The 57,671-nt window shown below is 29.7% G+C and carries 46 protein-coding genes (1 of these 46 running past the window's edge); 22 read left to right on the forward strand and 24 right to left on the reverse strand.

Translation table 11 applies throughout. The features are described 5' to 3' along the window. The first annotated feature begins 89 nt into the window (after nucleotides 1–89). From Q0997_RS08005 to Q0997_RS08110, 22 genes are all read left to right on the forward strand, one after another. Nucleotides 90–518 (forward strand): 2-dehydro-3-deoxyphosphooctonate aldolase, encoded by a 429-nt coding sequence (locus tag Q0997_RS08005; RefSeq protein WP_299887123.1) that lies wholly within the window; start codon nucleotides 90–92, stop codon nucleotides 516–518. A gap of 27 nt (nucleotides 519–545) precedes the next feature. Next, the gene (locus Q0997_RS08010; protein ID WP_299887126.1) at nucleotides 546–1,370 is read left to right on the forward strand and encodes a hypothetical protein; all 825 of its coding nucleotides are present in this window, start codon (nucleotides 546–548) and stop codon (nucleotides 1,368–1,370) included. A gap of 115 nt (nucleotides 1,371–1,485) precedes the next feature. Beyond that, the gene (locus Q0997_RS08015; RefSeq protein ID WP_299887129.1) at nucleotides 1,486–2,742 is read left to right on the forward strand and encodes a hypothetical protein; all 1,257 of its coding nucleotides are present in this window, start codon (nucleotides 1,486–1,488) and stop codon (nucleotides 2,740–2,742) included. A 177-nt stretch (nucleotides 2,743–2,919) separates the two neighbouring features. Then, nucleotides 2,920–4,053: a hypothetical protein gene (locus Q0997_RS08020; protein ID WP_299887132.1), complete on the forward strand. Its 1,134-nt coding sequence runs from the start codon at nucleotides 2,920–2,922 to the stop codon at nucleotides 4,051–4,053. Between the two features lie 187 nt (nucleotides 4,054–4,240). Further along, entirely contained in the window at nucleotides 4,241–4,522 is a 282-nt protein-coding gene (locus Q0997_RS08025; RefSeq protein ID WP_299887135.1) for a hypothetical protein, read from the forward strand. Next, nucleotides 4,519–5,379 carry an SH3 domain-containing protein gene (locus Q0997_RS08030; protein WP_299887138.1) on the forward strand — a complete coding sequence of 287 codons (861 nt, stop codon included), beginning with the start codon at nucleotides 4,519–4,521 and terminating at the stop codon, nucleotides 5,377–5,379. The genes Q0997_RS08025 and Q0997_RS08030 overlap by 4 nt, the downstream gene beginning before the upstream one ends. Nucleotides 5,380–5,485: 106 nt before the next feature. After that, complete coding sequence (locus Q0997_RS08035; RefSeq protein ID WP_299887142.1) at nucleotides 5,486–6,829, forward strand: SWIM zinc finger family protein; 1,344 nt, start codon at nucleotides 5,486–5,488, stop codon at nucleotides 6,827–6,829. A 3-nt stretch (nucleotides 6,830–6,832) separates the two neighbouring features. Continuing rightward, nucleotides 6,833–9,775: a DUF6493 family protein gene (locus Q0997_RS08040; RefSeq protein ID WP_299887145.1), complete on the forward strand. Its 2,943-nt coding sequence runs from the start codon at nucleotides 6,833–6,835 to the stop codon at nucleotides 9,773–9,775. 314 nt (nucleotides 9,776–10,089) lie between these two features. Next, a complete protein-coding gene (locus Q0997_RS08045; protein WP_299887146.1) occupies nucleotides 10,090–10,854 on the forward strand; it encodes a hypothetical protein in 765 nt (254 codons plus the stop codon). A gap of 239 nt (nucleotides 10,855–11,093) precedes the next feature. Beyond that, nucleotides 11,094–11,534, forward strand: coding sequence for a GNAT family N-acetyltransferase (locus Q0997_RS08050; protein WP_299887149.1), 441 nt, complete (start codon nucleotides 11,094–11,096; stop codon nucleotides 11,532–11,534). Nucleotides 11,535–11,613: 79 nt separating this feature from the next. Further along, a complete protein-coding gene (locus Q0997_RS08055; RefSeq protein WP_299887152.1) occupies nucleotides 11,614–12,429 on the forward strand; it encodes a hypothetical protein in 816 nt (271 codons plus the stop codon). A gap of 64 nt (nucleotides 12,430–12,493) precedes the next feature. Then, nucleotides 12,494–12,967: a hypothetical protein gene (locus Q0997_RS08060; RefSeq protein WP_299887155.1), complete on the forward strand. Its 474-nt coding sequence runs from the start codon at nucleotides 12,494–12,496 to the stop codon at nucleotides 12,965–12,967. A gap of 74 nt (nucleotides 12,968–13,041) precedes the next feature. Then, nucleotides 13,042–13,899 (forward strand): tetratricopeptide repeat protein, encoded by an 858-nt coding sequence (locus tag Q0997_RS08065; protein WP_299887158.1) that lies wholly within the window; start codon nucleotides 13,042–13,044, stop codon nucleotides 13,897–13,899. Between the two features lie 43 nt (nucleotides 13,900–13,942). Further along, nucleotides 13,943–14,470 carry a hypothetical protein gene (locus Q0997_RS08070; protein ID WP_299887161.1) on the forward strand — a complete coding sequence of 176 codons (528 nt, stop codon included), beginning with the start codon at nucleotides 13,943–13,945 and terminating at the stop codon, nucleotides 14,468–14,470. 138 nt (nucleotides 14,471–14,608) lie between these two features. Further along, nucleotides 14,609–15,184 (forward strand): Crp/Fnr family transcriptional regulator, encoded by a 576-nt coding sequence (locus Q0997_RS08075; protein WP_299887164.1) that lies wholly within the window; start codon nucleotides 14,609–14,611, stop codon nucleotides 15,182–15,184. 70 nt (nucleotides 15,185–15,254) lie between these two features. Then, nucleotides 15,255–15,884 carry a nitroreductase family protein gene (locus tag Q0997_RS08080; protein WP_299887167.1) on the forward strand — a complete coding sequence of 210 codons (630 nt, stop codon included), beginning with the start codon at nucleotides 15,255–15,257 and terminating at the stop codon, nucleotides 15,882–15,884. Between the two features lie 8 nt (nucleotides 15,885–15,892). Further along, nucleotides 15,893–16,804 (forward strand): glyoxalase III HchA, encoded by a 912-nt coding sequence (gene hchA / locus Q0997_RS08085; RefSeq protein ID WP_299887170.1) that lies wholly within the window; start codon nucleotides 15,893–15,895, stop codon nucleotides 16,802–16,804. Between the two features lie 154 nt (nucleotides 16,805–16,958). Next, nucleotides 16,959–17,396: an N-acetyltransferase gene (locus Q0997_RS08090; RefSeq protein WP_299887176.1), complete on the forward strand. Its 438-nt coding sequence runs from the start codon at nucleotides 16,959–16,961 to the stop codon at nucleotides 17,394–17,396. A 28-nt stretch (nucleotides 17,397–17,424) separates the two neighbouring features. Next, nucleotides 17,425–17,931: a GNAT family N-acetyltransferase gene (locus Q0997_RS08095; protein ID WP_299887179.1), complete on the forward strand. Its 507-nt coding sequence runs from the start codon at nucleotides 17,425–17,427 to the stop codon at nucleotides 17,929–17,931. 400 nt (nucleotides 17,932–18,331) lie between these two features. Then, nucleotides 18,332–18,727, forward strand: coding sequence for an AraC family transcriptional regulator (locus Q0997_RS08100; RefSeq protein WP_299887181.1), 396 nt, complete (start codon nucleotides 18,332–18,334; stop codon nucleotides 18,725–18,727). 39 nt (nucleotides 18,728–18,766) lie between these two features. Beyond that, nucleotides 18,767–19,162 (forward strand): VOC family protein, encoded by a 396-nt coding sequence (locus tag Q0997_RS08105; protein WP_299887184.1) that lies wholly within the window; start codon nucleotides 18,767–18,769, stop codon nucleotides 19,160–19,162. A 232-nt stretch (nucleotides 19,163–19,394) separates the two neighbouring features. Beyond that, on the forward strand, nucleotides 19,395–19,961 hold the full coding sequence (locus Q0997_RS08110; RefSeq protein ID WP_299887187.1) for an SRPBCC family protein: 567 nt from the start codon (nucleotides 19,395–19,397) through the stop codon (nucleotides 19,959–19,961). Between the two features lie 187 nt (nucleotides 19,962–20,148). Here Q0997_RS08110 and Q0997_RS08115 read toward each other — a convergent pair whose 3' ends face one another. The 24 genes from Q0997_RS08115 to Q0997_RS08230 form a co-directional block, all read right to left on the reverse strand. Beyond that, nucleotides 20,149–22,515, reverse strand: a complete 2,367-nt coding sequence (locus tag Q0997_RS08115) for a T9SS type A sorting domain-containing protein (protein WP_299887190.1) — start codon at nucleotides 22,513–22,515, stop codon at nucleotides 20,149–20,151. Between the two features lie 643 nt (nucleotides 22,516–23,158). Beyond that, a complete protein-coding gene (locus Q0997_RS08120) occupies nucleotides 23,159–24,073 on the reverse strand; it encodes a glycosyl hydrolase family 17 protein (RefSeq protein WP_299887192.1) in 915 nt (304 codons plus the stop codon). A gap of 3 nt (nucleotides 24,074–24,076) precedes the next feature. Next, entirely contained in the window at nucleotides 24,077–26,419 is a 2,343-nt protein-coding gene (locus Q0997_RS08125; protein ID WP_299887195.1) for an MFS transporter, read from the reverse strand. Between the two features lie 10 nt (nucleotides 26,420–26,429). Further along, nucleotides 26,430–27,920, reverse strand: a complete 1,491-nt coding sequence (locus tag Q0997_RS08130) for a glycoside hydrolase family 30 protein (protein WP_299887197.1) — start codon at nucleotides 27,918–27,920, stop codon at nucleotides 26,430–26,432. 24 nt (nucleotides 27,921–27,944) lie between these two features. Continuing rightward, a complete protein-coding gene (locus tag Q0997_RS08135) occupies nucleotides 27,945–29,231 on the reverse strand; it encodes a glycosyl hydrolase family 17 protein (protein ID WP_299887199.1) in 1,287 nt (428 codons plus the stop codon). Between the two features lie 16 nt (nucleotides 29,232–29,247). Further along, nucleotides 29,248–32,688, reverse strand: a complete 3,441-nt coding sequence (locus Q0997_RS08140) for a hypothetical protein (protein ID WP_299887202.1) — start codon at nucleotides 32,686–32,688, stop codon at nucleotides 29,248–29,250. A gap of 104 nt (nucleotides 32,689–32,792) precedes the next feature. Then, entirely contained in the window at nucleotides 32,793–34,835 is a 2,043-nt protein-coding gene (locus Q0997_RS08145) for an immunoglobulin-like domain-containing protein (RefSeq protein ID WP_299887204.1), read from the reverse strand. 21 nt (nucleotides 34,836–34,856) lie between these two features. Then, the gene (locus Q0997_RS08150; RefSeq protein ID WP_299887207.1) at nucleotides 34,857–35,645 is read right to left on the reverse strand and encodes a glycoside hydrolase family 16 protein; all 789 of its coding nucleotides are present in this window, start codon (nucleotides 35,643–35,645) and stop codon (nucleotides 34,857–34,859) included. 81 nt (nucleotides 35,646–35,726) lie between these two features. Further along, nucleotides 35,727–37,136 carry a carbohydrate-binding protein gene (locus Q0997_RS08155; protein ID WP_299887210.1) on the reverse strand — a complete coding sequence of 470 codons (1,410 nt, stop codon included), beginning with the start codon at nucleotides 37,134–37,136 and terminating at the stop codon, nucleotides 35,727–35,729. A 13-nt stretch (nucleotides 37,137–37,149) separates the two neighbouring features. Further along, nucleotides 37,150–40,284, reverse strand: coding sequence for a glycosidase (locus tag Q0997_RS08160; RefSeq protein WP_299887213.1), 3,135 nt, complete (start codon nucleotides 40,282–40,284; stop codon nucleotides 37,150–37,152). Between the two features lie 266 nt (nucleotides 40,285–40,550). Then, a complete protein-coding gene (locus Q0997_RS08165) occupies nucleotides 40,551–43,376 on the reverse strand; it encodes a triple tyrosine motif-containing protein (RefSeq protein WP_299887216.1) in 2,826 nt (941 codons plus the stop codon). Nucleotides 43,377–43,436: 60 nt separating this feature from the next. Beyond that, nucleotides 43,437–44,732 carry a phenylacetate--CoA ligase family protein gene (locus Q0997_RS08170; RefSeq protein ID WP_299887218.1) on the reverse strand — a complete coding sequence of 432 codons (1,296 nt, stop codon included), beginning with the start codon at nucleotides 44,730–44,732 and terminating at the stop codon, nucleotides 43,437–43,439. Beyond that, nucleotides 44,732–46,396: a C45 family peptidase gene (locus Q0997_RS08175; protein WP_299887221.1), complete on the reverse strand. Its 1,665-nt coding sequence runs from the start codon at nucleotides 46,394–46,396 to the stop codon at nucleotides 44,732–44,734. The genes Q0997_RS08170 and Q0997_RS08175 overlap by 1 nt, the downstream gene beginning before the upstream one ends. Further along, the gene (locus Q0997_RS08180) at nucleotides 46,396–47,265 is read right to left on the reverse strand and encodes a cupin-like domain-containing protein (RefSeq protein ID WP_299887224.1); all 870 of its coding nucleotides are present in this window, start codon (nucleotides 47,263–47,265) and stop codon (nucleotides 46,396–46,398) included. Before Q0997_RS08180 ends, Q0997_RS08175 begins: the two co-directional genes overlap by 1 nt. 11 nt (nucleotides 47,266–47,276) lie before the next feature. Beyond that, complete coding sequence (locus tag Q0997_RS08185) at nucleotides 47,277–48,839, reverse strand: NAD(P)/FAD-dependent oxidoreductase (protein ID WP_299887227.1); 1,563 nt, start codon at nucleotides 48,837–48,839, stop codon at nucleotides 47,277–47,279. An 11-nt stretch (nucleotides 48,840–48,850) separates the two neighbouring features. Further along, nucleotides 48,851–52,528: an MMPL family transporter gene (locus Q0997_RS08190; RefSeq protein WP_299887230.1), complete on the reverse strand. Its 3,678-nt coding sequence runs from the start codon at nucleotides 52,526–52,528 to the stop codon at nucleotides 48,851–48,853. Then, a complete protein-coding gene (locus Q0997_RS08195; RefSeq protein ID WP_299887233.1) occupies nucleotides 52,521–53,717 on the reverse strand; it encodes a DUF2062 domain-containing protein in 1,197 nt (398 codons plus the stop codon). The genes Q0997_RS08190 and Q0997_RS08195 overlap by 8 nt, the downstream gene beginning before the upstream one ends. A gap of 55 nt (nucleotides 53,718–53,772) precedes the next feature. Then, the gene (locus Q0997_RS08200) at nucleotides 53,773–54,261 is read right to left on the reverse strand and encodes a hypothetical protein (protein ID WP_299887236.1); all 489 of its coding nucleotides are present in this window, start codon (nucleotides 54,259–54,261) and stop codon (nucleotides 53,773–53,775) included. Nucleotides 54,262–54,273: 12 nt separating this feature from the next. After that, entirely contained in the window at nucleotides 54,274–54,639 is a 366-nt protein-coding gene (locus Q0997_RS08205) for a 3-hydroxyacyl-ACP dehydratase (protein ID WP_299887239.1), read from the reverse strand. Between the two features lies 1 nt (nucleotide 54,640). Continuing rightward, the gene (locus tag Q0997_RS08210; protein ID WP_299887242.1) at nucleotides 54,641–55,252 is read right to left on the reverse strand and encodes a porin family protein; all 612 of its coding nucleotides are present in this window, start codon (nucleotides 55,250–55,252) and stop codon (nucleotides 54,641–54,643) included. 1 nt (nucleotide 55,253) lies between these two features. Then, nucleotides 55,254–55,862: a hypothetical protein gene (locus Q0997_RS08215; RefSeq protein ID WP_299887245.1), complete on the reverse strand. Its 609-nt coding sequence runs from the start codon at nucleotides 55,860–55,862 to the stop codon at nucleotides 55,254–55,256. Continuing rightward, entirely contained in the window at nucleotides 55,843–56,460 is a 618-nt protein-coding gene (locus Q0997_RS08220; protein ID WP_299887248.1) for an outer membrane lipoprotein carrier protein LolA, read from the reverse strand. The genes Q0997_RS08215 and Q0997_RS08220 overlap by 20 nt, the downstream gene beginning before the upstream one ends. Further along, nucleotides 56,453–57,226: a polysaccharide deacetylase family protein gene (locus Q0997_RS08225; RefSeq protein ID WP_299887251.1), complete on the reverse strand. Its 774-nt coding sequence runs from the start codon at nucleotides 57,224–57,226 to the stop codon at nucleotides 56,453–56,455. Before Q0997_RS08225 ends, Q0997_RS08220 begins: the two co-directional genes overlap by 8 nt. Further along, nucleotides 57,220–57,671 carry the 3' portion of a beta-ketoacyl synthase N-terminal-like domain-containing protein gene (locus Q0997_RS08230; RefSeq protein ID WP_299887254.1) on the reverse strand. It continues 613 nt past the right edge of the window, so the window shows 452 of its 1,065 coding nt (coding positions 614–1,065); its start codon lies off the right edge, out of view — the gene reads right to left on this strand; the stop codon is at nucleotides 57,220–57,222. The genes Q0997_RS08225 and Q0997_RS08230 overlap by 7 nt, the downstream gene beginning before the upstream one ends.

Genomic DNA, 57,671 nt, shown 5'->3' on the forward strand with positions numbered 1-57,671 from the left:
ATAAAACACCGAATATGGTATATTTAAAAACAGCGTAAATCAATTTTAACCTGTAGCCATATTTCAGGACAAGACATCAAAACCACAAAATGAAAAAAATAATTTACATTGGAATATTAGGACTTATACTATCTTGTTCTACAACCAAACAAGCTGTAAAAACTAGTTTAAGAAACAATCAAACATTTGAGCTAACTGAAATTTCAACTGACACTACATATGGCTTATCAGAAAAAAAACCAATCCAAGTCGGTGGAGTAGACAAAAAAGAAGGACCTTTAAATGAAAGGAGATTTCTAAACGCTCTAGCTGGTCCAAATGGCGAAGAAATTTCATATCATAGAGCTGGTAGTTGTTGTTCTATAAAAAGTAAAAATGATCCATTTGGATTTGGAAGTGTTATGTTGGATAATTATCGAGTAACTTGGCAAGGTTCAAAGGATACTATTTCCGTTTACATAAATATGTATGATTATGGAACTCTAAAAGCTCCCGTTGGATTTACAATAAAAAAATAAAACTGTTGCTAGCAATGCCAGTAATTAATGAGGGAGCAAGTACGAAGCGAAATGTTGGTTGATTTGCATTATCGCAAAAGCTTTTTTCTTATTTTTAAACTCAAACTAAAAAACGCTAAAAAGCTTTTACTTGTGTTAGGCTTGAAATTCCTTGAATTTCTTCGACGCTCTAATCATAGCAGGAACTTTGTAGCGCATTTAAACAAAATGCAGAAATCACTAATAATTATATTGCTTCTATTTTTTAATCTGACTTTCGGACAAGAAAAAACTGACCCAACTGAATCTCTTATTTCGGAGTTTAAATCGGAATTGAACAAAAAAGACATTTCGGATTTTTTTGTGATAAAACGCATAACTTATGGAACAGCATATATTTATGATTTAAACAACCCAAATTCTTGTAAGTCGAGCGGAATTTATTTTGAGATGTACGCATTTTGGAAAAACGGAAAGGATAGTTACGTGAAAAAATTTGATAACTGTGGAGGTTTCAACTCACTAAAACTATCTGACTCTAATGCAATTGAATTCTATAAAAAAAATATTGAAAAACTTAAATCGGAAAAAGTAAAAGCGTATCAATTAAAACCAGATAGTATTGGAAAAAACGGATTGCTTTACAAAAATATTTCTTCTGCAACACATCAACCTCAAAGATATTTTTGGTTCCATCAAGAATCAAAAGAATTTAAAAATCATTTTGACAAATACAATTTAACAACGGAAAAAGAAAATCCGAATCTGAATTATAAATCAAATAATGAACTTTCTATCGTAAAACTGAACGCAATTTGCGAGGAAATCATTGACGAATTTAATAACAAGGAATTATTTAACCGATTAAAATAAAAACGTACTACAACATCGTATAAAAATAATTGCTCAATTTTGGGCCTAAACAAAGGTCGTTGCAAGATTACTACAATTTTCCACCAGACATCAGAAATTCAATAACTTAACATAAATGAAATATTTATTATTATTTCTAATATTTTCTTCAAGCATTTCAATTTATTCCCAAGAAGGCAGGTATTTCAAAACAATTGATGAAGGGTTAGAAAATCCAGAAAAAGTTTATAATTTAACATTAAGTTGGAAAAACTTAACTGAATTCCCTGCTGATTTAATTAGGTTCAAAAACTTAAAATTTTTAAATATATCAAGAAATAAGATTGTAACTATTCCTGATTGGATTGGACAATTAGATAATTTAGAAATTTTGATTTTAAAGAATAATGAAATTTATGAAATCCCTGAAACTATTGGAAACCTAACTAAGTTAAAAGATTTAAATTTAAGTGATAATAATTTAGAGTATTTACCTCAAAATTTAAAAAAACTTACCAAGCTTAATTCATTATATGTTAGTAATAACAACTTAAATGCTTTCCCACAAAGCATATTAGAGTTAGTTAATTTAGAATACTTGTCTTTAGATAAGAATTCTATAAGTCAGATCCCTTCTAATATCAAAAATTTGAAAGGATTGTATGAATTAAGGTTAGAATATAATAGATTGATAGAACTTCCAATTGAAATTGGAAACCTTACAGAACTGAAAGAATTATATTTAGGTTCTAATAAATTAGAGAGAATTCCTGAAAACATAGGTGAATTAAATAATCTTCAAACGCTAAATTTATATGGCAATAGTTTAACCAGTTTGCCAGATTCTATTGGTAAGCTGGATAGTTTAATCTATTTAAATCTTGTTCGAAATTCTAATTTTACTCATTTCCCAAATAGCATAGGTAACTTAAAATCAATTAAAGATTTAAGATTAACTAACAGCAAAAAAATTACAACTATTCCTGATTCATTTTCTAAACTTCAAACCTTAGAAAATCTAGCTCTTGGATGGTGTGAAAATTTAAGGTTTCCAGAAATTATTTTAAGTATAGAATCTCTTAAATTCTTGGAATTAAGCAGTAATAGAATACTTGAAATTCCTAAAAAAGTAGGCGATTTAAATAAACTAAATCAGCTTTTATTGAATAACAATAGCATAACGTCTATTGATATCATTTGTGAACTTAAAAATCTTAAAACACTTGAATTAGAGGGCAATGCAGTAAAGTCAATTCCAGATTGTATAATTAGCCTAGAGAGATTGAAAAGGCTTAACTTAGAATGGAATAAAATTCGAAAGAAAGATATAAAAAAATACAAGCCTTTACTTATAGAATCTATCAATGAATTGCATATTGAAAATCAAAATTAAAACTAATACCAACAACGTGTATAATTAATTGCTTGGGTAATTGTTTACTCAGAAAATTCCTTAGAAATTTCCTCTGGCTCGTTCTATTTTGCTAACTTAGTTCTTAATCAACGCAACTAACCATACACGAACGCGTTGGCAGTAATTACTCAAAAAACCACGAAGACTAAATAGAAAATGTACAATACAGCAAAAATTTTAATCATTTTACTATTAATTGTAGGTTGCGGAAAAGAAGAAAAAAATATAAAACTCATCTCTCCTCTTGATAATCTTAAATTAACTAATAATTCTATCTATATATCTAGTAATGATATTAAAATTGACTCCCTAAATGAAATAGAAGCATTTATTAAAATCAAACAGTTTAAATTTATTGCAACTAATAATGGAATTTATGTTTTGGAGAACAACAAAATAACAAAGCAATATTCTTTCCATTTTAAAAATCACAATTTAGAATTACTTTCTGTAAAATTCAGACCTAACTCAAATAATTCAAAATTACTTTTTATCACAAGTACAGGACAATCTTCACCAGCACTATTATCACAGATAGATTTAAACACTTTAAATATTGATTGGATAAATGAATATTCTAAACAAATCGAATCAGCCAATTATTCTAACAATTCTAACTTGATTGCTATTGGTACTGGATATAATAAAAATAAAGAATCATCTAAACATTACTCTTCTTTATTTCTAATTGAAAGTACTAATGGTAAATTTCTTGATTATTTTAGACAAGGAGAGAGTGTCAAAAAAATTAAGTTCAGTGATAATGACCAACTTTTGTATTCTGTTTTAGATTGGCCACACGTATACACATATATTTGGAGTATTAATGAAAAAGAAAAAATAATTGGTAGTTATGGAAAGGATTCAACACCTTATTATGATATAAGCACTATTGATGAACAAACATTCATATCTATCGGAAAAAATGGAATTTCAAAATGGAATTTATCAAATGAGGACAAATATGAATTATTATATGATAAATATATTAACGCTGGGAATAAGATATTTAAATTTAAAAATACCGAAGAATACATTCTAATAGATTATTTTAAAGGGACAAGTAAAAATCCTTCAATAAAGTATTTAAACTCTGATTTTAAATTAACTTATAGCACTGAATTAAAAAATAATGTCACTAATATAGTTAAGTCTGAATTTATATTTAATGGAATAGATAGAGATAATAACTCAATCATTGCTTTTGATATTGAAAAAAGAGCAGTTACCCTTAATCTTAAAATAGATAGTTTAATAGTGAAAACTACTGCTAACAATGGTTATAACTAATACGGGTTTTGGTGCTTATCCGAAAGTTTAATGCTTTGAACCAAGTCCGCCAAATCTTTTGATTTGGCTTTAAAATTGAAAAAACAAAACACAAAATTTTATGACTTGTACCAATACGAAAGCCCACTCCTTCTCTACTCCGTACTATTTTATATACTAAACGTTAACATTAATACATAATAATAGATTGATAAAAAAACTCATTTGTATATTAACATTAATATTCCTAACTTCTTGTTTAAATAATAAAGAACTAAGAGAAGGTTGGTGGAAATATGGTGACGGATATCATATCGGAGATGTAATAAGTTTTGAAAGATACAATCTAATAAATAATACTTTATATCTAGAAAATATACCAAAAGCATTATTAATTAGTAAAGAAGAATCTGTTTTTGGCTTTACAAGTAGAAAAATAGTAATTAAAGATTTAGAGTCAAACAAAAGAGGTACCTATTATCAAAAATGAATAAAGTAATATTTAGCATACTATTAATTTTAACGTATAGTATTTCTTATGGACAAGAAATACTATACGTTAATGCAGACAATGGTTTAATAATTAGAGAAAAGCCTAGTAAAAACTCCAAAAGATTAGGCAAATTTAAATATGCAGAGAAAATTGAAGTTCAAGAAAAAACCAACATTAATTTTTCTATAGTTGATAATGAAAAAAAAATAAACGGTTCGTGGTTAAAAGTTCAAGGAATCATGAATAATAAAGTTACTAGTGGTTATGTTTTTAGTGGTTTCCTAATAGATGAAATTCTAAAAAAACGTATAGAAATAAAATTTAATGATTTTACTGTAGAGTTAGACCATATTGATCTAATGGGAGACTTAACTGCTTTATCAAAAAAACAAAAAGACACTGCTAAAATAAGCTTAGATTTATCTGGAACTCCAGAAAATAAATTCTTAAAAATTCTAAGTAAGAAATATAAGAAAATAGAAGTGTTTCAACGATATGAGAACAGTATCACTATAATGGACGAAGGCCCTCATTGTGATCTCACAGAATGGAAACATTTCTACTCTGAATGGAAAAAACTACCATATGACAGTAACAAAAACTCATTTAAAACCTTTAAATATTCTGAGAAAGATTGGAAAAACTTTATTCCTATAAAAATTAATGAGCTTAAAAGTGCAGTGGACAAATTTTGTGGGCAAAGATGGTCTGACTTATTAAAAAACATTAAAAAAGTGAATGAATATCCTAGCGGAGTATCAATGAGCAAGATATTTTTGAAAATTATTTTGACTGATAAAGACAATATAATAACTGAAAAAATTATTGAATTTGAAATTCCAATGGGATGTTAAAAAACTAATGCTAACAATTTGTATAATGTATATGCGTCCTTTAGGGTCGTAAATTAAACATACAAGAGATGTTGTGGCCAATTAGAACAAACTAGGAAAAATAAAAATGACAGAAACATTAAACTATCAATATTACTCACTCTCAAGTTTAGAAAAGAAAAAAGGGCAAGAAAATCTTCTTCTTTCAAAATTTAATGAAGTTGATAAAGGAATTTCTCCTTGTTTTTTCTGGGGGAAATTAAATAATCCTTATGAGTTGTCTAGATGTTTGATAACCTTATCTAATATTGTTCAATCAAGTTTTAATTTATCCCCATTTCAATTAGCACTATTGAAAGACCCAATAGTAACAGCAGGGAATAACCAAATAAGATTTGAAGGCTTTTCTCATTGTGCAGGGGTTTATGCTAGAGTTGATGTATTAGAAAATGGACAGGATGGAGAGTTTATAGAGAATGGTACTACAAATGTTGACTTTAATACACCTTTAATTTCAGAACTGGGTAAAATCAAGAAGAATGACGACCTTATCTTATCTGTTGGTCAAAAAGAAGTAGGGTTTCATAAAGGAGGAGAGAGTTTTATAGAACGTAAAGTACCGCTCCCGAGTAAGTGGATTAAGGGTTTAACAACAGTACAACATTACTTTTCAGAGTCAGATTATGCGCAAACATTGAATCGCATTCAAGCGATTCAATTATTTAAAACTATTCCGGCTGGAAAAGTAAAGACGGATTACTATTTAATAAAGCGAGGGAGTAAATATTTATTTAGCCCTCTAAAGGCTTCAAATGCTGTTTATATTGGTGGCATTCATAGATTAAAATTACTTCAACCACTTATTCCATTAATAAATAAGTTAAAAGTTTTTCCTCATCGGGATATGCAATCAGTAACTTTTATTTTATGTTTTGACGAATTGAATTTTGTGTTTTCTGTTTCAAGAGATTTTTGGAGAGGCTTTTCTGGTGAAGGAGCAGCTCTAGAGTCTTTAATAGAAGACCTACCTGATTCATTAGTAAAAGTATTTGATAATTACTCTTATACAAATCAAGAGTTTAATCCTGCATTAATGTCTTTTGAAGAAGGGATAGATATTTCCAAAATAGAAAAGCTATCCACTAAATTATCGGCTATGGGGCTATTGGGATATGATTTAGCAAAAAATGGATTCTTTTACAGAAGACTTCCTTTTAAGCTTGAAAGAATTTTGTCATTGAACCCTAGACTAAAAGGTGCAGAAAAACTTTTAGAAGAAAATAAGGTTAATATCTCTTTAAAGAAAGATAATAGAATAGAAGCTAAAGTAGAAGGTAGTGGCGTTCAACATTATATTGTTATTAATGGAGATAAGCAAAGATGTACTTGTACTTGGTTTAGTAAAAATCAAGGAGAAAGAGGTGCTTGTAAACATATTTTAGCCGTAAAGAAAAAAGCAAAAGCCATTTAAAATATGCTTGAAATAGAATTAGAATCTATTGTCTACAAGGAAAGAGATATTATTCCATTCTTGAAAAAACTTATTCCAAAAGAAAAAAGAGACCTTGTGCCATTTTTAAAAAAACTCGAAAAGACGATTTTTGAACGTTATGAGGTTACAGAGAAAACAAAATGGGGAACCTCTTATACAACTAAGCCAAAGCACTCTGAAACTAAAAGAGACCTAGTTCAAAAAGCTTGTTATGTATGTTTTAATAAAACTGATGCAAAAAAGATATTTTTTAATGTTAGTCAACTTTCAGTTAGTGATGATTATTTAGAAAATATTATTCCTTGGTACACACCAAAATGGTATGGAGATTTAATTAATGAACAAATGCCTTGGGAGTTAAATTATGAGAAGATGATGTCTTTGTATAAAAAAGAGTTGTTAGAACCCTCTCATGAGTTAATATTAGCACGACTTCCAAATGCAATAGTTGAAAGCAAATGGGAGAACAATAGAAATAGAAGTTTCTATAAACCCGAAATTCTTTACAAGTATAAAGAGACATTAGACAAACATATTTGGTTTTTATTTGAAGAAGAATCGGGTATTAATAGTTACTATAATTATTTACACCTAGAGAATTATAAAGGTGGTAATGATATATGGATTGACACCATTACCAATTTAGTCTATGAAAATAAGTTAGATAGAAAAAGAGTTTTAATTGCTACAATCTATTCTTCTACTAAAGGTTTTAATAAAACACTCAGCGGTTGGTTTTTTGATTTATTAATAAAATTAAATCCTTCTCAGGATGAAGTATTAAATTTACAAGATGAATTTTTTGCAGCTTTAAATTCGCTTCATTCCAAGATAATAAATACAGTTCTCAAATATTTTAAATTAGTTGCTAACCATAAAAAATTTAAACATAAAGTCTTTGTTGAAAATGCATCAATTCTTTTAAACTCTGAAACGAAATCTGTAGTTAATTCAACACTTATGATTTTAGATAAAATTGCTAAAACTCATAAAAATTCTGGTGTTTCTGTATGTGAAAAAGCTGCAGAAGCTTTGATAAATGTTGATGAAAAAATACAATTAAGAGCGGCTAAAATAATAGAAAAATATGGAGACTCTAAAAAGCAAGAGCTGTTTGATGTAGTTAATCTATATGCTGATAGTCTACTCCACTCGTCAAGAGAGGTTTTAAAGGAATATATAGAAACTTCTGATGAGATAGAAGAAGAAATCTATGCTGTAGATGAAGCGAAAATTTTATCAAAAGAGACAGAATTACTTAAACTTGTATCATTAGATGATTTAATCTTTTTTGTAAGTCAATCTATTGATAATAATGAAGTTTATCATATAGATTTGCTGCTAAGTTATTTGCCAAAACTTTACCCTCTTTTAAATAAAGATAATGTTACTAAACTAGAACCTATATTTAAGCGTTCTTTTGAGCTTTCTATGAATTTTGATTGGAAAAGTCAGATTGGAAATTTGGAATCGGAAGCAGCTTACTACATTAATGATTTTGCTGAAATTTTAATAAAAAAATATCCTTCTGAACTCGAAAGTTTTAAAAAGACTAAGTCTCAAAAAATCAAAAAATTTAAAGAAGATAGATACTATAGTTCTCATTATAAAGAAAGATTAAAACAAATAGAAAATCAGCCTATTCCAGATTACATATATCAAATACACCATTTTTTATTTATAAAATCTAAATCTTTAATCAAAAAGGGTTTGACTCTAGACCTCTTATCTACACCTACACATGCACCATGTTGGATTGAGCCTAATACTTTAATTGACAGAATCATTTCATATGAAAAAAGCAATGAAGAGATTAACCTATACGATTTTCAAATTGCGATTGGGAGGTTACCAATAAATGAATATTCGTCATATATTATTGAGAATATCAATAAGATAAAAGACAAAGAGATTAAGAAGGTTTTGAAGTATCATTTTAACCAATTGAAAATTCAAGACGTAAATATTTCAAGACCAGAATTATGGCTTCAAAGTGTATTGAGTAGAAATGTAAGTGTTGAAATTAAATATTTTCAAGAATATCTTGTAAATCCTTTAATAAAGGAAATGGGGACGTATAAATGGGATTGTAGAATGAGAGACCATTTCTATAAAGAATACGATTATGCAGCAGGAAAGCATATACAGAAAAAAATGATTCGAAAGGAGTTAAATTTTAAAGATTTTAATATCGACAAAAGAGAATCAGAATCAATTGTTTCAAACATTATAGGAGTTTTTAATAAAAAGAAAAAGAAGATTAAAGTTAGTAGTATTTATGATTACATGTACTTTAAAAAACAAAAATATTATACTACTATTCGCCCTCATGATGATGTGAAATTTTTATTTCTTTCACCAAATAACCCAAGTATGTTCTTAAGCCATGTTATTCATAATAACCTTAAAGAATCTACTTTTTTTGATGAAACAAGTAAAAAAAATATGGTCAACTTACTAAAAGGGCTTTATGAAGTCTGGTATAGAGAAGATTTTAAAGAGTCTACATATCTATTTTTAGCAACTGGTTTTTTGTGTAGTCATAAAGTGGGAAGAGAACTTTCTTCCGAGATATGGATTAAAGCAAATTCTGAAAACAAGATTAACAATTTACTACTAGGTAAAATTTTAGGTGAATTAGAATTGGGCGAATATGCTCCTATTAAAAGATTTACAGACTTATTAACTGCTAACCTATTCAATGTTTCTAAAAAGCATAATGAAGCTTTATTAAGTCTTTTAGATAATATGATTGCAAATATGGGCAATTCACCTATTAGAGGTGTCAATAAGTTGTTAGAAATATTCTTAGAATTAAAGCTTACTTTTCCTCAAATAGAAATCAGTCAATCATCAAAAGAAAGATTGATAAATTGGAAACAAACAAATACCCTCAAAACATTAATTAATAAAATTGAAAAATAATAAATTGGCCACAACAAAGAACTGAGTTAAAAAATAAGCAATTATAATCTTATTTCCCGCTTTTGTTCTTTCTTGTTTTTATCAAATTTAAGACGTTACAAACTTAAGACGTATAAAATTAATTACTACTTTGCTGGTTAAATGGAAGAGTTTGTTTTCAATTCGTATATTAGTTATGTTGAAAATAACGCGTCACAAACTTCGCGTATTTTTTCACTGCGAATTTTTGCCGTAAACGAATCATTTTAACGCAAAGTGCACAGCTTAAATCCGCAACTAATCATACACAAATTGTTAGTCAAAATTTAAAACGAATGATATTTAAAGGACATTTTGATCCATTATTAGCACCTCTTGATTTTAATAAACTTACGATCTTTACAAAATCAGACGAACAAAAAGATATTAGAAAAGAATACTTTTACAAAGACAACAAAGTTTCTAAAATTATTGATTATAGAAATAGTATAATATCCGAATATGAGCATTCTGACGACAATTTTGTTGTTAAATTTTATCTATTTGAAGATACGATAGATAAAAGGGAATTTGATTCAATTAAAAAATTCACTTATTCGAATAGTAAAAAAACAAGAGAAGTTCTAATAAATATCGAAAACGAAAAAGAAATAAAAATTTACACTGGAGAATTCGAATACTTAGGAGATGATTTATCCTTCGAACGATACACATATAATGATGGAGAAGAATATAGAATAAAGCACGAATGGAACAAAGCAAAGTCCATTAATAACATTATACACCTTGATGAACCAGACAAAGTAAAATATACGTTGAATGAAAATGGTTACTTAATTGAATCTCTACATTTTAAATATGAAGGAAGTGTAAAGAAAACAATTTACGAATATAAAGATAATAAGCTCTTTAAGTTAATTGAATATCCACATCTTGAATATAAAAAAACATTATTAGGTAAAATCAAAATTACTGGAGAGGCTCAGTTTATGGATGAAACAGAAAGTTATTACTTTGAAAATGGTTTACTGAAAGAAGAAGTTGTTAAAGATTTTGAAACTAAAGAAATAGTGAATGTTCTATATTACTATTATGAATAATAACTTTAGCTAAAAATGTGTATAGTTAGTAGCTTGTTCTGCGTGTACTCCAAAAATTTCACGAATTTTACTCTGGTTAGTTTTCTTTTACTAATTTAGTTCTAGCTTTCTTACAAAGACGTGATTCTATTCGGTTTTTAGTTGCTTAAACACACAACTAACCATACATTAAACACCTTAACATCAATTAAAAAAACTAACACAAATTGGAGATTATAGAAGAACATAAAAATGGATATATGATTTCAACCGACAAAAAAAAGTTGGATATTTCATTAATTCATAATTTCTTAACACACGAGTCTGGTTGGAGTGATGGAATACCCTATGAAAAGGTGGAAAAATCAATTAACAATTCATTGAATTTCGGAATATATTTTGAAAAAAAACTAGTTGGATATGCTAGAGTAATTTCAGATTTTTCTACTATCGCATATTTAGGGGATATTTTTATTTTGAAAGAACATCGAGGACTTCGATTAAGTAAATGGCTCATGGAAGTAATCATGAAACATAAAGAATTACAAGATTTAAGACGTTGGATTTTATTGACAAGCACAGCGGAATGGCTTTATGAAAAATACGGATTTACAAAACTACCAAAACCAGAAATTTACATGGAAAAATTCAATCCGAATGTTTACAAAAATGAAGAAAAAACTAATGCCAATACAGTATAAAAACAATTGCTATTTAGGTTAAACCAAAGGGCGTTGTAATTTTGTTGTTTCACTTCTTTAAAAAATATCCAATAAAAAAATGAGTCGAAAAAAATGGCCGTCAAAAAAAATATTCAATAGATTGTTGAATAACAAAACCCAAAAAACATATTGGGATAATATTTCTGAATTAAGAAGAAGACCAAATCAAAGTGTTTTTGATGAAGCTTATAAGTTAGCGAAGTCAAATATTGATAAACAAAAAATTATTGGACTCCACATACTCCAACAATTAGGATTTGAACCAAGATATAATAAAAAGCAAACTGTTGAATTACATTTTAAACTTCTTGAAAAAACACAATCAGATAATGTTCTTAAATCTATATTTCACGGAATAGGTCATAATAACGACGAATTAAACGATAAACAGGTTTCAAAATTAGTAGAATTTCAAAATGTAAAAAATATTGATGTTAAACACGCATTAATTTCAGCACTCTCAGGTATAGAACACTCAAAAGCTATTAATGTCCTTATTATTTTTATGAAAGACAAAGTTTCATCAATAAGAAATTGGGCTACTTTTGGAATTGGAAGTCTAATAGAATCTGATAATAAAGAGATTAGAAATGCCCTGTGGAATAGAGTTACCGATAATCATTTTGAAACTAAATCTGAGGCTATTGTTGGCTTAGCTAATAGGAAAGACAAACAAATTAAGAATATTATAATTTCTGAATTGAAAAAAGGAGATTATGGAACTTTATTATTTGAGGCCATTTTGACAATTAAAGACAAAGATTTTTTACCACTACTAAATAGTAATTTAGAAATAGCAAAAAAAGATAAAAATGATATTAAGAATGGTTGGGTTTTAGCTCTAGAAGAAACAATAAATGAATTAAAAAAATAACGAGCTAACAACAATTTGTATATTACATATATACAATTCGGTATGAAAACATAATATACAATAGATGTTGTACACAATTAACAATACTATAGAAACATATATGAAACTTATCCTGTTAATATTACTTTTTATTTCTTATGGTAGTACATCATGTCAAACGAAACCATCTACTAAATTAATAAGTTATAAAACTGAAACTGCTCAGAAAGATTTTCTGTGGCTTAAATTAGCGGATTCTGACAGCGTTAAATTCAAAGGTTATTCAATTAAAGTTTATAATCAAGGACGAGACTCAGTACTTTTTGCCCATTATATAACTAAGCTATATAAATCTAAAAAAGATGTAGAAAATTTACTATTCAAAAAACAATCGATTCTCGTTTTAGAGGCTTTAGCACTAAAAACCAATTTACCTGACACTATGTTTGTTCAAGCTAAGGGTCTAAAAAAAGAATCAGTAATTAGAAAAAGTACTGACTTTAATATTATGGCAGTTTTTAATAAAAATGAATGGCAAATAAAAGATGGACAAGTCTGAAAGACTCTAAGAGATTTCTAGGGTTAATATATTAAACATACACCGCAACGTTGTAAATAATTATAAAATAAACTATGAGAATAATAATTTTAGCTCTAATATTAATTTCAAATATTGGATTTTCACAAAATAATTTGACTGAATTAAAATTTGACACTAAATATTTTAATGCAGTTGATAAATGGGTAGTTTTTCCAAAAAAAGATACAGATTCCACTTATACTTATGGATTTATTTATTTGGACAATCAAGCAGGGTTTACATTCAATTATAAAACTCAATTTCAAATTGATGAACAAAACCTAAAAAATATTACTAAAGACTCTATTCTAGGTTTTATGAAATATAGACTTGAACCAAATACAAGTTTAGTTTCTGTTTTAACTGAAAACCAGATTTCAACACTAAATTTACCAAAAGAGCCAGAATGGTTATCTATTTATAAAGCAGGTTCAGATGAAGTTGATTATTTAAAAAATGAAGGGTATCACTTTAATCACGTTGGAGCAAGTGATTTAGCACTAAAACCACTTTTAAAAGCATACGCCATTGAACCACATTTTGACGGACTTGAGTTTGAATTATCATTTGCTTATAATCATTTGGGGCAATATGAAAATGCAATTCCAATTTTAGAAAAAGCTATTGAAAATAACCCTAAAAACTTCTATTTCTATAGAGAATTAGGCTATTCGTATGCTAACCTAAATAAAATTCAAGAAGCAGAAAAAACATATCACAAAGGAATTAAAATGTCCGATAACGATTTTGAAAAAAGTGAAATGGCAGTAAATATGGCTCAAGCATATTTTAAATTAAAGAACAAAGAAAAATTTCATGAATGGGCTAAATTAACAAAAAAATACGCTAAAGAAAACTCAAGATATGTTCAATATATCGAGTACTTTGAACAAAATTGGAATAAAAAATAACTATATACAATAATGGCTCCGAGCCATTATTACACATTTGAGAATGACGCAAAAACAACGTAAAATATTTTACCCAACAATTTTCTTTCTTGGAGCAATTTTAATTATTTGGGAAATTAATATTTATAGAGAAACAATTATTAATTGGATGATTCCGGTAGGGATTATAATTTTTGTCGGAATAATAGCATCTATTCTTGACTTTAAAAATTATAAAAAAACTTATCAATATAGCGGATTTGAACTTTATCTCTATTCCGCAATGCATTATGTAATTGGATTTGGGTTTATTGCTTGCTCAATTTTTATGTTATCGAACTATTATTTCGCTAACCAAAATATAAAAACTGAATCGTTTGAGATTATTCATACTTCATCATTAGCATCTGGAGGAAAACATACAGTTGACGTCAAAACACCAACATTTAGAATTAACTATAATGGAAAGGTAAAAGAACTAGTTTTTTCATCTAACTATTTTGAAAAAAGGAATTTCTACAATAATGTGGAGTTAGAAATTCGGAAAGGATTATTCGGGTTCGATATTTTGGAAAATAAAAAACTATTCTAACGTCGTATATAAGTCATTGCTAGTTTTTTTTGAACTTACATAATCTTCGTGGATTTTCCATCTGGTTTGTATTTGCTAAATTAGGTCCTTAAAACACACTATTAATCATACATAAACATATTGCTCAAACCTGAACCTATGAAAGAACTTTTAGATTATTTTAAAAATTTGGTTTCAATTTCGCCAGAAATAGAAAATAAACTTAATGAAATAGTCAAAGAAAGAAACTTAGTTAAAGGAGAACAAATTCTTGCTGACAATTCTTCAAAAAAGGAACATATTTTTGTTGTAAGTGGATGTTTACGTTCTTTTTACAAAACAGAAGACGGAAAAGAGCATACGTTACAATTTGCTATTAAAAATTGGTGGATAAGTGATTATATTACCCTTTATACGGATAAGAAATCCATTGTCTCTATAGAAAGCTTAACCCATTCTAAAGTTTTAATAATCGATAATTCTAATGTTGAAAAATTTTACCAAGAATTTTCTCAATTTGAAATCATCCAACGTAAGAATTTTGAAAAACGAATTGCTGCACTTCAAAAACGAATTTTAAGCTTGCTAGCATTAACTGCAGCAGAAAAATACAGTCAGTTCATTGAAGATTATACCGAATTCGAAAAGATTATACCTAATTATCAAATCGCTTCATATTTAGGCATTACACCTCAAAGTCTAAGCAGAATTCGAAAAGAAAGAATCAAAAATTAATTTATTACCATAGGTTCATATTTGCTTTTTAATTATCATTTAATTTTGTACGATAATTAAAAATAAGACAATGAATTTTTTAGACATATTAAATGAACGCTATGCTACTAAAGCTATGAATGGCAAAGTAGTTCCTCAAGAAAAAATAAATAACATTTTAGAAGCAATTAGATTAGCACCAACATCTAGTGGGCTGCAACCTTTTGAGGTATTTGTAGTTACAAACGACACTACTAAGTCTAGCATTAAAGAAATCGCCTGGAATCAATCGCAAGTTACAGATTGCTCTCATTTATTGGTGTTTGCTGCTTGGGATAATTATACCGAAGACCGTATTAATTATATGTTTGATTTAACCAACGAAATTAGAGGATTTAAAAACGAAGGTTGGGAAAACTACCGCCAAATGTTATTAGATGGCTACCCTAAGCGTGATGCTGAAAAGAATTTTGAGCATGCTGCAAGGCAAACATATATTGCTTTTATGGCTGCCATTGCTCAAACTACGTATGAAGGCTTAGATAGCACTCCTATGGAAGGTTTTGATCCAGATGCCTTAGATAAAATTCTTGGACTGCGAGAAAAAGGATTGCGAAGTACACTTTTACTACCTATAGGTTATAAAGACGCAGATAAAGATTGGTTAGTTAACCTTGTAAAGGTTAGAAAACCAATGGATAAATTAGTAACATTTATATAAATCAAATCATGAAGAAAAAAATAATATTAACTATAGTTAGCATTATCTTACTTGCTTGTGTTGTTCTATACCTTACTTCAAGACCAACTGAAACTAAAGACGGATCTTATATTCCATCTCCATTAGCATTAAAATTAGCAACATCTCCAACTACAAATTTTGATAATACCACTTATGAAAATAAATACACAGGAAATAAAAAGGTGTTAATGATTTGTACAGAACAAAAAAATATGACTATGGCTAATGGTAAAAAGTTCTCAACTGGAAATCATCCTGTCGAAATACTTCTACCTGTTCTACATTTAAAAAATGCTGGTTTTGATGTAGATGTCGTTACACCAAATGGAAAACCAGTAGTAATTGAACAATGGGCAATGCCAGAAAATGATGAGTATGTAAAAACAATATATTCTGAATTCAAGAACAAGTTCGAGAGTCCTATAAATCTATCTGATTTTGTAATAAACACAATGAATGAAAGTTCAGATTATATAGCCATTTTTATCCCTGGAGGTCATGGAGCAATGCTTGGACTACCAGATAACAAAGATTTGAATAAATTAATAAATTGGTCATATAATCAAGATATGTTTACACTTGCTATTTGTCATGGTCCAGCTGCATTATTAGCTGGAAGTTTAGACAATGACAAAGATAATTATCTATATAAAGGCTATAAAATTGCTTCATTTCCAGATGCTGTTGATGAGCAAGGACCAATAATAGGTTATACACCTGGTCATATGCCATACAAGTATGGTGAACGACTAAACAATTTGGGAGTTACAATTATTAACGAAGAAGCTGATAATACAGTTCATAAAGACCGAAAATTAATTACAGGTGCTAGTCCTTTAGCTGCAAATGCTTTTGGAAAATTGGCCGCAACAGAACTAATTAAAGAGGTAAACAAATAAATTACTCCATTAACATGTATAAGTAATAGCAATTTGAGTTTTAATTCAAATTGCTATTCTTTTTTATTTTGTAAATTACTCACAAAAAAAGTAGTGTACTAAAACTCGCTACTACCCATACCCAAACACGTTTGTAACAAGCTAAGTTACCCAAATGGAAATAAAAACTGAATTTACTATTGAACCTTGCGAAAAGGAAAATGTAAAGAAAATAGTTGATGGAATTAACAACTATAATTTGAGTAAAGTTCCTGCAATTGCAGACATTTGGACTCGCTTGGAATTTGTAGCCAAAGATAAAAACGGAATCGAAGTTGGTGGAATATTAGCAGGAATTGGTTATTGGAACGGACTTGAAATTAATATTTTGTGGATAAAAAAGGGCTATAGAAAAAAAGGAATTGGAACTCAGATTCTAAAACACGTAGAAAAAATAGCCATCGAAAAAGGAGCAGAAATTTCAATGCTCGACACATTTGATTTTCAAGCAGAGGATTTTTATTTGAAAAATGGATATAAACCAATTGGAGAAATAAAAGGCTTTCCAAAAGGGCAAAGACGGATCTATTTATCAAAAAAATTAACGAAATAAATAAAAGTCATTTAAGCATCTTATAAAAATGAGATTGATCAAGCCAGATTTCAATTTGGAAATTGAATATTTAAAAATGTTAGATGAATGGAAATCTACTAAAGAAGAAATGGTACCGTTCTCTTTAACGTATAACACCAGTGATTTCAAAAAATTCGTAAAAACCAATGAGAAACATGAAACTAACCCAGAAAACGGATTTGTCTGTCATACTACATTTTGGCTAGTTAACGATACCAATGAAATAATTGGCACTTCCAACATTAGACACAAATTAAATGAGAACTTGTTAATTGAAAATGGGCATATTGGATATGGAATTAGACCAACATTTAGAGGAAAAGGATATGCAACAAAGATATTAGCATTGTCACTAGAAAAAGCCAAGGAATTGGGATTAAAAAAGGCTTTATTAACTTGTGATAAGCTAAATATCGCTTCTAAAAAAGTAATACTAAAAAATGGAGGGACTTTGAGAAGAGAACAAGTTGTAAATGGAAAAAGAATACTAAGTTTTTGGATTAGTATTAACTAAAAATTAAACAAAAAATTCGTAATATGTTTAATACATTCCCTCTAAATTTTCCAATTACAGATACATATTCCTTATCCTTTTACTATATTATTTTATAATGAAACATCACAGGTTCTTACCGCAACAAACCATACATTTAACATTAATTTAAAAAACAAAATATAGGCCACTCATCTTTGAATAATTGGTAGTGTACACCTAATTTATAAAACCTCAGCTTTCTACGAAAAAAAGATATAAAAGAGTTTAATATGTAACAGGACGCAATTATCAAACATCATTAAAGGTCAAAAACTAGTAATAAAAATGATTACTAATAGCATATAAAAAAAATGTTTATTTTTAGGTTGAACAAATAGACGTTATACAAAACGTTGTCGATAATGCGAAATCAGTAAAAATGACATTCTACGAAACTGAAATAAAGCGAATAAGAAATATTTGTTATTCAAATAATAAGCAGATAGAGACTGTGATAGCAACACGAAATTATATCGATAACAACTTTGAAACAGAAATTAATTTGGATTTTTTATCTCTTATACACTTTACATCCAAGTATCATTTACTCAGACTTTTTAAGAAGTATTATGGACTAACACCAAGACAATACTTAATGGACAAACGAATTGAAAAATCTAAAGAGCTCCTCAAGGAGGGAATGACAGTTACTCAAACCTGTTTTTCTGTTGGGTTTGAAAGTTTGGGCTCTTTCAGTACTTTATTTAAAACCAAAACAGGAAAATCTCCTACCAAATTTCAAAAAGAGCAACTTTCAAGAAGTCAATTAAGTTGAAAATTCTCAACTTTGAAATTATAACTAAATAACATAAAGATGAGAGTAACACTAATTAGTATTCCTGTTCAAGATCAGGAAAAGGCGTTAAAGTTTTATACCGAAAAATTAGGATTTATTAAAAAACGAGACACGCCATTAGAAGGTGGTAATAGATGGTTGACTGTAATTTCTAAAGAAGCACAAGATGGTCCTGAACTTTTACTAGAGCCAGCACCTATACATTTTGAACCTTCTAAAGTTTTTCAAGAAGCATTAATGGAAGCTGGAATTCCATATACACAATTTGACGTTGATAATGTTGATAGCGAATATGATAGACTTCTAAAAAAAGGTGTAGAATTTAGTGTAAAACCAACTAAGATGGGAACAGTGAAATTTGCTATTTTCAATGATACTTGTGGAAATAACATTCAAATTGTAGAAATGTTGTAAAATAAAAACACAAAAAAATGAGAGTAATACTAATCTTAGTATTACTCATATTTGGTTGTTCAAACTATAATTTAGACTTGAAAAAATAACGAAAAAAAGACACAGAAAAAGGAGGTTTCCTATTCGATTTGTATTTACTAAAACTAGTAACCCAACCACACAACTAACTATACTACAGATTATTGAATTAAATTAATTATCTTACTAATTGTAATCTAACAATATAAAAATCATGAAATATTTAAAGTACATATTAGGAATTGTAGCCATCTTAGTTATCGTTTTTTTTCTTTTAGGCATAATTAAACCTGAACTATCTTATAATTGCGAAATAATGGTAGATAAACCATTAGCTGAATCTTGGGCTGTAAGTCAAGATGTAGAAAAAATGTCTGATTGGCTGGTTGGATTCCAAAAATTTGAACATGTGAGTGGCACTCCTAATACCATTGGTGCTGTATCTGATGTCTATTTTATAACAGATGGACAGGAAATGGTTATTCGTGAAACGATTACAGGTATTGTACCAAACGAGTCTGTATCTATGTCATTTACTTCAGATTTTATGGATATGGATTATATACTTAGTATGGTATCTATCGATGGAAAAACAAAAGTTAGAACTAGTACTAAAGCTAAAGGAAATGGAATAATTTCAAAATCCATAATGGCTTTAATGGAAAATTCTATGGAAACACAAGAAGAAACAAATCTTAGCCATCTTCAAAAAACAATTGAAAATAACACAAAGAATTATGTTATTAAAACAGAAGATTCTATTCAAATAAATAACAATTAAAGACAACTATAAAATCTAGCCTTATAACATATAAAAGCAATTACTTTATATAAAAATTAGACTTTTAATTTTACAACAAAATTAGATTGTAAACATCCTGTTTTCGATAAATACGATTGGAAATTAATAAAATAAAAGCCACAAAGTAAAATACAATGTGGCTTCATAGGTTAATTTAGATTAAAGATTATTCTTTAACTAATTTAATTGTATTTATACCTTTGTTAGTAGCGATTCTAGCAAAATACAATCCTGAATTTAAGTTTGAAGCATCAACATCTACCTTATCTACATTAGGTTTAATTGATAATACTTTCTTACCTAAAGTATCAAAAATTTCAATAGTATTAATTATGGTGTTATTCGATTTAATTGTCCAATTACTTCCTGTAGGATTTGGAAATACATTAAATGTATCTACAGAAAATTCTTCTGTTCCCAAAGTCGAAGATTTCCAGAAATAAACATTATCTAAATAAATATCCACCGGAACTGTACTTCCTGCTCCATTTGCAGCAAATTTCATTTGGAAAATACTATCCCATGTCATTCCTGTAAAATCTCCAATTGGTAAGTCTACACTTGTCCAAGTCCCCGATGCGTAAGCAATAGACACCAATGTTTCTACTGTTCCTGTACCGTTATTTATTGGACTTACTTGTATATCTGTAGCCATAGGATCTGCTGCTGTCCAAATATCTACATGTAAATATTCCATACCAGAAGCATCTACTGCCGCCAGTTCTGTGCCTTGGTAATTAAAATTAGGATACGCTAGTATTAAAGCTCCTGTTCCTGGATCGTATGCAGAATTAACTTGCATATGTCCTGATTGTCCCCAGTTAGGATCGTAATTTGTAACGCCATTGGAATAAGTACTACCGTAAATAGAAATAACATCGGCTGCATCATTTGTTGGAGCTGCTGCATTAGTTGTTGGTGCTGTAACTGTTGCTACAGAAAATGATACAGTATATGTTTTAGTTGTTATACCATCTTGTGCTGTGACTAAAACCGTAGCATCACCTGGAAGTGCAGCTGCTTGAGTTATAGTTGTTACTGTTGCTAAAGCGTCTGTAGTAGTCGCTAATGTAATTTGTGGAATAGCTGTTGTACCTATAGGAAGCTCAATTGCATAGTTTTCTGTAGCTGAAGAAAAGCCTGTAACTGTTGTCATTTCTACTTGTAAATCACTTAAAGTAGCATCTGTTCCTGGTGCTGTTGGTGTTTTCCAGAAATAAACATTATCTAAATAAATATCGACTGGAACTGTACTTCCTGCTCCATTTGCAGCAAATTTCATTTGGAAAATACTATCCCACGTCATTCCTGTAAAATCTCCAATTGGTAAGTCTACACTTGTCCAAGTCCCTGATGTGTAAGCAATAGACACCAATGCTTCTACTGCTCCTGTACCATTATTTATTGGACTTACTTGTATATCTGTAGCCATAGGATCTGCTGCTGTCCAAATATCTACATGTAAATATTCCATACCAGAAGCATCTACTGCCGCCAGTTCTGTGCCTTGATAATTAAAATTAGGATACGCTAGTATTAAAGCTCCTGTTCCTGGATCGTATGCAGAATTAACTTGCATATGTCCTGATTGTCCCCAGTTAGGATCGTAGTTTGTTACTCCATTGGAATAAGTACTACCGTAAATGGAAATAACATCGGCTGCATCATTTGTTGGAGCTGCTGCATTGGTTGTTGGTGCTGTAACTGTTGCTACAGAAAATGATACGGTGTATGTTTTAGTTGTTATGCCATCTTGTGCTGTGACTAAAACCGTAGCATCTCCTGGAAGTGCAGCTGCTTGAGTTATAGTTGTTACTGTTGCTAAAGCGTCTGTAGTAGTCGCTAATGTAATTTGTGGAATAGCTGTTGTACCTATAGGAAGCTCAATTGCATAGTTTTCTGTAGCTGAAGAAAAGCCTGTAACTGTTGTCATTTCTACTTGTAAATCACTTAAAGTAGCATCTGTTCCAGGTGCTGTTGGTGTTTTCCAGAAATAAACATTATCTAAATAAATATCGACTGGAACTGTACTTCCTGCTCCATTTGCAGCAAATTTCATTTGGAAAACACTATCCCACGTCATTCCTGTAAAATCTCCAATTGGTATGTCTACACTTGTCCAAGTCCCTGATGTGTAAGCAATAGACACCAATGTTTCTACTGTTCCTGTACCGTTATTTATTGGACTTACTTGTATATCTGTAGCCATAGGATCTGCTGCTGTCCAAATATCTACATGTAAATATTCCATACCTGAAGCATCTACTGCCGCCAGTTCTGTGCCTTGATAATTAAAATTAGGATACGCTAATATTAAAGCACCTGTTCCTGGATCGTATGCAGAATTAACTTGCATATGTCCTGATTGCCCCCAGTTAGGATCGTAGTTTGTTACTCCATTGGAATAAGTACTACCGTAAATGGAAATAACATCGGCTGCATCATTTGTTGGAGCTGCTGCATTGGTTGTTGGTGTTTGCGAAAACCCAAATGAGAAAGTTAAAAGGGTAAGCAGTAAAGTAATTTTCTTCATAATAATTTGTTTATATCTAATTAATCAACAAAAATTAAATAGAATGATTTCATTATTGATAAATATATCCCTTAAACTCTAACACATATGCAAAACATACCGCTACAAAAAACATACAACTCAAAATTATACTCTAACCTTTGTAAACAGCCATAAACACAGAGTCATTCTAAAAAACAACTAACTTAAAAAAACTGTGAAATTTATGATGTATAGGTAATGTTGTAGTCTTTTTTAGGTTTACTCTATCTTACTAAGATTAGAAATAAAAAATAGGATAACTTATTTTTCAATCCTTATTAAAATAAGTATCTAAATTACTAGCAATTAAAGTTTTATTACCTTTAAAAGGCTTTAATATTCTTCTTACTCAATTATTTATCACAGCAATTCATTACCCAGTTAATTATATCATTTCAATAGGTTTTATGGAATTCTTTTTAGAATATATTTTATCCATTCGTATAGATTATTATCTAAACAAACAGTATTATATATTTCTTTAAAATCTAGTTTTTATTTTTTTGTAATTACTAAAATAGTATCCAAATATCCATGATAGTCGGACAAACTCAAACACCTAACTTTTGAAGAATAACAAAGAGTTTTTTTAGCAGTTATTAATTAGATTATGGTAAGTATTCTAAAATTTGAGTTTTTCATTTTTATTCCAAAGCCCCCAATATGCTCCAACATCACCTTCATCACCTGTTTTCCATGATTCGTCAAATGATGAAAAATAAAAAATTGGTATATTATTTTCCTCAGTCCAATTTATAGTATCTATAAAATATTTCATAGCAGGAACTTCTCCAGTAAACGCTTCTTTATGGTTTCCTCCTTGACTTGGCCAACCAGTTTCTGTAATAATAATTGGTTTACCTTGAGCTGCATCTACAACTTGTCCATACATTGCCTGCATATGGCCTAAAGCATAATCTATTGGGCAACCTTCCCAATAAGGATATAAATTTGCTAATATTATATCTGTATTTTCAACTAATTCTGGGTGACGTGAAAATTCATAATAAGCATCTACATAACCTACAGGAATATTTAAACCTGACAAGGCTTGTTTTACGCGTTTTATATAACCTAACAATTCTGTTAATGATAAGTCGTTACGATATAAAACTTCATTTCCTACAGCTGCTACATCTACATTACCTGCTTTAGCTAGAGCTATTAAACTTTCAATTTCTTTTTCATTATCCTTTTTATTATTACTCAACCAAGCACCAACAACTGTTTTTATACCATGTTTTTTTGCTGCAACTGGAACATGCTCGTTACCTTCAATACATGAAAAAGAACGAATAGCTTTAATATGTGGTTTTAAAATTTTTACTCTACGTTCTACTTGTGCAAAACTAATGTCTTCTCCTGGTTCTTGACCGTCTTCATACATACTAAAGCATATACCATGAAAACCATTATCTATAATCTTATGCCAAAGACTTTTTAATTCTTCTAATGAAAGTTTAGAAGTATCTATACCTTTTGTTATAGTTTGCTTATAACCTTTATGCTTATAATACGATTCTTCTCTGTATGACATCTTTTAATGATATTTTAATTTTTCATCTTTATCCCATAAACCCCATCTTGCCCCAACATCTCCTTCATGATGTACTTTCCATGATTCATCAAAAGAAGAGAAATAAAACATTGGAATATTATTATGATTAGACCAGTTAACTGAATTTATAAAGTATTTCATTGCATTCTCATGAGAAGGTTTTGCTTTTTCTATACTACTTCCCTTATTTGGCCATCCTGTTTCTGTAATTATAACCTGTTTGCCTTTAGAGATTTGTTGTGTTACAGCATACATTTGATTTAAGTAAGTTGAAGATTTTTCTATATCACTTCCTTCCCAGAAAGGATAGCAGTTTGCCAAAATAACATCACATGCATCAACTAATTTTGGTCGTTCTACAAATTGATAATAAGCATCTACATAACTTACTTTAATATTTGGTAGTGCTTGCTTTACACGATTTATATAATTTATAATATCCTGTTCTGTTTGCTCATCACGCATTAAAACTTCGTTTCCTACTACAGCAATATCTACATACCCATTTTTTGCCAGTGTTATTAAAGCATTTATTTCCTCTTCATTTTTATCTTTATCCTCTCCAATCCATGCACCAACCATAGTTTTTAAGCCTTTTGCGCGTGCTACTTTTGGAATATATTCATTCCCATCAGTACAAGAAAAAGAACGCACCCATTTAGTATATGGAGTAATAACTGCCATACGTCTTTTTATTTGTTCTTGAGTTAATTGATCTCCAATATTTTGGCCTTCTTCATATGGACTAAAACAAATACCATGTAACTCGTTATTTAAAGTAGCAGAAAAAATATCTCTTATTTCTTGACCTGTTTTTGAAGAAAAATCAAGATCAGTTTTTAAACCAGTAGTATAATTGAATGAGTCTAAAGATGATAATTTATCGATTTGATAATAGGATGTTTTGCTTTTTGATGTCTTTTTACGCTTGTCTAGTGCTGCACGTATTTCGCTTGCTCTTTCTTCAGACACCTCATAATCACGCATAATATACATGGCAGCAATAGTGCCTAGTGTTGGAAAAAAACAAAAGAATGCATGTAAACCATCAACTGCACCTTGCTGGTCTAGAGTTGGTAGATCTGAATTAAAACCAACTAACCATATAATTACACCACTTAGTGCACCAGCTATAGCAAAACCTACCTTAACCATCCACCAATATATAGCTCCAAAAATACCTTCTCTTCGCTTACCTGTATTTAATTCGTCTATATCTATTACATCTGCAGTCATAGACATCATTATGGTAAATAAACTACCTATACCAAATGAAAAGAATGGTAAGGCAAAAATATACATCCAAGGTTTTCCTGGAATGAATAAAAAATACAGCATAATGTAACCGAAAATCGAGATGCTTTGACAAATCATAAATGCTTTTTTCTTACCGAATTTTTTTGAAAGCCTAATTACAATAGGAATTACAATAAAAGTTGTACCCAATGCACCTAAAGCTCCAAATAAAGAAACCCAAATACCAGAAGCGCCTGCATCTCCATTAAAAAGTTTGTATACAATTACAAAAAATGTAAGAGATGAGACAGCCATAAAAGCGTTATATATAAAGAACGTAGCGCCACATAATTTTCTAAATTCTTTGATTTTAAAAGCCTCTTTAAAGCTTGTTAATATTTTTTTAAGACTTCCCCCAATATTTGCAAAACTTAATATCTCATAGTCTTTATCAAGTGTAGATTCACTTTTTATAAATAAAGCAGGGACAATTGCACATATTGCGCATGGTATAGCAACCCATATAGCGAGTTCTCTTGCTGCTACATCTGCAGATGGGAACCATTCCGGATCGTACATTATAATCCAAAATAATGGTGCAATAACCCAAGCCCATTGCCCTATCCATTGTGCTACTGCCATTATATTAGTACGCTCATGAAAATCATCACTCATTTCATATCCCATAGCCACATAAGGCACACTAAAAAATGTAAGTCCTAAATAGAAAATAACCGACCAAAAAAAGAAATACCAAAAGTTATATTGTACAGTATTTTCTTTAAATAATTGCCACATAAAAACATAGGAAATCCCCATAACAATACCTCCTATTAATACATACTGCCTGCGTCTGCCCCATTTAGATTTAGTATTATCTGAAATAAACCCCATCAAAGGATCTGTTATAGCATCAAATAATCTTGGAAATAAATAAATCATTCCCCACATTAATCCAGTAAATTTTAAATCTTCTACCAGTACTACCATAAATATTCCCATAATAGCTGGAAACATTTGATTCGCAAACATGCCTATTCCAAAAGCGATTTTTTGACCAAATGGAACTTTTTTTGTAGTTGTTGACATAGTTTTAGTTTTAGTTGGTTGAAATTATTATCGTTTGAATAGCTTGTGCATTTATTTTAATACTTCTTTTTTTATCCTTTAAGATTAAGTTAAATACTTTAGATTTATTTCCTTCATTAAAAAGTACAACTGCTATAGATCCATCTGGATTTTTTGCTGCAGTAACCATTATATCTTTATCTGTATTATCAACATGAATAATACTTGCTCCAGGTCTTATATACTTACTAAAATGAACCATGACGTAATAGATTGGTGTAAAATAAACTTCATCCGTTTTTTCGTCAATTATAATTGGAGCTACACACCAATTTTTAAACCAATTTGGACCTCCTTGTCTATCTAATACCATATTCCAATCTACCCAACCATCTACCCAATTATTAAGACAACCTATAATATCTCTTGCATATCTATTTACTGGTGCATATTTGGGATGTAAATATTTATCTTCTTCTTTTGCCCAGTCCCATCCCCAATCTGTAGCTTCTTTTTTCCAGTACCAAGAATCATCTTGCCATTTAGGCACTTCAGAATCTACACATCCTTCAGTTTCTATTAAGTATTTATTTGGAGCTTTTTTATGCGCATATTGTAAATCCTCTGGAAAAAAGTCATAAGTACTTTCGTACCAATGAATAGCAGTACCGTCATAATATTTTGATGATTCTTCTGTTGCGTACATAACATCTACCCATTCTTTTAAGCCTGCTCTATTTTGGTCATAACCAAGTATTATTTTGTCTCCTTTTCCATCTGCTTCTAATTTTGGCCCTAAATGGTTTTGTACAAAATCTGTCATTTCCTTAGGTGTAAAGTGCATACTTTCCCAATTATTACCATTACCATGAGGTTCATTTTCTACTGTAAATCCCCAGATATCTATTCCTTCAGTTTTATAAGCGTCTATATATTTTGAAAAGAATAATGCCCATGTATCGTAATATTCTGGCAATAATTTTCCACCTACCCATTCTTTATTATTTTTCATCCAAGGTGGTGCTGTCCAAGGCGAAGCAAATATTTTAAAACCATCTTGAGATATAGTCAATGCCTCTTTTATCATAGGAATTAAATCCTTCATATCTTCTTTTACAGAAAAATCTTTGAGTTCTTTATCTGGTTTTGGCGTATATGAATATTGACTTAAAGAGAAGTCACAAGAATTCATATGTGTTCTTGTTAAGGAATAATTAGCGCCTTCTCGACTAAAATAGGCCTCTAATATTTTTTTACGATTTTCTTTGCCTAATTTGTTTAATAAATATGCTGAAGATTCTGTAAAAGCGCCTCCAAATCCAGTAATTAATTGATATTTCTTACTATCATTTAAAACAATTTTAGAAGGATTATCAACTGTATCAAAATGATTTATCAAAGCTAATTTATTACCATTAACAGATGTTTCATAAACCTCTACGTCCAGTTGACTTTGATTTTCTTTACAACTCATCATAAGCAATACTAAAATGGGATAAATTAAATACTTTACTATTTTCATATTGAATTAGTTTATTTGATATTTCTATCTATAGATCATAACTTCTTTTAATGTAGGTGGAATTAAAACTTCTTCTAGTAACTTTTTTTCATCTCCTTCATACGTTTTTGTTATTGGGTTTCCATTTCTAGTTAACCCTTTAAAAACACCTTCATCTACTAAACTCCAAATTGGGTATTTTGCTTTACCGTCTATTGTAAAAAGACCAAAATGATTTTCTGAACCATTAGGATGCTCTGCATCTTTCCATTGCTCATTAAACGCTTCAAAATAAAAACATGATATTTTATTCTTATTAGTCCATTCTCTCATGAGTTTATAATATAAACCTTGTTTGTATTCATCTGTAGCTTTAGATCCATTAGCCCCATAAAATCCTTTCGAAACTGTTGCCCATCCTGTCTCTCCTATATGGATATCTTTTTCTACTCCTATCGCTTTCATATAATTGCTAACACTATCATATTGCTTTTTAGAAAACTCTATAGCACGCTTCATAGCTATATCTATTTTTTCTTTATCAGATAGCGATTCTTCATTCTCTGGTACTCCCCAAAACTCTGGATTATAATGTGTATTATGGTAAGGATAAGTATGCATAGACACATAATCAACAGCTTTTATTAACTTTTCTAAAGCTTCTACATGGTAACGATCTTCTCCACCACCCCATGAGGCGAAATCATCAGAACTTGTTATCCAAAGCTCCTTTGGGAGTTTATTTTTCTCTTTTAAATCCTGTAAATGATTTACCCATTTTAAAATTACATCAGGCTGTACATAGTAACTTTCTGCCCATTTAACCATAGCTTCATTACCAACAGCTATAATTTTTACTATATCTGGATATTTGTTTGCTAATGCTACTGCTCTATCAATTTCTGCTGCATTGTTAGAACTTTCAACATTATGATTTACAGGTAAACCAGTCCAAGCATTCAAACAATCTATCCAAGCTCCCAACATCACATACATTTCGAAATTTGAATTCTCTTTTTTTAGTTCATCAATAGCCTTTAAAATATTTGCTGCATGTGGAAGTGCTAATTGAACGTTATAGGTTCTCAAAATCTTTATACCCATTGCAGACAACAATTTCATATCATCTTTTAACTCTTCTATAGTAGGTTGACTATCTCTAGATTTTTCACGATAGCCGCCATACGATATTGCCAAATAATTAGGGTTACCTAAAATATCTTTAGCCGTCATTTGTTTTATAGTCTTTTTTTGTTCTTTCACTTTAGTATTTTCATTACAAGACATCATGAACATTGTGGCAAATACAATTATTATTATGTTTATTTTCATTGCCATAGTTATTCGTTTATTTCAATGTTGCTTTATCAATATTTACTATAATCATCTCAATAGAGCCTGACCTTTTAAAAATTTCTTTGCTTATATTACTATTTAAGCGTGTATCATTATATTTTGTAGTATTACCATTTGTATGGACAACTATAAGTCCTTCTACTCCACTCATTTGATAAATAATTGGCACTTGACAATAGGTAAAGGCTAAAGAACTTGTTTCCAATTCTATAGATTTAAAGCTTTGATTAACATCAACATAATTATACTGTCGTGAAGTGCGGAGAAATTCATCTCCTCGCAACAAACATGGATTAAATATAATCTCTCCTTTTTCAACAAAAACTCCAAGCTCTCCAATACGCGATAAAATATCTTCTTTAACTTGCCCAGTCATTCCTGGTTGTTGCGCTCCTTTTCCTGCTGGCGTATGTGAATATGGATCTGTTGGAAATGCACCATACAATGTTGGTGATTTGTGCACGCCAATACCTTCATTAATCTCATAGTAATGTTCCAATAAACGCCCTACAATTTCTGGATTTTCTCTTCCTTTAACTGCTTTTAAGCAACACTCTTGAACTGCTAATTGTAGTTTTGAAACCATATGCCAATAAATTGAACCTAACCCTTCGTAACCATAAAAAGTACCTGATCGACCAGTAAATGCTTTGTGATTAAAAACTTCTTCAAAAATTTGAAGAATTAACTCTCTTTCATTATTACTTACTTGTATAGAAAGGCTATTTAGTGCCTGGCTTAGATCATTTGCATTTTTAAAATTTCCGTTGAAATGATAATCACCACGGGTATCTTTTTCAATAACTTGAACATTATTATTTCCAAGTAACTCTTGTAGCACAATAGATTTATTTATTGATTCCTTTGGAATTTTGTTTCGTTCAATAAATCCTTTTAAATCCTTATATGGGTATAATAAATAACTATATTGATCTGAACGGAAAAGCTTACTATTTTTCATAGCATCTAAAACTGCCAACGTCTCTATAGAAGTTAAATAACCAGAGCTTAAAGACGCTACTTGACCTTCTAACATTTCTTCTAAATACGACATAGAAATTTCACTATCGTTCTCAACAGTCATTAAATTATAAGCGTGATATAAATTATCTGTTCTCTTATTCGCTTTTATCGAGTGCTCTAAATATTCTAAACTAAGACTTATAAAATCTCTTAAAGATTGAAGTGTTATTGTTTCTTTTCTTCCTGAAAAAGAGTTGTTATATATATTATCTCTATATGCACTAGCCGGTTTAGCTAAACCGTCTAAAACTTCTTTTCTTTTTGAATCATTAAACTTATCTGAAAGTAAATTTTTATGGTTTTCAAAAGTTTTTAAAACTTCCCTATAAAACACTACCAATTCTGTAGAAACATCTACCGACTCTAATTCTGTATTATTAAAAACTTCTTTAAAGAAATTCAAAAATCGTCTTAAATAATATAAAGTAACCATAGAAACGCCATTACCAACCAAAGCATTATTAGCATCATTCCATTCTGGTCTTTGTGTATTCATCCAAATACCACATTCGGGAATAAAATTGGATAGTTTTGATAATACAGTCGCTAATATTTTTTCTACAAAATTTACTTTAACAATAAATCTATTTTCATCACGTAATAAAGCACCATCAGCACCTAATTCAATTCTTTCTCTACGTATTTTATGATCTAAGTCTTCATCAAACTCAATAGTATCTTTCGGGTTATCAAGAATATCCTCGTAAGACTTTATTCGATAAGGAACATTGGCATAAACAAACAAATCTTCATAAAAAAAACTTTCTAATTTTTTAGGTTGATGATTTTCTAAACATTCTAAAAATTTCAGCAAATAAATTATCTGATGATCACCCCAGTAACCAATATAACTCCATGGATCTTCTGGTTCACTAATTTCCCAATCAAACCCACCTTTTGTAACTCTATATGGATTATAACCATCAAAGGTAGTTGCATTCAAAAACTTATGAATCATACTTTCTATAAACTCGGGATATGATAGCGCTAAAGCTTCCCAATTTTGGAAAATATCTCGCCAATTACCCTCATAATCTAATATTTTAGAACCATCTTCATTACGTGTATTAATTGAGAATTTGTTCCAAGGACGGCTTGGGTCTCCATGACGACGACTAAATTTTAACGGCATATACTCTAAACACAAGCGACGGAAGTTTTTATCATCTGTATTTGATGCTATTTCTTTAAGTTTAGCTAATGGAAATTCCTCTGTAAGGTTCTTTAAAACTTGTTCATTATTACGTGCTACTTTTTTGTTAGCTTTTGCTATGTAATTTTTAAAGTCCCATTTTTCTATAGTATAATTATTATCAAAAATTCCGCCCCGCATTATGTTAAATAATGTATTGAAAAAATGACGTGTATCTCTAGCGTTATCTGCTGTTAATTGTATAGCATCTGAAGATGCATTCAAACTAATTAACCTTTGGGTACCAAGAGCAATATCTTGATTAATTTTATCTTCTAAATTCTCTTGACTATAAATACTTTCTGAAAGTAAAACAACATCTGAATGATCTTGATTTACATTAGCTATAAACATCCAATTCTCTTCAGATTCTGAAGCTAATTCAAAAGAAGTATTTACAAAATAAGCTCCTTTTTCTGCTTTAACATCTATCTCTTGATTTACTGTTTGTTTTCTTCTAAATTTTTTAAGTTGAAGAGAAGATAACAAGTACTTTGGATTGTTTAAACCTAAAGACCAAACAACGTTTGCTTTTAGGGCTTCGCTTGGCTCGGCTTTATCAACAATAATAGCACTTAATGCAAAAATTCCTAAACCAGATTTTTCTTCAAGCTCACTCCGTTTATAAGCGTCTACTAAATTACTACTAGCATTTTGTAAATCGCTACCAACACCATATGGTAAAATGTTTTGAATGCCGTCTAAAACTTCAATAGTTATAGAATCTACACCTGTATTTAATAATTGACTTTTACGAACAAAACCATAACGATTACTAGAGTTCCATTGATAACGAAAAGTAACTTCTAAATCATGATTAATTTCTTCAAATAGAATTTTATTACCATATGTGTTTTTATATAAATTACGAGTAGTTTTATACAAACCTTCATAGCGTTCGGAAAATGGTTCCCAAATGTAAATTTGCCCATTCTTTTCTACTTTAAAAATAGATTTACTTCCTGTAATATCTGCACTTTCTGTAATTTTATCATCCGTGTAATATGGGAATAATGCAAATTCAGAGTTTATTCTTCCTGCTGTTAATGCGCCATTACTAGAAATAAACATCCAATGATTAGAAGCGCTTACAATACTCATAAAAAATGGGCGCATTTCATCATTATTAGAAATCTTAAAAAAGCTTTCCCCTTTTATAATTACTTTATCTAGAGTAACTTTTTTATCTATATTTTCTTGTAAAATCGTATTCGTCATTATTCTTCTAACTTTAAAAAGCTATTGAGTTTAGATGTGTTTGTAAAGGCCGAGGTTGAACTCGACCTATTAATTCAAATAATTGGTATAAAAAAATGTAAGTACTATTCTTGAATTACATCATCTATATAATATATAGCCTCTGGATTAACAGGAACCATATTAGATTCATCATAATCTGGAAATATTACAATTTTATCATATCCATCTGCAAGATTTAATGGCGTAGTAGAAAAATCAAATGTTAATTCTACCCAAGTATTGGCTTGTGCTAAATTTTGATCTATTTGATAGGTTACTATTGGACCTTGATTACCTTCTTTTTCTAGTTGGAATCGTACATTAATATTTGCGTTTGGTGACCACATTTTAACTTTAAAAGTATTACCAGCTGTAGGATCTATATCTTGACTAAAAATATGAAAAGCACCAGAATACCATGCTGACCCCATTACTTTGTTAAATTGATAAACATTTGCAGAGGTATTAATACCAGTAGCATCTGGGTTAGATACAATAGAACCATTTGCTCCGCCATCAAAAGTTCCAGTAAAAGGAACACTATCTTCAAAATCTAAAAGAGCAGAACCTGTTCCGCCTCCACCACTTGGAGCTTTGTAGAAATAAATATTATCTAAATAAATATCAACAGGAACTGTACTACCTGGTCCGTTTGCTGCAAATTTCATTTGAAAAACACTATCCCATGTCATCCCTGTAAAATCAGCAATTGGTATATCTAAACTTGTCCAAGTACCAGTTGTATATGCAATTGACACAAGAGTTTCTCCTGCACCTGTTCCATTATTTATTGGACTTACTTGTATGTCTGTTGCCATAGGATCTGCTGGAGTCCATATGTCAATATGTAAAAATTCCATAGCTGATGCATCTTGTGCATTTGAAGAAAAATCGGTGCCTTGATAGTTAAAATTTGGATATGCTAATGCCAAGTTTCCATCACCTGGATCATAAGTCGTATTTACTTGCATATGCCCAGATTGTCCCCAGTTAGGATCGAAATTATCAACAGCAATATTAGTATAAGATTCTCCATAAATTGAAATAACATCGGCTGCAGCTCTTACTGGAGGTACAGGTGCAGAAGTAGTAGGTGCTGTTGGTGCCGTTATTACTTCTACAGTTCTTATTACTTGTGTCGCCGCGTTTCCTGCCGCATCGCTAACATCATAAGTTATCATGTAACTTCCTATTGTATTCACATCAACAGTATCTCCTCCAACTACAATATTGGCAGAAATATCTCCATCTATATTATCGCTAGCGGTAGCTCCAGGATCTGTAAACGTTGTACCAAGAATTACACTAACTGTTGCGCCTCCATTTAAAGTTATAACTGGTACTGTTAGGTCTACCGTAGCCACTTGTATAATATCATCAACATAAAACGTACCTACTGTAGTTCCTGGTCCATCTACAAACATTGTTAATTGTGAATATTCAGCAGCAGAATCTAAAGTAAAGATGATCTCTTCCCAACCAGTACCTCCATGACTGGCAGTAGTTTCTGTATCTGCACCAGAGCCTTGCTCTAATTTTAATAGAACATCTACTGGTACATCTGCCCAAAAGTTCATTTTAATAGATTTGTCTGTACTTAAATCTAATGGAGCTCCCAATTCAAAGAAAAAACCTTCAAAGGCAGCACCACTATTTGTTATCTTACCGACACTTGATGCTACAGTATTTGTTCCTGAAAGATCAGGATTATCGACAACTTCAAATGCGACTCCATTAAAAGTAGTTGCTTCATAAACAACCAAATCGTTATCAAAAGTAATAGGTAGTGTTATAGCTTCGGGTATCGCTATTGTTATAATATCTTCAAAAGTATCTGAAGCTCCTGATACATTTTTAGCCTCTAAAACTATTGTATAAGTACCAGATGGATACGCTTTTACAGGGTTAATTAAATTAGAAGTATTATCATCTCCAAACGACCATGAATATATATCTGCATTAGTAGATGTGTTAATAAAAGTTACAACTCCTGTGGTTTGATTAATCGTGTGTGTAAATCCAGCTTCAACTACTGGTAATATTACATCATCATCTTCGCATCCAAGAAAAGCGATAGCTAAAACTAATAGTGCAAATATTTTAGTTTTTTTAATTACTTGTTTCATAATTCTTTTTTTAAGTATTTATTATTGTTGATATACTCGTACATAATCTACAAGCATGGATTGTGGAAAAGTTGTTTCATCATTAGGAGCACCAGGGAAATTACCTCCAACTGCTACATTTAAAATGATGTAAAATTTGCTATCAAACACCCATTCACCAGGAACGTCTGCAGGAGTAATGGTTTGATATAATGCATCGTCTACATAATAATTGATAGATTCTGGTGACCATTCGATGCCGAATACATGAAAACCTGTATCATAACGATCATTTTCCAATGTATAGCTCTTTGTAACAGCTTGACCAGCTGAATAACCTGGCCCATGTACGCTTCCAAATATAGTAGTAGGATTATCACCTAAAAATTCCATAATATCTATTTCACCACATTGTGGCCAAATATTAGTTTCACAATCATTACCTAGAAGCCAAAAAGCTGGCCAAATACCTTTTCCAGAGGGTACTTTAATACGTGCTTCAAAACGACCGTAAGCTTGCTCAAAAAGGCCTTGAGTAGTAATTCTAGCAGATGTATATAAAGAACCATTAAAATCTTCTCTATTTGCTGTTATAAGTAAATATCCATTTTCTACCTTAACATTTTCTGTTCTATCTGTATAATATTGGAGTTCATTATTTCCCCAACCATTTACACCTGTTCCTATTTCATGATTCCATAATTCGCTATCTAGCGCTCCATCTGTATCAAATTCATCAGACATGACTAAATTAGTAAAAGTAGCAACTGTCTGCGTTTCGTCGGTATCACAACTAGAAATAACAAATAGTGTTACTAATAGAAAAGACATAAACAAAAAAGTTTTTCCTTTAATTATATATTTTATTGTTTTACTCATCATAATATATTTTGAATTTTGTTTAGGTTAGGCTTATTCTTTATAGTAATACACGTTATCAACATAAATGTTAGAAATTGTAGCATCAGAAATAAAGAATATTAACCCTAGTTCGTTTCTAACGGATAAACCATTAAAATCAGCTAACGGAATATCTAAACTGATCCATTCTTCAGATTGAAACTGAGAACCATCAATTGTAATGTCTCCAGAAGTTTCTACACCTCCTACGTTATTGATTAATTGCAACCTTATAAAGTCTCCTGCTTGTATAGCTTCTCTAACATTTATATCTACATGAAAATGCGTCATTTCGTTTGCGTTTATTGGAGACACGTCTACAAACGTACCAATACCTACAAAATTTAAATCGGTATAATTAATGACTCTATCGCCATTAACAAAAATATCATCTTGCCCTTGAGTAGTTTGAAAAGGTGCGAAATAGCCATTATAGTAGTCTACTGGTACATCATTATAAGCATTAGAGAATATAGAAATTACATCGGCTGGATCTCTTGCTGGTGGAATTGGTGCTGATTCAAATTCTCCTAACACCTCAAAAGTCACTGCTCCTGTTGCTTGAACTCCAGCCATAGTGGCTGTTATTACTGACATACCATTTGAGATCATTTCAATTCTACCAAAATCTTCTACCGCTACTACACTAGGATCTGATGAGCTCCAGTCGAAATAACTTAGCGCCGGAATAACCGTTTGATTTACACCTGAAGGTAAATTGAATATTACTGAGCGGTTTCCTACAACAGTATTAGTTCCTATAAAAGCTTGCACAGTTCTATCTTCACCAATTGAAGGTACTGGAGTTCCTAGAGTTCCTAATTTTTCAAATTTTAAATCGTCAATCCAAAACGTATACCCCAATCCACCTGTTTCTTGGGTTCCAGCAGAATACCAAAACATACCTCTTTCTTCTATAAGTTTAGAAGGATCTGGTATTGGAATAATGTATTTAGTCCAGCTTGTACTTAAACTTGTATTTTGAATAGTAGTCTGATATTTATTTTCTTCAAAGTCTGTACCAAAACCTAGTTCGCCAATAGTAACACCTTGAGAAGCTTTAGCCCAAAAGGTTAATGCATCATATCCTGTTAAATCTCGACCAGATCCATCTATTCTAAATATCGCACCAGCATAACTACCTTCAGGGTCGTCTGCATTAGGTACATCAAAACGCATGGATACTTGACTTTCATAACCTTCACTTTCATCCACAGACCAAGCTGTTGCCTTGGATCCAGAGAAAGGAAAGTAGAAATCGGTTCCTAAACCAATAGGAGCTTCTATAAATATTTCAGAAGTTTTAGCAAAGTCTGCAAACTCTGCTTCTTCAGACAAATCTCTATCACAGCTAATAGTCACAAGAAAAACTAGTGCTAAAAGACATGTCATTTTTGAATACATCAATTTTATATTTTTCATTTTTACTAGTTTTTTATTTTCCAATGTTGATATGTATATATGTTCTTATTTCCCATTCATTTCCATTATCAAACCCTACTGGGCTTAAGACAGGTTCTGGAGGGAATGTGTTTGCTGGAATTGCATTAGGAGCGTAACGTGGTGAAAATTCATCTAAAGTTCTCCAAGTACCACGTATACCTATTTGCGTACTTGGTAAAATAAACCAATCTGGTTTGCCAAGAGATGTTGATATATCTAGCATAAATTGGGTTGGGTATGTTAAATTAAAATCTCTGTGATAATCAAAAGGTCCCCAATCATTAAACTTTGCTTGATAGGTTACCTTCATTTTTTTATAAATCATCCTAATATCACCACCAAAACGTTCAACCAGTCTATCATCGCTACCATTAGCTTGTGCATTTCCTCCATAAAGATTAGCTATAATGCCTAAATCTGGACTCATTTTAGATACTATTCTAGAGTGTGCTTCCCATAAATCTTTAGCAGGAGCAGCGTTTGGAAATGCAAAAGCAGTACGATTAGCTAAAAATCCAATAGCAGCATCTTGAGCGGTTTTGTGATGCCTGAAAACAAACCCCAAATTCATAGCAAATTTTGCATCTTCTGCTCTATCATTGTCCCATTCATACATCCAAGTTCCTGGTGTTGGATCGTAAGTAAGTAGTAATTCACCTGCAGTTGTTTCTCTATTTGCTCTTACTGCAAAAGGATCATCTTGTATATTTCTTAATCTTCCTGGGCCGCTCACATCATTTGGCATTGCATCTACTAGTGGTTTTTGCCATAAAAAGTTTGGTGCAATTTGAAAATCACCAAAACTATATGTAAATCCAGAAAGAAAATTAGTTTGATTACCACTTCCTGAGTCTTTAAGTTTCCAACCCGTGTAAGTTTGTGTTTGATCGGCACCTCCGTTAGCAACTAAACCTTGATATGCTCCTTGAGCATACCAATTAAAAACACCTTTTTGATAAGTTATTTTTGCTTTTGCTCCCCAATTATCTTTAGAATTAATTTTATCTGTATAAATAATATAATTTCCTGGTTCTCCTTCTGCTACTTGAAATTCTCTACCATTTAATGGTTGACCTCCCCAAATACCTCCTACTTCAACGCCAAAATGTCCAAAATCTCTCTCAATATGTATAGTAGCTCTTCTTGTTTTTGGTAAAGGCACTGCTATTGAAGTTACTGCTTGACCTACATCATCGATATCTTCATGATAAACACCTGTAATATCATATTTACCAATTTTCTTAGAATATTTAAAAAGTACAGCTGGATTTGCTCCCCACCATAACTGTGGCCCAAATGCAAATTTTAAGCCTTTAAGAGCTCTTTTTGCATCTACCTCAATTCCTAAAATCTCACCATTATATATATCTAAATTTGGTCCGTAATTTGCTTCTGGATATAACCCGAAAAAATCTCCTTCATATGCCCAATGATAATGTCCAGTTCTATAAAAACCTCTTAAATCAAAATCTTTCGCGTTCCATTCAAATTCTGCATTATAAACTTGTACTCTATTATTATCTGCTAAATTAACATTACCATTATCTGTATTAACCTCTTGAGATCTTCCTCTATTTTCATAAAATATTTCATCTATAGGATTAGCTGCAACATTACCCAAAACATTAAAGTTTACATTAGCTCTCATATTAGCCGACGGCTTTCCTTCCACCCCAATAAAATAGGATTGCATATGATCAAAGCCTAATTCATTAGGAAACACAGGATTATCTGGATCTGCATCATCTGGTGTAGTTAATAAGCTACCTCCAGTATTGAATGTTGTAAATTCTGCTCTTAATTGGCTTATCCCTATTTTTTTATCTCCACCCATTGCAGCTTTGTCTCCTCTAGCTCTTAAAACACCATCCATTAGATTGATATTTGAAAAATAATTAGTGACAAATTCTAATGTAACCTCATTTTCATAAGGATTTAAGCTATGCGCTTCTTTTAATGAATAATAAGCTGCACGAGGATATAAAGTATATAATCCTCTACCATTAGTTGGTCCTTTAGCACAAATACCAAACCACTCTTCATTCATATTATTACTTCCATTTTCTGTATCTAAATAATAACCACCATTAGACCAAGAAGCACCATTATCATGAACATCTAAGTTTTTTGTTTGCCCCAATTTCCACCAACCATCACTAAATTGAAAAGTAAAACCTCCTATTGAATTTCCTGATTTTCCTAAACCAGCAGCGTTTTCATAAATTTCTTTCCAATTTTCGACCATAAAAAATGATTGCATTTTTTGATCTTCTGCATTATTTAGAGCATTAAAAGCATCTGCGCCAAACTCAGTAAACATAATTGGTTTATTTAATTCCTTCTTAACTCTTTCAAAAGCATCACCAAATGATTTTCCACGATACATATTAGTTCCATATATATCTACATCTTTACATTCTTCTGCTACAATTTCTGCAAATAACAAATCTCCATTGCATATTGCTATTGGATGAGATGTGTCTATAGCTTTCATTTTTATTGCTGCATCATTCATGAGCTTATACATTGGTCTACCTCGCTTTTCCCCAACTTCTTTTTTCTTTTCTTCTTCATCTGGAAAATCTTCAGTTTCTGCTCCAGCCCAAAATAAACCGTAGTTATTTTCATTACCAAGTAAGAATAATAATAACCCAGGCGTATTATTATAAGTTTCTGCCATTTTAGTAACTTCAGACATTAGCAATTCTTTAGTTGCCGTATCTCTATAATCTGTAACTGGAGTCCATGTGCCATTAATTGTTAACCCATATCTCCCAAACGAATGATTAAGCATTGTACGGATACCATAGTTTTCATATATATATTGAATCCACTTAGGTTGTATGCCTACATAAACACGAATGGTATTAACTCCCATATTTTTTAGTAAACTCATCTCAGCATCAAGTGCTGCTTTGATAAGATCGTCTGATTGTTTCCATAAGCTATATGAATAATTAGTACCTATTGGAACATAATCCCAGTTCATACCATTAATCATATAGTCTTCTCCATTAACTGTAAGCTTCATTCCATCGCTATTTTTCTTAACAGTTACTTTGTCTGCTTGAGCAGATACTGAGACTATGAATAAGAAAAATATTAATCCTAGAAATTTTTTTTTCATTACATTATCTTTTTTAATTGGTCAGTAATAATTACGGATTCTGTGTAGTGTAAATTTATTATTAAAGAATATTAATTTGACAAAATACACCTCAACAAAAAACATACATATTAATATTTAGCATCAAAAAATGAGAAATACTCAATAATATTGGCTATTTATTGATTAAAAATATGTTTAACAAATATAAAAAAACATTAAACAATACTATTGTTTAATATAAATGTTGTGGTAATGTATGGTTGTTTTATACTATTGTAGCACTCCTATAATTCAATGATGTAGTTAGTTAAACTAGATTCATGAGGTAAATTGATCTTTTTACGTAAACGATATCGTTTTACTTCTACACTTCTTGGAGAGATATTAAGTAAAGGAGCTATTTCTTTTGAAGATAAGTTTAGCCTGAGATAAGCACATAATCTTAAGTCATTTGGAGTAAGTGATGGATGGATTGCTTTTATTTTCTTTAGAAAATCTTTATCGGCATTATTAAATGCTTCTTGAAACAATTTCCAATCATCTGTATTGTTTAAGTTTTTGTCAATTATTTTAATAACGGGCTTAACATTACTCTCATTAATATTAATAAGTTCTCCTTTTACGCTATTTAAAAACTCATTTTTCTTTATTAGACTCATAGTTGAAATAGCGAGCTCTCTATTTTTACTTTCTATATCTTTAGTTAAACTCTCATTTTTAAAACGCATAGATTGTTCTTGATTAACTAGCTCTTTCAATTCCAATTCTTTATTTTTTTGTTCTAATAATTGTTGTCGTTGTTTTCTATAATAACTTTTATAGATATTATGCATCATTAGAGAAAACAAAACGAGCCCAATAAAATAAAAGACGATAGCTATATTTGATAAATACCATGGTCTATTAATACTAAATGAGTATGAAGCTACATTTTGTGTTATATTATTATTTATTCTGCCTCGCACATTAAATGTATAATCACCAAAGGGTAGATTTTCAAATAATTCTTCTGCATTTGAAGACCACTCACTCCATTCATCATAAATACCTTCAAGCTGATATTGATATTCTGCTTTTAAATATTTATTATACTCAAGAATACTATACGAAATCTCAAGACTATTCTCTTTATTATCAAATTCCCCTTTAACAGACTTATTAATAGCTTTATCCACATTATTACTATTATGCTTATCTGTAACAATTATAGTATTAATATTTGTTTTGTATTCTTTATCAAACGGTTTCTCTAAGTTTATTAAAATGTAACCAAAAGTTGTTCCTAATAAATATTGTTGATCGTCTATTGATAAAATATTTTCATAACTGGTAACACTTTTACGTAATTCGTATGGTAAGGGAATGCTATTAACTTCTGGCTTATTACTAAGCTTACCTGGGGAAATAAAACTAATTTCATTGTTAGAAAAACCCCATAATCTATTAGCCTTAGGTTCTGCTATTAATCTACCAGAGATAAAAGATCTGGAATTATATAAATTCATCAATAGCGTATCTTTTACAAATTTATTCTCTAAAACATTATATCTAAATATTCCATCTTTATACGCATAGAGTATATTATCATTATGTTTTGACAGACTTGACTTCAACCCTTTACTAATTGGAACTACGTTAATATCTGTTACTTTAGAAAACTCTTTATTTAAACTTATTTTAAGAACTCCTTTATATTCATGATTTAATAAAATTTCATTCTTGTTTAAAAACTCAAAAAACCTAGAAGATATATCAAAGCCATCAATTTTATATCCAAAACTCCATTCATTATCTTCTTTTTTTAAGATGTTTAGTCCTTTATAGTTACCTTGTAATAACATATTTGGCTGCCCTTTAATAGGCTTAATATTCCAAGCTCCTTCTACATTAGAAATCTTTTTAGCTTTTTTATTTTTTATAATAAAGGTTCCTGAATTATGCCCGCAAAATAATGTATCATCAAACTCTAATAAACTCCATACTTGTCCATGAGTTCCTTTAACAAAAGAAAACTTTTCGGCACTACCTATTGTCTTATAAAATAGACCTTGGTTTGTTCCTAAATACAAAATATCATTATAAATTGCTGCAGTATATACAGCACCTAATTCTCCATTAAAATCTTTAAAGACTTTAAAATGGGAATACATATTTAAACAACTTATTCCATTGTCTAATCCTAGCCATATATTATCTTCTTGGTCTTCAAACAGTGAAAGAATTGTATTATTAATTAAACCATTTCTTTGATCTATTCTATATTTAACAAATCCTTCTTTATCTAGTATAATTATTCCTTTAGATATTGTCCCTAATGCTAGACTCCCATCATTGAGTTCGATGCTATTATAAACACTTAATGTCTTTAGCTCATTATTTACTTTAGCATTCCAAGGCTTTAAAACATTATTTTTTAATGTATAAAACCCATCTTCTTGAGTTTCTATTAGTAACGCATCATTCTTTTTTATAATATTTATTACAATATTTTCTTTAATTACTGGATCATTAGTAACTAAAATATCATCACCGTTTTCAATTTTAAAAATACCATTATCTATTCTTTGAAAATAAATACTGTCTCCAACCATATACATTTTAGTTATATTGGTTTTAGATTCAATTATATTGAAAGACTCTTCTTTTAAATTATAAATATAAATTCTATTGAGTGATTGAAATAATATCCAATCTTCTAAAGCAATAATGTCCCAAAATTGTTCATCATCTATTAAAGGCGTTTTAAGTTTTTTAGATAATGAAGTATAATCTAAGATTCCAAGTTCATTTTCTTTCCAATAGCCAAACTCCATATAAAAACCAGAATACACATAACCGTTAATAGCATTTACAGATCGCATGATAGTTTCGTTTGGCGAAGAATATAAATGCCAACGTTCACCATCATATTTTAAAAGCCCTGCATTATTAGCTACATATATAGCATTATTTTCGTCCTGAGAAATATCCCAATTTTGATTTTCACCACCATACTGTTGTGGTGTATAAACATTTATAGGTGGCAACTCTTGAGCAAAAATCTGAGCACAGAAAGACACAAAAATGAATAACAGTATAGCTTTACAAGGTATATTAGATGTAATTTTCATAATTGTATATTATATGCAATATACAATTTTGTATGGTAAGTGTATTGTTGTATCTTAATATCACTTACTAGGTCTTTTATCTACAACCATAACTGGTTTCCTAGACATCTTAGGAAATTGAATTTTTTGTATTTCTGTTTTATCACAAAATTCAATTTTAGGAGACACTCGCAATTTCGCTCTAAAGTGATCTTTTATTCTTCTTAATAAAACCTCTGATGGTTCTTTAGTGGCAATTTTAATTAGTATTTCGTCTGTACCAATAGTATTATGAGAAATCTCAATAACATATGTACTAACGTCATCAAAATCGTTAAGAATATTATTCATTGCTGGTGGATATAAAGTAGTTCCTTTATACTTTATCATTTGTTTTTTTCTTCCAACAACTGGTCCTAATCGCATAGTATTTCTTCCGCAATCACACGCTTCTATGTGAGCTTTAACCATGTCTCCTGTTTTAAAACGCAATAGAGGCATCCCTTCTACTCCCAAAGTCGTAATTGTTAATTCTCCATCTTCACCTTGTTTAACTGGCAAATTATTATCATCAAGAATTTCGGCAATTATTAATTCTGGATGATGATGGCCTCCAACTTTATGTTCACATTCTGTAAATGCTGTGTTCATTTCTGTAGACGCATATGTAGAATACAAATTAATATCCCAACTTGCTTTTATTTTTTTAGCCAAAGGGTTTAACGAAAAATCCTGTTCTCTAATTGGCTCTCCAATACAAATAGCACCTTTTATTCCTGATGCATTGATGTCGATATCATTCTTTTTAGCAAATGCGATAAGTTTCAATAAGAATGAAGGCACAACAATAAGGTAAGTTGGTTTAAATTTTAAAATAGAATCCCATTGTAGTTCAGGAATTCCTGCACCTACTCTAATAATCCCCGCTCCTAATTGTCTTGCTCCTAAAAAATAAGCTAATCCAGCCATAAATCGTCTATCTATGGTAGTCATTAATTGTAAAACATCATCATTTGTAACACCTGCACAAGCAAAAGAAATAGCTTCGTTATATGCCAAACGATCTAAATCTTTATCTGTTAAAGCAAAAGTTACTGGATCGCCTAAAGTTCCAGACGTGGTAACATAATCAACAATTTCTCTTTTATTAACACAAAGAAATTCGTCATTATGCAATTGCAATTGATCTTTAGTTGTTACAGGAATTTGCGTTAAATCTTCAAGAGTGTTTATTGTATTCAAATCAATATTATGATCTAAAAATAGACGCTTGTAATAAGGAGATTTCTTGTTTAGATATGTTAATAATGATTTAAGCTTTTCTTCTTGAAAAGTTTTAATCTCTTGACTAGATGCTTTTTCTATTTCAGGAATCATTAGTTTAATTTCCTATTAATTTTTTTAATATAATCGTCTAATGCCTCTTCATCTGGCACTGTCGTTATTTCTTTTGTTTTTGCTTTTTCAAAAGCATTTAATGCTGCTTTATAATATCCTTTTTGATAATAATACTTCCCTACCAAAAAATAAGCTTGCCAATAGTCTGGATTGGTTTTTATAACATCTTTAAGTAAACTTGGAATTACAGTAGTTTCATTACCTATTGCTTTTTCTAATTTTCGACTTAGTACTCTAAAGTCTTCGTAATTTTTATAAGCTTGAGTATATTGAAAATTATCTTTTTCTATATTAAGTTCAGGTTTTGACAAATGTAATTTATCTGAATCATTAAAAACATCATTAAGATTAAAAGCTACAAATTCACCTAATTGATATGGGTTTGAAGATATCCAAACTAATCGCTCTGAAGGCTTAAATACAATGCCGTGATGCGCTAATAATTGATTTAAAGCTTTTTCATTACCATAGCCTATTTCTTTTTCTTCTAATCCTTTTTTATTTCTTAAAATTGAAACCGCCCGATCTACAGTTAACTTAGGCGTATCGTTTAACAACTCTTCCATGCGTTTATAACGGTATTGAGAATGACTTTCGGCTTTGTGCTTAATATTATTCTTATCATTTGCATACGCTTCACTTTGAAAGTGATTAGAGCATATTAATTGATTTTCATTAGGACTAACATAGACTCCAAAATTTTTAGGAGAGACTTCTATTGTAATGGCTTTATTATCTATAGCACTACCAACAAATATTGATTCCGAAACAAAGACTTTTCTTTTTTTAGCTATCTCTATAGCTTCATCTATAGTCTTAGCATATTGTAAAATCTCTCTAGTAACAATAGATATAGGCGTTTTAGCAACCAATGGGATCTTAGATTTCCCTGCATTTATTGTTACTGTTAAACCGTGCTCATTCATTCCTGAAACAACTCCAATCATTCCTCCCCATGTTACAGACATAAATTTATAGCCTTCTTTTGGCTTTACAAAAGCAATAATTTTGTCTCTTGCAAAATCATCTCCTGCATAGAAATCAAAATTTCTACCAATTATTAAATTCCCGTCTTCTGTTTTATTCCCCCAAGCTGCAAAAGAGGAACAACCTACTAAAGCCAAATCTTGTAATGCATGGCCAATATCATGAGCACTATGTAAGTATAATATTCTTAAATAATTTTCTGCAATATGGTTGTAATCATCTGCTGCATATTTAGATAAACCATAAATTTCGGTTTTATATTCTTGAGGAATGTTTAAATACATTTTTCGGTTATACCATGCTAATAGTTTTCTTAAAAACCATTGTTTGGTTTTTGATGGTACTAATTCATTTACTTTACTTAAAAAAGCATGTTCTTGTTTTTTAAATAAGTCTTCTGTTAATACTCCTGTTACTAAGCCTATTTGGTATGGATTTCCTTCTACATATAATTCCCATTGCCCTTGCGCGTTTTTAGATAATGTATTATTACCTGAAATAAATGTAGAATCATTTATAATATTACGTTTAGCAACTGTGCTATCATAAGCACTAACATTTGGAATATCATGTAATGATTTTGAAACACCACATGAAGACAATACCACAAAAAGTAGTATTAAGAGACAACAACTAGCATTTCTATTCTTGAGCATTAATTTTTTATAGATTTATTTGTTTTCTTTATAGCTAATGTTTCTTTATAATCAATCCATTTTTGACCTCTCATTTTACGCATAACATTTTCAAAATGCCTCATAAAAGCCACATTATATAGCATACGCAATGCCGTTTTAGGCTTTTTAGTAAAAGCTCTCAAAGTCATAGAAAAACTGCCATTAAGATATTCTATATAATGCCAATAGCCACTAGGCATATATAGTGCTTCTCCATGATTCATTTCTGTATAAAATCCTTCTACCTTTTTTAACGCAGGGTATTTTTCAAAATCTGGATTAGCCATATCTATACTTTCTAAATTATGAACAGCATAAGGTATTTTATACAAATATTTTGTTTGGTCTGGAGAAAATAGTGTTACACTTTTTTTTCCATGAAAATGGAAATGCATTAAATCTGCTAAATCCATATCATAATGAGCTAAAACTTTAGAATCTTTACTTCCAAAAAACATAACTGGTAATCGTTTAAAGAACTTTAGACCAATATCTGGGTAAGTAAAATCTTTAGCTAAAATTGGCATTTTCTTCATTAAGTCAAAGAAAAAAATTCTTAACTCAGTAGGTCCAGCTTTTATTAACTCTATATATTCGTAGAGTTTCATATGCTCTACTGGTTCTGCAGATTTCTGGGTTCCCTTTGTTGGTTTACTATTATACAATGGAACAACTTGATCACCAGCTAACGATTGAATATAATCTAAATTCCACTTTGTTTTAGCTGGCCAATCATTGGTTAAATTTTCAATTAAAACAGGTTTTTGCTTTTTATAGTAGTTTTTTATAAAATCTTCTTTTGAGATAGATTTTACACGCTCAATTGTTTTTAATTTAAATTCCCCCATATAAATTATAATTAGCTCATTTCTACCTTTTCGTAATTTAATATTTTATCTATTAAATATTCTTTATCTATGATTTCCGCACAAGTAATAACAGCGCTAATAGTAACACCTAAAATACCATGCATATTAATGCTTTGTCCTGTAAAGAATAGGTTCTTAACTTTCGTTTTTGGGGATAAATGGGAGTACAATGGTTTTCCCGCATCTTTTGCATATCCATACATTGCTCCTCTATGACTGCCTATATAATCGCGATATGATAATGGTGTAGATGTATAAACCTCTTCAATACACTCACGTATGTTTGGAAATTTCTTTTCAATTTCTACTATAAATTTTTCTGCCTTTTCTGATTTAAACTCATCATATGTTTGCCCGCGATCGTTTTTATGAGCTACCGTATTAAATGTATCTTCCCATTGCTCAACTTCATCATAATGCATATAAGTCATAGCCGTTAAATTATCGCCATAACCATTATGATTTTTATTAATCCCCATAGATAACATATAACCTTCTGGCCAGCTTTCTTGGGTATAATCTTGAGCGGCCCATATTCTATTATGGTCTTTAAAATGGTAATAATTTTTATTTTGATATTTAAAAGAGTCTTTCTTTAAAACCAAATATAAACTAAAAGGCGCAATAGTAGTTTCTATTTTTTCTACACGACTAACATATGGTTTTTTAAATCGCTTTTCTCCTACCATTTTTAGAGTCGTTTTCGGTTCAATATTAGATATAAATAAATTGCCAAAAAATTCGTCTCCTTTTTTAGTTTTTACTGAAGCTATTTTTCCTTCATCATTGAATGTAAAATCTACAACTTCTTGATGTTTATAGATTTCTCCTCCATACTTTTTAAGTTTTTTGACTAGTAATTTAGTCATCTGGCTTCCACCGTTAATACATCTAAAAGAACTTTCTATATAGGAGTTTATGGCTAATGCGTGTACATAAAATGGAGTTTTATACTCGTCACCGGCATACAATGTATTTGTACCACCAAGTACCGCTCTTAGTTTTGCATTATCTGTAATATCTTCTAAATACTGTTTAATAGGCAGTTCGAAAGCATCTTTATCTCCAAAATATGCTTCTCCTTTTTTTAATGAATATAACGGAAACTTATTACATATCTCTTGCACTTTAGCACAATATATTCTAATCGCATTTTCTTCTTCAGGAAAATCTTTAATTAAAGCTTTTATGAAATTATCGTACCCCATTGCATGTTTATATTCCTTTTCATCATCATCAAAAGTGATAATATCAAAACCGTCATCATCCAATTTATGTAATGGTAAATCTTCCATTATTTCAATGTAGTTGAAATAATGATATAAGTTTTGCCCAGGTTCTAAACCTCCAATATAGTGTACTCCAGTATCGAAAATAGTTTTATTTCGTACAAAGGTTTGTAAGTTACCTCCATATTGATTATTCTTTTCTAATACACATACACTAAGTCCTTCTTTCGCTAAAATTATAGCAGATACAAAACCTCCTAAACCACTTCCAACTATAACGACATCGTAAACTTTTTTTCCGTCTTTATTTAATTTATGTTCCAATAAAAATTGTTTTAATTTTTAAAAATCATCAGGTTATCTTTTTCATCTTCAAGAATAAAACCTAATTTTTTTATAGCACTAGCATATAAAGTTCGACTTTCTTTTATTAATATAAAAATAGATATCGATTTTGACATTCTTTTTATCTCGTCATCAGTTATATATTCTGAGTTTAGAATTACCACTTCTGATGCTTTTTCTTCTAATTCTGTTATACTATCAACAATAGAAATTTTATAATGATTATTCGTTATAAAACTATTTTTTATTATAGCTGCTACCTCTTTATTCTCTATATAAGTAGTAATCTCGCGATCTGGTCTATCTATGGTCAACAAAAAATCTAATTGTCCAGAATCTTTAGAAACATGAATTATTTTAGCTTTATCTGGTATAGCATTTAATATAGCTTTATAAGTAGAAGCGTTACTTTTTAAATCTTCTTTTACTTTAGAATATAAAGTATCACCTTTATAACTATAATCTTCAAGAACTACCTGATGAAAATATTCATCATATTCTATTTCGTTTCTTAGTACATCAAATTCAGATCTAAAATGCGCTCCAATTTTTCTTGCTCTTTCTGAATAGTTTTTACCAAATGTTTTATCCTCAGGAGAAATTCTATCTAAAATTTTAAGTGTTATGCTTCCGTTTTTAATAACAAAACTTCCTTTAGGTAACACTTCTGAATTACCATGGATAAGTACTGGAATGATATCCAGATTAAATTGTTCTGCTAAATAAAAGGCGCCTTTATGAAAACGTTTTATCTTGTTTGTATTAGATCGTGTTCCTTCTGGAAAAGCAATTAAACTATAGCCTTGATCTATTTTCTTTTGTAAATGGGAGACACTGTTTTCAATACCACTAGAAACTGGATAAAAACCAGCTAATTTAACAGCTTTTCCAAAAATTGGTGAATTATAAACCCAATCATTTACTAAAAAAATAAGCTTTGGATATAACATTCCAACTGCCAAAATATCTAAAAAAGAAGTGTGATTGGCTATTATAAAAGCTTGCTTTTTAAAGGTTTCTTTATTTGGATTAACTATTTTTTTATCTACAAACCAATTAGTGTATAAAACCGACTTTTTAAAAGAAGATAATATCTTATGAAACCATTTCATCTTAGTTTCTTCTTTTAAAGGAATCAATTTAACCAACACAACACTTAACACAGAAAGTAATGCACCACCAATACCAAAATACCCAAACGATATTACAGAATGTATTAATAAACGTAATGTTATTGGTCTTTTATTTTTACTTCCAATAAAAAGCTTAAATAATAATGGTTGTATTGTAAATGCAATAATTAAAGCAGATAAAATACCCACAATAGATACTAAAGCAATAGAATGTAATGCCGGATGTTTAGCAAAAATTAAGACACCAACACCCAATATTGTAGTAATTACAGATAATATAATAGAAATTTTATGTGTTGGTAATGCTTTTTCTCCTGTGTGATATTCATGAAGTAAACCGTTAGTAATAAATATGCAATAGTCTACACCCAAGCCAAAAATAAAAGTCGAAATAATTATATTAAAAATATTAAACTTAATATCTAATAACCCCATTAAACCAATAGTAATAAACCAAGTCAATGCAATTGGAATACTTGTCACTAAGGTTAATGACATACTCTTATAATACAGAAACAATAATGCCAAAACGACAATCAATGAGTATAGTACTAATTTATTAAAGTCGTTTTTAAGATTACCTAAAAAGGTCTCATTCATTTGTTGGCGATCTATAACAACAGTTTCTGGATTATTTTCAAAGACTGAAACAACTTCTTTAAGTTGGCTTTCTTTTACTTTTACTAATGTAGTAACTGTTGTAAAATCTGCTTTAGATGTAATATAATCCTCAGCTGAGACCATTTTTAACTCTTTATAATCTTCTATAGATAATGGTATAAATTCTGAATCTAAAAAGTTATAAAATTGATTAAATGTTTTTGGTTTAAAACCATGAATATTCCCACTTGTTATTAGGTTTTCTTTAGCTGTTTTTTTTCTAACTAAAGTCCAAAACTGTTGCCAATCTTCAATTTTCTTTTTCTGAAATTCTTCAGACTTAACCAAAGTACCAATAGAACTAAACTCAATAATTTTATCTTCAGTTTTTAATTTTTTAAGTGTATTAAAAATAGTATCATTAACTTTAAAAGCAGTTTCGTTTGAGTCTCCAAAGGCAGCGATATAAAGTGATTTTGAAGATAAATTTGTAAGCGCATCTATATGTTTTTCTGCATTTACAAATTCTTCCGCTTGATAGTTTAATGTTGCTAGATCATTATTAAATTTTACTTTATTATAAGTAAATAAGCTTATTACAAATAGTGCAAAAACTACTATTATGAAGCCTTTATTTTTATGCAAACTATAAGATGCTATTCTATCAAGGATAGTTGTTTTAGAATTGTTTCTAGCTTTTTTAGAATACACTTGAGGTATAAATATTAAAGCAAATATTGATGCACTTATAACACTAACTGCAGCAAAAATTCCTAAATCTTGTAGTGCTTGAGATTGTAAAAATAATAAGCATAAAAAAGCTAATGCAGTTGTTAGACTGCTCATTAAAATAGGCTTTGCTATATCTTTATACAAAGACTCAATATTATTATTACTTCTAATATGTGTTAAAATGTGTAATGAATAGTCCAGTGTTACTCCCAATAAAACAGAACCAATACCTAAAGAAATAGCCGATACTTTTGTTCTTATTAAAAACAAAATAGACATAGCAACTAAACCTCCAAAAATAGTTGGAATAAACAATATAATTGGTACAGTGAGTTTTTTATAAAACAGAATTAAAATAATGAGTAAAACTGTAAGGGCAATACTTACTGTAAACTGTATGTCTTTTTTTATTTGATTAGCGTTAGCAACTGCTATTAAAGCGCCTCCAAAATATTCAAGTTCTACTTTATTAACATTATTCTTATTTAAATTCGTTTTTAAGTTATCTAGAATTTTTGCGAACACAGTATTCTTATCTGTTTCACTAGATTCATATTTAGGTGTAATAAATAACAGTAAGTTGTTATTATCCTTAGTAATTAAAAAACCATTATTTAATTTAAAATCATCTCCAAAACTTAATGTTTTTAAATGCTCTAATCCTAAAAAAGATAGCCCCAGAGGATCTTTTAAGATTGTTTTTTTTGCAATAATACCAGATGGAGATATTAATGTTTTGTAGTTATTATTTGTAATCGCTTGTATACTATCTGCTATTAATTTTTGCTCAATAATTTTATAATCTGAAGGCTCTAAAAATAGTGGTAAATTATTATACACAAAATCAATAGTATTAAGAGCATCTTCATCTTCAACTTGTCCTTGAATTTGCTTAACAAATGCTGATGCACTACTATTTACACTATCAATAAAAATAGAAGCTACTTGAGTTAAATCATTAGCAGTACCGCTACTTTGACGTTTAAAGTTTACAATAATTTTATCTGCAAAATTTACATTCTTTAGTACTTTTTGAAATTTTTCAGATTTAGAATTTGTAGGAATTAATTTGGTAATATCTTCTTCGAAAGTAATTTTAAAAGCTAGAAATACTAGACCAAAAACCAAGAGAAGTATAGCAAAAAGAGAAATGATTTTTTGCTTTCGTATTGTTTTATATATATTATAAAACACCTTATCCATTGTCTAAAGCAATCGTTTTTTTATTTAGGATATTTAAAATAATATAACCAATACCTCCAGAAATAACTGCGCAAATAATTGCTAAAGAAAAACTACCAATTAAGTAACTTTTTAAATGTGAAACCACTTCAAAATTATCAATCATTTCACTCATTGTTTGATTATTTTCTGCACCCGAGATAAACTGACCTAATTTAACACTAGCGTATAATATAAATGGAATAAATGGTGGTAAACTAACATTTGAAAATGCAAAAGCAATGGCTTTATTTAACCCAAGAGATACTGATAAGAATAAAACTAAAATAGTATGGAATCCCCAAAAAGGAGAAATACCAATAAAAACGCCTAAAGCTATCGATAATGCTTTTTTTATAGGGGAATCATTTTGCCCTATAAGATCTTCTACAAAGAAACGTTTAATGCCTTTTTTTTTTAATGCTCTAAAGAACTGTCTTGGCTTATAAAAAAATATGGCTAAAATCACAAAGTAAGTATTTAATATACTTATTCTAGTAAAATCTTTAAATGGTCTAAAATGTGAAACACGTTCATTTTTATCGTATAACACTTTTACTGGCACATTAAATACATTAACACCTTTCCAAGCTGCTTTTACGATTATTTCAATTTCGTATTCAAACTTATTAGTAATTAATTTTAATGCATTAACAGCTTTTAAATTATATAATCTATATCCAGATTGTGTGTCTGTTAACTTAATTCCTGTTTCAAACCAGTACCAGAAATTGGAAAATTTATGTCCAAAGCTACTTTTACCTGGAATATTTGCTTGCTCCATATTTCTTGCCCCAACAATAATGACATTATCATTTTCAGCATTTTCTAATCCAGTAATAAATTCGTGTAGGTCATCTGGGTAATGTTGCCCATCAGAATCTATAGTAATAGCATGTTTATATCCTAAACTTTCAGCTTTTTTAAAACCTTCTCGCAATGCATTACCTTTTCCTTTATTTTTTGGAATGTGCAACTGTTCAATGTCTGGGTAAGTCTTTAAAATATTTATAGTAGAATCTGTAGCACCATCATTAACGATAAGTAGATTATCTGTATAACTCAAAACACCATCAATGACACGTTTTAACGTATGCTCATTATTGTATGTTGGTATTAACACACATATATTAAGTGCTTTGAATTTTAGATTAATTAGCTTGTTTTCCACCTTGGTAGATTAATTTCTTAAGAAGTGTAAAATTAAGGTTTTTTTTATTGATTTGCTATTGCAGTTTTTTCTTTTCTTCTTCAGTAAAACCTTTAGATTTCATGATGTAATCTTTAATATGCGATTTAAGATGATTATCTCTAATCTGTTTAAATTGACTTAAAATAAAGTGTTTATCTTCAGCTATTTTACCTTTATATTTTAAAAGTTTTGGTGTATTTTCTTGAATGCTTAATCGTATAAAACGTGCTTCAATATTATTTGGCTCCTTTTTTATAGCAAATTCTAATAATTCTACACCTTTAATAAAACCAGTTTTTTTCTCTTTAATTGTTTTCTTTCCTTTAGCTAGCATTGCAATAGATGCTCCTTTATATGCTACAAAAACTGCTTTGTCTGTTTTTTTTACAGTACTTACTAATTTATAGAATGCTTCAACTTTAGTATTATCTTCTCCTGCCGCTCTATAAGCTGTACGTACTTCTTTTACATTTAAAGACTTAAATGCAAATATTGATACTATTAAAAGAAGAAAATATTTCATATTTATTACGTTTTATTTTACAATAAAATGTGTATTCAATTTTAATGCCACTGTATCTTCAAACTTAGTTACATTTTTCACTTTGTAACCATCTTCTACTTTAGAAACATTTAAAGTTAATTCTAAATCAGGCGTTTTTTCTGGGTTAATAATCGCCATAAATTTAATATTGCTGGATGTTTGCATAAACAGTTTTTCACTAACCACTTCCTCTGTTATTTCCTTGATTATTTGCATCATACAAACACCGGGAGTTACAGGGTTATTAGGAAAATGCCCATTAAATATATTATGATCTTTATTTATAGTAATATTTGCAGTTGTAGTATTATCAACTGTTTCGATAGTATTTACTTTATAGAAGTCTTGTAATTGCATATTAAAAATCGAATTTATAAGCTGCTCCTATTTGGAATACAGAGTTAGTATAATAATAATCAACATCATTATAAGTAGAAGAATCATATGTATCCTCTACATCAATAACACCTTGTTTATAACGCGCTTCAATGGCTAAGCCAAATGGAAACTCATAACCAATACCTCCAAAGAAAGATAAATCTATTGGTGTACTATTAAAATTAGTATCATTTACAATGATATCAATAGAAGGTCCAACAATAAAATGAAAACCATGGTCTTTAGCCATAACAAAAAATTTATTTGCAATTCCTAAAGATAAGTATTGTAGGTCTATATCTTCTTCAATTCTATTATTTGTAAAAAAAGGATCGTTTAGATTAATAGACAATGTTCTATTTACAGTTGCTCCTTGTTGAGAATAACCTGTTTCGATTTGTAGTTCATAGAAACGTGTGAAATCGAAATTTACAAATAGACCTCCATTAATTCCTGTTATAGATTCAGCATTATCTAAACCTTGTAATCTAGAATTATTTAATCCTAATTTCACACCTGGTCTAATTTTTATTTGAGCTATTGTAGATGATGAAACTACAAAAAAAGCTAAAAGCACTATTATTTTTTTCATTTTAATTGATTGATTTAAGATTGATTTTAAGTTTTATATTATTATGTTTTATTTCTATTTTTTTTGCAATATTATCACTAATTTCTGAAAACGTAAAGATGATTTTCTCTTTTCCTCCTTTTGCATTTATAATTTTATTTAAATACTCCTTTTTATAGTAATAATGTGGCTTCTTGTTTAAAATAGTTTTATAAACAGAGTTGTTATTAGTTGCATATTCTTCTATAGTATTTAAATTTTCAGTAATTAACACTCGAAAATCTTTTTCTAAAATATTGATTAATATTTTTCTATCTAAAGCTTCTAAAATTGAGTTTACCTTAAAATCGCTTTCTTTATATGAAAAATCGAACAGTTTATTACCCATTTCTGTAGTAAACACAATACGATGTTCTACTTTAGAAATCTTTTTTACTATAAAAAGACCTCCAAACGTATTATCATAGACTTCAATATTAGCTTTATACACATAGTCTTTATCTAAACTCGAAAAATAAGGATTTTGTATGACAGAGTTTTTAATGTCTACAGATTCTAAATTATACTTCTTGGTATAAGAACCACATGAAAACAATAAAATAAACGAAATACTAATGAGCAAATACCTCATTTGGAAGTGTTTTGTTTAGTACTTTATTACTAAAAACAATTTTTGTATAATCGTCTGAGGGTTCAATCATTTTCACTTCAACTACATCTCCTTTAGCATTAAAAGTTATATGAAATGATTTAATATATTTTGCCATTTTTTCTTCCTTTGGATTAAAATGAACTAAACTATTTTTTCCATCAACATAATATGTAATATTGAAAGCATTATCATCAAACATATCACCTTTAACACTTGCTATTATTAAACCATTAAGCTGTTTAAACATTTTGTTAGACCCAATATCTATTTTACTTTTATTCCCATTATCATTAATATAGAGTTTTTCTTCCTTAAAAACTATAGCATAAGAAAAAGGGTCTACATATTCCCATTTTACCAAATCTGGAGCTTTAAATGATAATTTCCCAGAGGTTTTTATATCATTATTTAAAAAATCCAAATGCTTGTATTGTATAAAATCACTAGTAATGGTTTGCGACGTTTTAGACAATGCTTTCACTTTAGATTGTAATGCTTTGGCATTAACAGGATCCATTTTTGTTTGTGCCTGTATAGCAAAAACAGATAAAAAGAAAATAAAAAACAGATTACGCATAGGCTTTAATATCTAAGAGTGTATCAATTGTAACAGACTCTATATTTCGTTCATGCAAAAATAGCAATAACTGTTCCAAAACCACTAATGTTTTTGTACTGCTATCGTGTAACAAAATAATATCTCCTTTTTGAAGTTTTCTAGTAATCTTTTGAATGATGAAATCTGCAGATAAAATAGAAGTGTCAAACGAACGATTATTCCAACCTATGCTTTGCATATTAAGTTTTTTTATCGCTCTACCTATTTGCGGGTTTGTAACTCCAAAAGCTGGACGATAGAGCTTCATTTCTAAACCACAGTTTTGTTTTACAATACTGTTTGTTTTACTTAATTCGGAAAGCACTTGTTTCGTACTAAAAAAACCAAATCCTTTAGCATGAGAATAGGTGTGATTACCTACTGTATGCCCTTGAGAAATAATAACATTAAATAGTTCTGGGTATTTTTCAATTTTATTACCAATGCAAAAAAAAGTTGCTTTAGCATTATATTTTTTAAGAAGTTCTAAAACCAGTGATGTATACTCTTCATTTGGTCCATCATCGAAAGTAATAGCTACTTGATTATTTTTTATATTCTTATTTGAGTTTAATGACTTTAAATGATAATTCCAATCAATATTAAAAGATCCTAGTGCAGTAATAATTAGCCAAAACACTAACCAAATTAAAAGCACATAAATAGGAAAACCATCAACAAAAAACAATATAGTACCGCCAATTAAAACGGTTAAAAAGAATATATCTATTTTCTTTTTTAGCATTGTTTCAATATTGTGAAACTATGGTTTTTTCCACGATATTGGTTGTATAATAATATAGTTTTAAACTTTGAAGTTTCTGTTATATTTAGTTTTACAGCTTCTGGCAGTATTTGAGATTTTATAATTCTAGCACCTAACCATAAACCAAATGATGACGCTGTATTAAATTCACCACTTATATGTTTGTAATATATTTGCTGAATATCTTTAAAGGTTTTGGACGTTAATTTATTGTAATATCCATCGAAATTAACATCTCCATTATTTCCTAAAATAATAGCATCAATAGAAGATGCCTCAATATTGTTTTCTTCTAAGAATCGTATTGCTTCTTCATTTACAGATTCTTCATCTAAAGTATTATAAGTATTTAAAGCAACAACTTCTGCATAAGATGACTCTTGCTTTTCATTTTTTAAAACAAAAAAACCAGCGCCTTCTCCAA

The sequence above is a fragment of the uncultured Lacinutrix sp. genome (genome assembly GCF_947500325.1).
Lineage (GTDB): Bacteria > Bacteroidota > Bacteroidia > Flavobacteriales > Flavobacteriaceae > Lacinutrix.

Bases quoted from the DNA above. Each gene is read 5' to 3' on its own strand.
- Q0997_RS08005 (WP_299887123.1), top strand. From the start codon at position 90: ATGAAAAAAATAATTTACATTGGAATATTAGGACTTATACTATCTTGT.
- Q0997_RS08010 (WP_299887126.1), top strand. From the start codon at position 546: ATGAGGGAGCAAGTACGAAGCGAAATGTTGGTTGATTTGCATTATCGC.
- Q0997_RS08015 (WP_299887129.1), top strand. From the start codon at position 1,486: ATGAAATATTTATTATTATTTCTAATATTTTCTTCAAGCATTTCAATT.
- Q0997_RS08020 (WP_299887132.1), top strand. From the start codon at position 2,920: ATGTACAATACAGCAAAAATTTTAATCATTTTACTATTAATTGTAGGT.
- Q0997_RS08030 (WP_299887138.1), top strand. From the start codon at position 4,519: ATGAATAAAGTAATATTTAGCATACTATTAATTTTAACGTATAGTATT.
- Q0997_RS08035 (WP_299887142.1), top strand. From the start codon at position 5,486: ATGACAGAAACATTAAACTATCAATATTACTCACTCTCAAGTTTAGAA.
- Q0997_RS08040 (WP_299887145.1), top strand. From the start codon at position 6,833: ATGCTTGAAATAGAATTAGAATCTATTGTCTACAAGGAAAGAGATATT.
- Q0997_RS08045 (WP_299887146.1), top strand. From the start codon at position 10,090: ATGATATTTAAAGGACATTTTGATCCATTATTAGCACCTCTTGATTTT.
- Q0997_RS08050 (WP_299887149.1), top strand. From the start codon at position 11,094: ATGATTTCAACCGACAAAAAAAAGTTGGATATTTCATTAATTCATAAT.
- Q0997_RS08055 (WP_299887152.1), top strand. From the start codon at position 11,614: ATGAGTCGAAAAAAATGGCCGTCAAAAAAAATATTCAATAGATTGTTG.
- Q0997_RS08060 (WP_299887155.1), top strand. From the start codon at position 12,494: ATGTTGTACACAATTAACAATACTATAGAAACATATATGAAACTTATC.
- Q0997_RS08065 (WP_299887158.1), top strand. From the start codon at position 13,042: ATGAGAATAATAATTTTAGCTCTAATATTAATTTCAAATATTGGATTT.
- Q0997_RS08070 (WP_299887161.1), top strand. From the start codon at position 13,943: ATGACGCAAAAACAACGTAAAATATTTTACCCAACAATTTTCTTTCTT.
- Q0997_RS08075 (WP_299887164.1), top strand. From the start codon at position 14,609: ATGAAAGAACTTTTAGATTATTTTAAAAATTTGGTTTCAATTTCGCCA.
- Q0997_RS08080 (WP_299887167.1), top strand. From the start codon at position 15,255: ATGAATTTTTTAGACATATTAAATGAACGCTATGCTACTAAAGCTATG.
- hchA (WP_299887170.1), top strand. From the start codon at position 15,893: ATGAAGAAAAAAATAATATTAACTATAGTTAGCATTATCTTACTTGCT.
- Q0997_RS08090 (WP_299887176.1), top strand. From the start codon at position 16,959: ATGGAAATAAAAACTGAATTTACTATTGAACCTTGCGAAAAGGAAAAT.
- Q0997_RS08095 (WP_299887179.1), top strand. From the start codon at position 17,425: ATGAGATTGATCAAGCCAGATTTCAATTTGGAAATTGAATATTTAAAA.
- Q0997_RS08100 (WP_299887181.1), top strand. From the start codon at position 18,332: ATGACATTCTACGAAACTGAAATAAAGCGAATAAGAAATATTTGTTAT.
- Q0997_RS08105 (WP_299887184.1), top strand. From the start codon at position 18,767: ATGAGAGTAACACTAATTAGTATTCCTGTTCAAGATCAGGAAAAGGCG.
- Q0997_RS08110 (WP_299887187.1), top strand. From the start codon at position 19,395: ATGAAATATTTAAAGTACATATTAGGAATTGTAGCCATCTTAGTTATC.
- Q0997_RS08115 (WP_299887190.1), bottom strand. From the start codon at position 22,515: ATGAAGAAAATTACTTTACTGCTTACCCTTTTAACTTTCTCATTTGGG.
- Q0997_RS08120 (WP_299887192.1), bottom strand. From the start codon at position 24,073: ATGTCATACAGAGAAGAATCGTATTATAAGCATAAAGGTTATAAGCAA.
- Q0997_RS08125 (WP_299887195.1), bottom strand. From the start codon at position 26,419: ATGTCAACAACTACAAAAAAAGTTCCATTTGGTCAAAAAATCGCTTTT.
- Q0997_RS08130 (WP_299887197.1), bottom strand. From the start codon at position 27,920: ATGAAAATAGTAAAGTATTTAATTTATCCCATTTTAGTATTGCTTATG.
- Q0997_RS08135 (WP_299887199.1), bottom strand. From the start codon at position 29,231: ATGAAAATAAACATAATAATAATTGTATTTGCCACAATGTTCATGATG.
- Q0997_RS08140 (WP_299887202.1), bottom strand. From the start codon at position 32,688: ATGACGAATACGATTTTACAAGAAAATATAGATAAAAAAGTTACTCTA.
- Q0997_RS08145 (WP_299887204.1), bottom strand. From the start codon at position 34,835: ATGAAACAAGTAATTAAAAAAACTAAAATATTTGCACTATTAGTTTTA.
- Q0997_RS08150 (WP_299887207.1), bottom strand. From the start codon at position 35,645: ATGTCTTTTCTATTAGTAACACTATTTGTTATTTCTAGTTGTGATACC.
- Q0997_RS08155 (WP_299887210.1), bottom strand. From the start codon at position 37,136: ATGAAAAATATAAAATTGATGTATTCAAAAATGACATGTCTTTTAGCA.
- Q0997_RS08160 (WP_299887213.1), bottom strand. From the start codon at position 40,284: ATGAAAAAAAAATTTCTAGGATTAATATTTTTCTTATTCATAGTCTCA.
- Q0997_RS08165 (WP_299887216.1), bottom strand. From the start codon at position 43,376: ATGAAAATTACATCTAATATACCTTGTAAAGCTATACTGTTATTCATT.
- Q0997_RS08170 (WP_299887218.1), bottom strand. From the start codon at position 44,732: ATGATTCCTGAAATAGAAAAAGCATCTAGTCAAGAGATTAAAACTTTT.
- Q0997_RS08175 (WP_299887221.1), bottom strand. From the start codon at position 46,396: ATGCTCAAGAATAGAAATGCTAGTTGTTGTCTCTTAATACTACTTTTT.
- Q0997_RS08180 (WP_299887224.1), bottom strand. From the start codon at position 47,265: ATGGGGGAATTTAAATTAAAAACAATTGAGCGTGTAAAATCTATCTCA.
- Q0997_RS08190 (WP_299887230.1), bottom strand. From the start codon at position 52,528: ATGGATAAGGTGTTTTATAATATATATAAAACAATACGAAAGCAAAAA.
- Q0997_RS08200 (WP_299887236.1), bottom strand. From the start codon at position 54,261: ATGAAATATTTTCTTCTTTTAATAGTATCAATATTTGCATTTAAGTCT.
- Q0997_RS08205 (WP_299887239.1), bottom strand. From the start codon at position 54,639: ATGCAATTACAAGACTTCTATAAAGTAAATACTATCGAAACAGTTGAT.
- Q0997_RS08210 (WP_299887242.1), bottom strand. From the start codon at position 55,252: ATGAAAAAAATAATAGTGCTTTTAGCTTTTTTTGTAGTTTCATCATCT.
- Q0997_RS08215 (WP_299887245.1), bottom strand. From the start codon at position 55,862: ATGAGGTATTTGCTCATTAGTATTTCGTTTATTTTATTGTTTTCATGT.
- Q0997_RS08220 (WP_299887248.1), bottom strand. From the start codon at position 56,460: ATGCGTAATCTGTTTTTTATTTTCTTTTTATCTGTTTTTGCTATACAG.
- Q0997_RS08225 (WP_299887251.1), bottom strand. From the start codon at position 57,226: ATGCTAAAAAAGAAAATAGATATATTCTTTTTAACCGTTTTAATTGGC.